At 43.8% G+C, this 57671-nt stretch carries 48 protein-coding genes and 2 tRNA genes (1 of these 50 running past the window's edge); 46 read left to right on the top strand and 4 right to left on the bottom strand.

Annotation, left to right across the window (positions count from 1 at the left end; all coding sequences use genetic code 11):
- The 13 genes from L2730_RS02820 to dinB form a co-directional block, all read left to right on the top strand.
- Positions 1–909: the 3' portion of a Na(+)-translocating NADH-quinone reductase subunit A gene (locus tag L2730_RS02820; RefSeq protein WP_248973579.1), read on the top strand. The gene continues 426 nt to the left of window position 1, outside the view; the window shows 909 of its 1335 coding nt (coding positions 427–1335); its start codon lies off the left edge, out of view; its stop codon occupies positions 907–909.
- Complete coding sequence (locus L2730_RS02815; RefSeq protein WP_248973213.1) at positions 909–2111, top strand: NADH:ubiquinone reductase (Na(+)-transporting) subunit B; 1203 nt, start codon at positions 909–911, stop codon at positions 2109–2111. The genes L2730_RS02820 and L2730_RS02815 overlap by 1 nt, the downstream gene beginning before the upstream one ends.
- Entirely contained in the window at positions 2104–2898 is a 795-nt protein-coding gene (locus L2730_RS02810) for a Na(+)-translocating NADH-quinone reductase subunit C (RefSeq protein WP_248973212.1), read from the top strand. The genes L2730_RS02815 and L2730_RS02810 overlap by 8 nt, the downstream gene beginning before the upstream one ends.
- Positions 2898–3530: an NADH:ubiquinone reductase (Na(+)-transporting) subunit D gene (locus L2730_RS02805; RefSeq protein ID WP_020911344.1), complete on the top strand. Its 633-nt coding sequence runs from the start codon at positions 2898–2900 to the stop codon at positions 3528–3530. Before L2730_RS02810 ends, L2730_RS02805 begins: the two co-directional genes overlap by 1 nt.
- A 5-nt stretch (positions 3531–3535) precedes the next feature.
- Positions 3536–4144 carry an NADH:ubiquinone reductase (Na(+)-transporting) subunit E gene (gene nqrE / locus L2730_RS02800; RefSeq protein ID WP_020911345.1) on the top strand — a complete coding sequence of 203 codons (609 nt, stop codon included), beginning with the start codon at positions 3536–3538 and terminating at the stop codon, positions 4142–4144.
- Positions 4145–4191: 47 nt separating this feature from the next.
- Positions 4192–5439, top strand: a complete 1248-nt coding sequence (gene nqrF / locus L2730_RS02795) for an NADH:ubiquinone reductase (Na(+)-transporting) subunit F (RefSeq protein WP_248973211.1) — start codon at positions 4192–4194, stop codon at positions 5437–5439.
- Between the two features lie 29 nt (positions 5440–5468).
- A complete protein-coding gene (locus L2730_RS02790; RefSeq protein ID WP_248973210.1) occupies positions 5469–6485 on the top strand; it encodes an FAD:protein FMN transferase in 1017 nt (338 codons plus the stop codon).
- A gap of 12 nt (positions 6486–6497) precedes the next feature.
- Complete coding sequence (nqrM, locus tag L2730_RS02785; RefSeq protein ID WP_020911348.1) at positions 6498–6719, top strand: (Na+)-NQR maturation NqrM; 222 nt, start codon at positions 6498–6500, stop codon at positions 6717–6719.
- A 333-nt stretch (positions 6720–7052) separates the two neighbouring features.
- A complete protein-coding gene (gene bfr / locus L2730_RS02780; RefSeq protein WP_248973209.1) occupies positions 7053–7520 on the top strand; it encodes a bacterioferritin in 468 nt (155 codons plus the stop codon).
- Between the two features lie 12 nt (positions 7521–7532).
- Positions 7533–8000, top strand: a complete 468-nt coding sequence (gene bfr / locus L2730_RS02775) for a bacterioferritin (protein WP_248973208.1) — start codon at positions 7533–7535, stop codon at positions 7998–8000.
- Positions 8001–8285: 285 nt separating this feature from the next.
- Complete coding sequence (locus tag L2730_RS02770; RefSeq protein WP_248973207.1) at positions 8286–8489, top strand: hypothetical protein; 204 nt, start codon at positions 8286–8288, stop codon at positions 8487–8489.
- 253 nt (positions 8490–8742) lie between these two features.
- Positions 8743–10743, top strand: coding sequence for a methyl-accepting chemotaxis protein (locus L2730_RS02765; RefSeq protein WP_248973206.1), 2001 nt, complete (start codon positions 8743–8745; stop codon positions 10741–10743).
- A 166-nt stretch (positions 10744–10909) separates the two neighbouring features.
- Complete coding sequence (dinB, locus tag L2730_RS02760; protein ID WP_248973205.1) at positions 10910–11986, top strand: DNA polymerase IV; 1077 nt, start codon at positions 10910–10912, stop codon at positions 11984–11986.
- Between the two features lie 64 nt (positions 11987–12050).
- Here dinB and L2730_RS02755 read toward each other — a convergent pair whose 3' ends face one another.
- Entirely contained in the window at positions 12051–13514 is a 1464-nt protein-coding gene (locus tag L2730_RS02755) for an aminoacyl-histidine dipeptidase (protein ID WP_248973204.1), read from the bottom strand.
- A gap of 226 nt (positions 13515–13740) precedes the next feature.
- On the opposite strand from L2730_RS02755, the gene L2730_RS02750 reads away from it, so the two are divergent.
- The 4 genes from L2730_RS02750 (at position 13741) to L2730_RS02735 (ending at position 20669) form a co-directional block, all read left to right on the top strand.
- Entirely contained in the window at positions 13741–15279 is a 1539-nt protein-coding gene (locus L2730_RS02750; protein ID WP_248973203.1) for a M17 family metallopeptidase, read from the top strand.
- A 2040-nt stretch (positions 15280–17319) separates the two neighbouring features.
- Entirely contained in the window at positions 17320–18195 is an 876-nt protein-coding gene (locus L2730_RS02745; protein ID WP_248973202.1) for an abortive infection family protein, read from the top strand.
- A gap of 41 nt (positions 18196–18236) precedes the next feature.
- Positions 18237–19433 (top strand): hypothetical protein, encoded by a 1197-nt coding sequence (locus tag L2730_RS02740; protein WP_248973201.1) that lies wholly within the window; start codon positions 18237–18239, stop codon positions 19431–19433.
- A 234-nt stretch (positions 19434–19667) separates the two neighbouring features.
- Positions 19668–20669, top strand: a complete 1002-nt coding sequence (locus L2730_RS02735) for a DUF4365 domain-containing protein (protein ID WP_248973200.1) — start codon at positions 19668–19670, stop codon at positions 20667–20669.
- An 837-nt stretch (positions 20670–21506) separates the two neighbouring features.
- Here the strand turns inward: L2730_RS02735 and L2730_RS02725 are convergent.
- Complete coding sequence (locus L2730_RS02725; RefSeq protein WP_248973199.1) at positions 21507–21869, bottom strand: hypothetical protein; 363 nt, start codon at positions 21867–21869, stop codon at positions 21507–21509.
- 763 nt (positions 21870–22632) lie between these two features.
- Between L2730_RS02725 and L2730_RS02720 the strand changes: the two genes are divergently transcribed.
- The 4 genes from L2730_RS02720 to L2730_RS02705 all read left to right on the top strand — a co-directional run bounded on the left by L2730_RS02720 (position 22633) and on the right by L2730_RS02705 (position 27481).
- On the top strand, positions 22633–23922 hold the full coding sequence (locus tag L2730_RS02720) for an NCS2 family permease (protein WP_248973198.1): 1290 nt from the start codon (positions 22633–22635) through the stop codon (positions 23920–23922).
- A 233-nt stretch (positions 23923–24155) separates the two neighbouring features.
- Positions 24156–25274, top strand: coding sequence for a glutamate 5-kinase (proB, locus tag L2730_RS02715; RefSeq protein ID WP_248973197.1), 1119 nt, complete (start codon positions 24156–24158; stop codon positions 25272–25274).
- Positions 25271–26539, top strand: coding sequence for a glutamate-5-semialdehyde dehydrogenase (locus L2730_RS02710; RefSeq protein ID WP_248973196.1), 1269 nt, complete (start codon positions 25271–25273; stop codon positions 26537–26539). The genes proB and L2730_RS02710 overlap by 4 nt, the downstream gene beginning before the upstream one ends.
- Before the next feature lie 306 nt (positions 26540–26845).
- A complete protein-coding gene (locus L2730_RS02705) occupies positions 26846–27481 on the top strand; it encodes a hypothetical protein (RefSeq protein WP_248973195.1) in 636 nt (211 codons plus the stop codon).
- A gap of 79 nt (positions 27482–27560) precedes the next feature.
- Here the strand turns inward: L2730_RS02705 and L2730_RS02700 are convergent, their stop codons facing one another.
- Complete coding sequence (locus L2730_RS02700; protein ID WP_248973194.1) at positions 27561–28478, bottom strand: DMT family transporter; 918 nt, start codon at positions 28476–28478, stop codon at positions 27561–27563.
- Positions 28479–28787: 309 nt separating this feature from the next.
- Here L2730_RS02700 and dnaK point away from each other — a divergent pair, with 309 nt between their 5' ends.
- The 11 genes from dnaK to secF all read left to right on the top strand — a co-directional run bounded on the left by dnaK (position 28788) and on the right by secF (position 43542).
- The gene (gene dnaK / locus L2730_RS02695) at positions 28788–30713 is read left to right on the top strand and encodes a molecular chaperone DnaK (protein WP_248973193.1); all 1926 of its coding nucleotides are present in this window, start codon (positions 28788–28790) and stop codon (positions 30711–30713) included.
- 88 nt (positions 30714–30801) lie between these two features.
- Positions 30802–31932 carry a molecular chaperone DnaJ gene (dnaJ, locus tag L2730_RS02690; protein ID WP_248973192.1) on the top strand — a complete coding sequence of 377 codons (1131 nt, stop codon included), beginning with the start codon at positions 30802–30804 and terminating at the stop codon, positions 31930–31932.
- Between the two features lie 74 nt (positions 31933–32006).
- Entirely contained in the window at positions 32007–32810 is an 804-nt protein-coding gene (locus L2730_RS02685; protein WP_248973191.1) for a M48 family metallopeptidase, read from the top strand.
- Positions 32811–32891: 81 nt separating this feature from the next.
- Positions 32892–33509 (top strand): BamJ family beta-barrel-assembly machinery protein, encoded by a 618-nt coding sequence (bamJ, locus tag L2730_RS02680; RefSeq protein WP_248973190.1) that lies wholly within the window; start codon positions 32892–32894, stop codon positions 33507–33509.
- A gap of 64 nt (positions 33510–33573) precedes the next feature.
- Positions 33574–34389 carry a 4-hydroxy-tetrahydrodipicolinate reductase gene (dapB, locus tag L2730_RS02675; RefSeq protein WP_248973189.1) on the top strand — a complete coding sequence of 272 codons (816 nt, stop codon included), beginning with the start codon at positions 33574–33576 and terminating at the stop codon, positions 34387–34389.
- A gap of 175 nt (positions 34390–34564) precedes the next feature.
- Positions 34565–35737: a glutamine-hydrolyzing carbamoyl-phosphate synthase small subunit gene (gene carA / locus L2730_RS02670; protein WP_248973188.1), complete on the top strand. Its 1173-nt coding sequence runs from the start codon at positions 34565–34567 to the stop codon at positions 35735–35737.
- Positions 35738–35765: 28 nt separating this feature from the next.
- On the top strand, positions 35766–38987 hold the full coding sequence (carB, locus tag L2730_RS02665; RefSeq protein ID WP_248973187.1) for a carbamoyl-phosphate synthase large subunit: 3222 nt from the start codon (positions 35766–35768) through the stop codon (positions 38985–38987).
- 324 nt (positions 38988–39311) lie between these two features.
- Positions 39312–39788: a transcription elongation factor GreA gene (gene greA / locus L2730_RS02660; protein WP_044555689.1), complete on the top strand. Its 477-nt coding sequence runs from the start codon at positions 39312–39314 to the stop codon at positions 39786–39788.
- A gap of 149 nt (positions 39789–39937) precedes the next feature.
- On the top strand, positions 39938–40510 hold the full coding sequence (locus tag L2730_RS02655) for a hypothetical protein (RefSeq protein ID WP_248973186.1): 573 nt from the start codon (positions 39938–39940) through the stop codon (positions 40508–40510).
- Between the two features lie 307 nt (positions 40511–40817).
- Positions 40818–42632 (top strand): protein translocase subunit SecD, encoded by a 1815-nt coding sequence (gene secD / locus L2730_RS02650; RefSeq protein WP_248973185.1) that lies wholly within the window; start codon positions 40818–40820, stop codon positions 42630–42632.
- A 1-nt stretch (position 42633) separates the two neighbouring features.
- Complete coding sequence (secF, locus tag L2730_RS02645; RefSeq protein WP_248973184.1) at positions 42634–43542, top strand: protein translocase subunit SecF; 909 nt, start codon at positions 42634–42636, stop codon at positions 43540–43542.
- A 102-nt stretch (positions 43543–43644) separates the two neighbouring features.
- On the opposite strand, the gene yhbY is transcribed toward secF, so the two are convergent.
- Positions 43645–43944 carry a ribosome assembly RNA-binding protein YhbY gene (gene yhbY, locus L2730_RS02640; RefSeq protein WP_020911381.1) on the bottom strand — a complete coding sequence of 100 codons (300 nt, stop codon included), beginning with the start codon at positions 43942–43944 and terminating at the stop codon, positions 43645–43647.
- Between the two features lie 91 nt (positions 43945–44035).
- On the opposite strand from yhbY, the gene rlmE reads away from it, so the two are divergent.
- From rlmE to rpsO, 14 genes are all read left to right on the top strand, one after another.
- Entirely contained in the window at positions 44036–44665 is a 630-nt protein-coding gene (gene rlmE / locus L2730_RS02635) for a 23S rRNA (uridine(2552)-2'-O)-methyltransferase RlmE (protein WP_020911382.1), read from the top strand.
- A gap of 70 nt (positions 44666–44735) precedes the next feature.
- The gene (gene ftsH / locus L2730_RS02630; RefSeq protein ID WP_248973183.1) at positions 44736–46679 is read left to right on the top strand and encodes an ATP-dependent zinc metalloprotease FtsH; all 1944 of its coding nucleotides are present in this window, start codon (positions 44736–44738) and stop codon (positions 46677–46679) included.
- 112 nt (positions 46680–46791) lie between these two features.
- Positions 46792–47580 (top strand): dihydropteroate synthase, encoded by a 789-nt coding sequence (gene folP, locus L2730_RS02625; protein ID WP_248973578.1) that lies wholly within the window; start codon positions 46792–46794, stop codon positions 47578–47580.
- Positions 47581–47662: 82 nt separating this feature from the next.
- Positions 47663–49000 carry a phosphoglucosamine mutase gene (glmM, locus tag L2730_RS02620; protein WP_248973182.1) on the top strand — a complete coding sequence of 446 codons (1338 nt, stop codon included), beginning with the start codon at positions 47663–47665 and terminating at the stop codon, positions 48998–49000.
- A gap of 185 nt (positions 49001–49185) precedes the next feature.
- Positions 49186–49968 carry a triose-phosphate isomerase gene (gene tpiA / locus L2730_RS02615; protein ID WP_020911386.1) on the top strand — a complete coding sequence of 261 codons (783 nt, stop codon included), beginning with the start codon at positions 49186–49188 and terminating at the stop codon, positions 49966–49968.
- Between the two features lie 2 nt (positions 49969–49970).
- Entirely contained in the window at positions 49971–50306 is a 336-nt protein-coding gene (secG, locus tag L2730_RS02610; protein WP_020911387.1) for a preprotein translocase subunit SecG, read from the top strand.
- A gap of 110 nt (positions 50307–50416) precedes the next feature.
- Positions 50417–50503 (top strand) — tRNA-Leu (locus L2730_RS02605).
- Between the two features lie 105 nt (positions 50504–50608).
- Positions 50609–50685, top strand: a tRNA-Met gene (locus L2730_RS02600).
- Between the two features lie 159 nt (positions 50686–50844).
- On the top strand, positions 50845–51300 hold the full coding sequence (gene rimP, locus L2730_RS02595; protein WP_248973181.1) for a ribosome maturation factor RimP: 456 nt from the start codon (positions 50845–50847) through the stop codon (positions 51298–51300).
- A 27-nt stretch (positions 51301–51327) separates the two neighbouring features.
- Positions 51328–52827, top strand: a complete 1500-nt coding sequence (gene nusA / locus L2730_RS02590; protein ID WP_020911389.1) for a transcription termination factor NusA — start codon at positions 51328–51330, stop codon at positions 52825–52827.
- A 26-nt stretch (positions 52828–52853) separates the two neighbouring features.
- Entirely contained in the window at positions 52854–55556 is a 2703-nt protein-coding gene (gene infB / locus L2730_RS02585) for a translation initiation factor IF-2 (RefSeq protein WP_248973180.1), read from the top strand.
- Between the two features lie 67 nt (positions 55557–55623).
- Positions 55624–56052 (top strand): 30S ribosome-binding factor RbfA, encoded by a 429-nt coding sequence (gene rbfA / locus L2730_RS02580; protein ID WP_248973179.1) that lies wholly within the window; start codon positions 55624–55626, stop codon positions 56050–56052.
- Complete coding sequence (gene truB, locus L2730_RS02575) at positions 56052–57002, top strand: tRNA pseudouridine(55) synthase TruB (RefSeq protein ID WP_248973178.1); 951 nt, start codon at positions 56052–56054, stop codon at positions 57000–57002. Before rbfA ends, truB begins: the two co-directional genes overlap by 1 nt.
- A gap of 125 nt (positions 57003–57127) precedes the next feature.
- A complete protein-coding gene (gene rpsO / locus L2730_RS02570; protein WP_020911393.1) occupies positions 57128–57397 on the top strand; it encodes a 30S ribosomal protein S15 in 270 nt (89 codons plus the stop codon).
- The last annotated feature ends 274 nt before the right edge of the window (positions 57398–57671 follow it).

The raw sequence follows: 57671 nt of genomic DNA, 5'->3' as shown, positions 1-57671 counted from the left end.
GATTCAACTGCAGCAGGTATTTTTGTCACCGCGATTGATACTCAACCACTTGCAGCAGATCCTGTTGTTGTGATTGCTGAGCATAAAGCAGACTTTGAAAACGGCTTAAAGCTACTTTCAAAGTTGACTGAAGGTAAAGTTTACCTTTGTAAGGCACCTGGCGCAGATATTCCAAGTGCAAATGCTCAAGTTGAAGAGTTTGCTGGGCTTCACCCTGCAGGCTTGCCAGGTACTCATATTCACTTCCTATTACCAGCTTCTGCTAATAGAACTGTGTGGCATATCAACTATCAAGACGTGATCGCGATAGGCCAGCTATTTACCACCGGTGAGCTTAATACTCAGCGTGTTGTATCTGTAGCAGGCCCTAAAGCGGTTAAGCCTCGATTAGTTCGAACTGTTGTCGGTGCAGCAATGGCAGAGCTGACTAAAAATGAAGTCAGTGAAGGCAATGTTCGCCTAATCTCTGGTTCTGTTTTGAATGGTCGCAACGCCATTGGCCCTCATGCTTACCTAGGTCGTTACCATAACCAAGTGAGTTTGCTCGAGGAAGGGACTGAGAAAGAACTATTTGGTTGGGCAATGCCTGGTGCTAATAAGTTCTCTATTACTCGTGCATTCCTAGGCCACCTTTCATCTTCTCGTTTGTTCAATATGACAACGAGCACAGGTGGTAGTGACCGTGCAATGGTGCCAATTGGTAACTATGAGCGTGTTATGCCACTCGATATTCTTCCAACTATGTTACTGCGTGACCTTGTTTCTGGCGACTATGATGGCGCAGCAACATTAGGTGCAATGGAATTAGATGAAGAAGATTTGGCACTGTGTACTTTCGTATGTCCAGGTAAGTATGACTACGCGTCATACCTGCGTGACTGCTTAGATACGATCGTGAGGGAAGGCTAATGGGCTTAAAACAGTTTTTCGAAAATATTGAACCGCAGTTTGAAAAAGGCGGTAAATATGAGAAGTTTTATGCGCTTTTTGAAGCCGCATATACTGTCTTTTATACTCCAGGTCACGTGAACAAAGGTCGTACCCACGTTCGTGATAACTTGGACCTAAAGCGTATGATGATTACGGTTTGGGCATGTGTATTTCCTGCAATGTTTGTGGGTATGTACAACGTAGGTTTGCAAGCACAGGACGCATTAGTTCTACAAGGTCTTGCAACTCCTGATACATGGCAAGTTGCTTTGTTCGGTATGTTTGGTACTGAATTGACTGCAGACTCAGGCATCGCCGCATTAATGTGGTATGGCGCTTGTTGGTTCCTACCCATATATGCAGTGACATTTGCTGTCGGTGGTATCTGGGAAGTGCTATTTGCATCTGTACGTGGACATGAAGTTAACGAAGGTTTCTTTGTTACCTCTATCCTTTTCGCATTAACACTACCGGCAACTATTCCTTTGTGGATGGTTGCACTGGGTATTACCTTCGGTGTGGTTGTTGCTAAAGAGATCTTCGGTGGTACAGGACGTAATTTCTTGAACCCTGCGTTAGCTGGTCGTGCATTCCTATTCTTCGCTTACCCATTGAATATGTCAGGTGATACTACTTGGGTAGTTGCTGACGGTTTCTCTGGTGCTACTGCACTGAGCCAAGCGGCACAGGGCACATTAGAGTATGGATTGACTCAGAACTGGTGGGATGCATTCTTTGGCTTCATTCCTGGTTCCGTCGGTGAAGTATCTACCTTAGCTATCTTGATTGGTGGCGCGGTTATCATCTATACCCGTATCGCTTCATGGCGCATTGTGGCTGGTGTGATGGCAGGTATGATTGCCGTTTCTTACCTACTGAACTTTATTGGTAGTGAAACTAACCCTATGTTTGCAATGCCGTGGTATTGGCATTTTGTGTTAGGTGGCTTTGCGTTCGGTATGATGTTTATGGCGACAGACCCTGTTTCAGCGTCTTTCACTAATAATGCGAAATGGGCTTACGGTATCTTAATCGGTGCTATGGCAGTGTTTATTCGTGTTATCAACCCTGCTTTCCCTGAAGGCATGATGTTGGCCATCTTGTTCGCTAACCTATTTGCTCCATTATTTGACCATTTTGTGGTTCAGTCGAATATCAAGCGGAGGATTGCTCGTGGCTAGTAATAAAGATTCGTTCGGAAGAACACTATTTGTTGTTGTTGGCTTGTGTTTCATTTGCTCTATGTTCGTTTCGACGGCAGCAGTATTATTGAAACCAACTCAGCAAGAGAACAAATTACTTGATAAGCAAAAGTACATTCTTGAAGCTGCCGGCCTGATTAATACCAGAGAAGGCAAAGTTGAAAAGGCTCAAGTACTAGAAACTTACAATAAGTATGTTGAAGCTAAACTCGTTGATCTGAAAACGGGTGAGTTTGTTGCTGGCGACGCCGACTCTTTTGATACTGAAAAGGCAGCACGTACTCCGGCAACATCATTTGTGCCAGAAAACGACATTGCATCAGTAAAGCGTGTAGCAAATAACGCGGTAGTTTACTTAGTGCATGATGATAACAAGCAGCTACAAACAGTGATTATTCCTGTTAAAGGTTATGGCTTGTGGTCAACAATGTTTGCTTTCTTAGCGGTTGAGCCAGACTTGAATACGATTCGTAGCTTGGTTTACTACAGCTTTACAGGTTCTGGTGAAACACCAGGTCTGGGCGGCGAAGTACAAAACCCACAGTGGATTGCTAAGTGGAATGGTAAGAAGCTATACAATGATAAGGGTGAATTGGCGATTAGCGTCACTAAGAACCCAGTTGTAGCCGCTTCTCCGTACGGTGTTGATGCACTATCAGGTGCAACGCTTACCGGTAACGGTGTACAAAACTCTCTGACATTCTGGTTAGGTGAAGAGGGCTTTGCTCGCTTTATCGAAAAAGCTCGCAATGGAGGGCTTAGCTAATGGCTGATGCTAAAGAACTTAAATCGGTTCTAATTGGACCTATTGTCAGCAACAACCCGATTGCTTTGCAAATTTTGGGTGTATGTAGTGCCTTGGCTGTTACCAGTAAAATGGAAACAGCGTTGGTAATGACGATTGCATTGACTGCGGTATGTGCGCTTTCGAATCTATTTATTTCACTGATCCGTAACCACATTCCAAGTAGCGTACGTATTATTGTTCAGATGACGATTATTGCTTCATTGGTAATCGTGGTTGACCAAGTACTGCAGGCTTACGCTTACGATGTTGCTAAGCAGCTATCTGTATTCGTTGGTTTGATTATTACTAACTGTATCGTGATGGGCCGTGCAGAGGCTTTTGCGATGAAGACTCCACCTATGATGAGCTTCATGGATGGTCTTGGTAATGGTTTAGGCTACGGTGCAATCCTATTGTCAGTTGGCTTCGTTCGTGAACTGTTTGGTAACGGTTCATTGTTCGGCATTGAAATCTTGAGCAAGATTTCAGACGGTGGCTGGTATCAGCCTAACGGCCTATTGCTACTGCCTCCAAGTGCGTTCTTCCTGATCGGTGCATTGATCTGGATTATTCGTGTGATGAAGCCAGAGCAAGTAGAAGCAAAAGGATAAGCATAATGGAACATTATATTAGTCTGCTAATTCGTTCTGTTTTCATTGAAAACATGGCGCTGTCCTTTTTCCTTGGTATGTGTACTTTCTTAGCGGTATCGAAGAAAGTAAAAACAGCCATGGGTTTAGGTGTTGCTGTTATCGTGGTACTGGCAATCTCAGTGCCTGTTAACCAAATTATCTATCAAGGTATCCTAGCTCCAGGCGCATTAGCTTGGGCGGGCGTGCCAGATGCTGACTTGAGCTTCTTGAAGTTCATCACCTTCATTGGTGTGATTGCAGCATTGGTTCAAATCCTTGAGATGGCATTGGATAAGTATTTCCCACCGCTATATAACGCACTGGGGATCTTCCTACCGCTAATCACTGTAAACTGTGCAATTTTCGGTGCAGTATCTTTCATGGTTGAGCGTGACTACAACCTTGGCGAGAGCTTGGTGTTTGGTATCGGTTCTGGTATCGGTTGGGCGTTAGCACTTGTGCTGCTGGCTGGTATCCGTGAGAAGATGAAATATGCTGATGTTCCTGATGGGCTTCGCGGCTTAGGTATTACCTTTGTCACCGCGGGTTTGATGGCTCTAGGTTTCATGTCGTTCTCAGGTGTGTCTCTGTAAAGAGGCACCAAAGCGACGTCTTAATTTGAACCTTTAAGGATAAGTTAATGGGTATTCTTGAATCTACTCCAATCGATGTCTATCTCGGTGTGAGTATGTTTACCGCAATTGTATTAGTTTTGGTTTTGGTTATTTTATTTGCCAAATCAAAATTAGTACCAAGCGGTGATGTCACAATCGGCATCAATGATGATGCAGATAAAGCAATTAAAACTGCAGCAGGCGGCAAGCTACTGGGTGCACTAGCAGAGAGCGGTATTTTCGTATCGTCTGCATGTGGCGGTGGTGGTACTTGTGGCCAGTGTAAAGTACACGTTAAGTCTGGTGGCGGAGATATTCTTCCTACTGAGATGGATCATATTAGCAAAGGTGAGGCTCGTGAGGGCTGCCGTTTATCTTGCCAGGTAAATGTTAAAGCTGATATGGAGATCGAACTAGAAGAAGAGATCTTCGGTGTTAAGAAGTGGGAATGTGAAGTTATCTCTAACGATAGCAAAGCAACCTTCATTAAAGAGCTTAAGCTTCAAATCCCTGATGGCGATTCAGTACCTTTCCGTGCTGGTGGTTATATTCAGATTGAAGCACCAGCGCACCATGTTAAATATGCAGATTACGATATCCCTGCAGAGTACCGTGGTGACTGGGAGCATTTTGGCTTCTTCAACTTAGAGTCTCAAGTTGACGACGAAACAATCCGTGCTTATTCAATGGCGAACTATCCTCTAGAGGAAGGTATCATCATGCTTAACGTACGTATTGCATCGCCACCGCCGCGTAACCTATCTCTACCTTGTGGTAAAATGTCATCGTACATCTTTAGCCTCAAAGCTGGCGATAAGGTCACTATCTCTGGTCCATTTGGTGAGTTCTTTGCGAAAGAAACTGATGCTGAAATGGTCTTTGTTGGTGGTGGTGCTGGTATGGCGCCAATGCGTTCTCATATCTTCGACCAACTTAAGCGTCTTAACTCTAAGCGTAAGATGAGCTTCTGGTATGGTGCGCGTTCTAGCCGTGAAATGTTCTATGTAGAAGATTTTGATGGCTTAGCGGCTGATAATGACAACTTCCAGTGGCATGTAGCACTGTCTGATCCGCAGCCTGAAGATAATTGGGATGGCTACACTGGCTTTATTCATAACGTATTGTACGAAAACTACCTACGTGACCATGAAGCGCCAGAAGATTGTGAGTTCTACATGTGTGGCCCACCAATGATGAACGCGGCTGTTATTAGCATGCTTAAAGATCTTGGTGTCGAAGATGAAAACATCTTACTAGATGACTTCGGTGGCTAACCTCTCTCTAATTGGAGATCTAGGTCAATATGTATAAGACCTTAGTAAACTGGCTGGCCCTTGTTGGGTTAGCCTTTTTTATTTCAGGATGTGGTAAACCTGCTGAAATAATTTCACTGTCTGGTAACACTATGGGCACAACTTACCATATAAAAGTTGTGCGCAGCGAGTCACTGCCGGATGTTCAATTACTGCAAGCTGAAATTGATCTAGCACTTGAAAAAGTCAACGACCAAATGTCAACTTATCGTCCAAACTCTGAGCTATCTTTGTTCAATCAGATGACTCGCAATGCACAGATGGAAGTATCACCAGATACTGCTAAGGTCATTGCCGAAGGGATTGAGTTGTATAAAACGACAGATGGTGCGTTGGATATTACCTTAGGGCCGCTAGTCAATCTCTGGGGCTTTGGTCCAGATAAAAGGCCGACAACTGTGCCGACAGCAGAGATGATAGCAGAGGCTAAAGCTCGCACAGGCATTGAGTCTTTGTCTTTGTCTGGTAATAAAGTTAGCAAGCAAAATCCTGATTTGTATGTTGATCTATCATCGATTGCAAAAGGCTTTGGCGTTGATAAAATTGCGGCATTGTTAGATAAGTATCAACCTCAGGGCTATTTAGTTGAGATTGGTGGCGAAATTAGCTTAAGAGGCACTAAACCCGATGGTTCACTTTGGGTTATTGCCATAGAGCAACCGAGCAACTCTGCTACCGATGCACAGCAAATTATATCGCTTAAAAATATGGCTATGGCTACATCTGGTGATTATCGTAACTATTATGAGGAGGACGGAAAGCGTTTCTCTCATTTGATTGATCCGAGAACGGGGTACCCAATTGACCATAGGTTAGCGTCGGTGACTGTACTGCACAAAGAGTCAATGGCCGCTGATGGCTATGCCACGGCGATGATGGTTTTGGGTACGCAGGCATCACTAGAACTTGCTAATCGTGAGCATCTTGCGATAATGCTAATAGAAAAGCAGGATGAAGGCTTTAAAGTTTTCTATAGCGAAGCGTTTAAACCTTTCGTTACTCAGTAGTTGGAGTCGAATATGAGCACATTTATAGCGGCATTTGTCGTGTTACTAGCATTTTTCTTCTTAATGTCGATCGGTTATTTGGTTAAGAAAAAAGAGGTGGCAGGGAGCTGCGGTGGTCTAGGCGCACTGGGAATTGAAAAAGCATGTGATTGTGATGATCCTTGTGACAAGCGTAAAGCCAGAATGGCTGAACAGGAACGTCGTGAAAAGTTAGAGCAGAACCGAATCATCTAACTTTCTATTGGCTCTGTTATTAAGGCTCCTTTCTAAGGGGCCTTTTTTATATCTTTTATTCCTAGCAAGAATGCTTGATAGCATTTTCTGAGCTAATTAACAGCATTAAGTTAATGCCTGCATATCCCCTCCTCACAGCTAGCTGATGTAAATTGCTCTTTTTATGCATAAATATTGGCACTATTAAAGCCCGCTCCAATTAAGAACTGTAGTAGTAATGATAATAATTATCTTTATTAAATCATTGAAATTTAAGGTTAATTTGTGTTTGCTTGTTTTTTGTTCTAGGCTGTATTTATTGACATAGATCAATTTTTAAATAAGGAATACCAGATGAAAGGACAACCTAAGGTTATCGCCCAGCTTAATAAGGTGCTGACCAGCGAGCTGACTGCCATTAACCAATACTTCCTCCATGCCCGTATGTTTAAGAATTGGGGTTTGGGTGAGCTTGATGAAAAAGCTTACAAGAAATCAATTCAAGATATGAAGCATGCAGACAAGATCATTGAACGGATCTTGTTTCTTGAAGGATTGCCGAACCTGCAACAGCTGGAGAAAATTCGTATTGGAGAGCATAGCCAAGAGATGCTCGAATGCGACAAAGTCATGCTCGAGGAGGAACTGGTATTACTGCGAGGTGCTATAGCACTCTGTGAGCAATCAGCAGACTATGTTAGCCGCGACATTTTAGAAGATCTGCTGGAAGATGAAGAAGAGCACTTGGACTGGCTTGAAGCCCAGTTAGAGCTTATCTCACTGACAGGCATTCAAAACTACTTGCAATCCAAAATGGACTAACCGGAGACAATTATGAAAGGTAATAAAGAAGTCATCGACACACTAAACAAATTGCTCACTGGTGAACTGTCTGCGATGGATCAGTATTTTGTACATGGATTGATGTACGAAGACTGGGGGTTAAATGAACTGCATGAACGGATCTCTCATGAATCAGATGATGAGCGTGAACATGCTAAAAAGCTGGTGCAGCGAATTCTGTTTCTAGAGGGCACTCCCGACGTCGCGAGTCGAGAACCACTCAATATAGGTAAAGATACTGAGCAGATGCTTAAGAACGATTTAGCCTACGAGTATCAAGTGGCTGACAATCTTCGTAGTGCCATTGCATTGTGTGAAGAGAAAAGAGATTACGAAAGCCGTGAGATCTTAGAGGTATTGCTAGAAGAGACTGAGTCTGATCATATGTACTGGCTTGAAAAGCAATTAGGTTTGATTGATAAAGTCGGCCTGCAGAACTACTTACAAAGTAAGATGTAGTCAGTTTAGCTAACTCAGTAGCATCAACTGGACGTTGTCATATTTGTTAGAGCACCTCACTTTGAACGTGGCGGTGCTTTTTACGTTTAAGGCGTTAATTAAAGCTTATAAAGCAATATAGCTTTTATTTTGACTACGTTTATACAGCTAATATTCAGCTAAGGAGGATTACCATAATAAAGGTGTAAATAATTCATAAAATTTATTGCGGCGATGGTTATTTGTACTAACTTTAAGGTTCGCAAGTGTGATTTTTTAATGGTTAGCTGATAAAAAGGGGAGATTATGATTATTTCAGCAAAAAATAGCGTTCATGAAAGCGATAACCAACTGATAATTGAGCGTCTTCTTTCTAAGATAAGGAAGCTTGAGCAGCAACTTGAATTAGCTGAGTCTAGTAATAGAGGAAATTCTTCATCACAAGCGAGAAATAGTAGCCAGCCAGCCCTCTCTGCTGATGAATTATCAATGTTGACGACGCTTTTCTAGTATTGGCCAGTCTTTTCAATACTTGAACGTTACTATTGGAGTTTTTCACTGCCACGATTAAGAACTGCTAGCTAAATAAACTGATGTTACCAACGTGCGTTGAATCGATCCCCTGCCATTGCTCGCGCTTTTCTTTCAATGTAACTTTCGTTTTACAACCCTTCGATTAAATGTTGAATTTTGTGCTTTAATCTTGTGTTAATTCTGTTAAATTTATTATTCCTAGAAAAATATAATAATAAAGGAATATTGGATGCTTTGGTTTAAACGCTCGCTAAGTATGCAGTTGGTGGTGACTATTGTTGGTGCTTTGGCGGTATTGTTTACCATCGTCGCATTGTTCTTAGTTAAGAATGAAAGCACTAGTACGCGTCAACAAATTGATAGTGATCTCACCGGGCTTGTTCAGCTTAAATCTAATGAGGTACGCAGCTACTTTGTCGCCAAAGGTCAGCTGATCCACGCAGTCTTTGCAGATCCAACAGTTTTGGAGTGGTTCGCTAATTACAATAATCGCTTAAGCGACCTATCGTCCGATAAGCAATACAATTCCATTGTTGAATACTTTAAGTTTTTCTCCGATCAAGACAGTGATATCAAATCCGTCTTTTTTGGCTCCGCCAATACCTTTGAATATTTTGACCTAAACGGCCGCTACAATGATAGCGAGTACTACACCAATAAACGCCCTTGGTGGCAAGAAGCCATAGATCAAGACGGCATGTTTGTTGGCGACCCTGCCGTTGATGCCAACGATGGATCTATTTCAGCAACGGTTAAAACCGTCGTTAAAGATCAATCTGGGCGATTTATTGGTATCGGCGGGATGGATATCTTGATTGATACCATTGGAAGTGAGTTGTTAGCACCAATTAAGTATCAAGGTGCGGGACAAGCCTTTCTTGTGACCAATGCTGGCAAGTTGGTTTATTTCCCAGGTTTCACTGAAAAATTTCCTCCTGGCTCAGATGCTTCAAAAGTCGATAGTCAGTTCAAAGATACCGACGGCTTTAACGCGTTAAGCAGGCAGATGCAGGCACAATCATCAGGATTTGCTGAGGTCACCTTTAAAGGCCAACCTCAACGGGTTAGCTTCGTTGAGGTTGGCGGCGATTTCCCTGAGCAGAAGTGGCATTTGGCCTTTATGTTACCCACTGAGGTCATTGAAGCGCCGGTAACTGACGCTATTATTAATTCAATTCTTCTCTCATGTTTGATCATGCTGTTTGTCGGAGTTACCGTTTGGGGCATGCTGCTACCGTTTAGAAAGCAGCTCAATAGCTTACTCGCCGCGATGGAAGATATTGCAGAAGGCGACAGTGACTTAGCAAAACGGATCCAAATGGATAGGGAAGATGAGCTCGGTAAACTCGGCGATGCATTTAACCGTTTTGCCGCCAAAGTTCAGGGAATGCTGCAAGAAACTCGAGATTTAACCCTAGAGGTTGAAAATGGTGTTTCAGCTGCGTCTGAAGTTAGCGAACGTGCACTTCACTCTGTCGCACAGCAAAAAGAGGAGATCGCTTCTGTCGCAACAGCTGCCACTGAGATGGCACATACGAGCCAAGAGATGGCCGCGAGTGCACAACGTGCCAGTGACTTTGCCGATAAGGCACAAACGGAGTCGGTTGAGGGCGGTGCCATTGTTGCACAAGCCAGCCAAGGAATGCAGTCTTTATCATCTCAAGTAATTGAAGCTGCAAAGGTTGTAAAGCAGCTAAGAACTCGTTCAGAACAGATTGGTGAAGTACTTAATGTTATACGAGGTATTGCTGAGCAAACTAACTTATTGGCGCTTAATGCGGCGATTGAGGCTGCAAGAGCGGGTGAGCAGGGCAGAGGATTCGCGGTTGTGGCTGATGAAGTGAGAACGTTAGCATCACGTACTCAAGATTCAACAGCAAACATTCAAGAGATCATCCAAACGCTACAGCAAAATGCCAATGAGGCTGAGCAAGTGATGGAGGCGGGCGTTGAGCAGGCCAATATCGGTCAGGAACTCACTGGAAAGGTGGAAGTGGCATTGGACAGTATTACTGGCGCCATTGAAGCCATTCAACAGCAGACCATTGAGATCTCTGCTGCTGTAGGTCAGCAAGCAGTCGTCGCTGAAGAAGTGGCGTGCAATGTTGAAAATGTTAGAGCGCTTTCTGATGATTCACTCGCAGCCAGTGAAGAGTTATCACGTAACTTTGGTGACTTTGCCCGAGTCACTGAATCACTGTCTGGTAACATTAAGCAGTTTAAAATCTAACCATTTGCTGTTGGTTGTTAAATAAAAACGGAGCCTATTGGCTCCGTTTTTATTATGTGTTGCGGTATAAATACAGCTGATAAATTACGCATGTTAAGCTCTCATCGTTAACTTTTCTTGAGTACTGTTTTTATATACAGTATCATCCTCTGCGGAGGGCTTAAGATTGCAAAAAATAATTCATGTCGACATGGACTGCTTTTACGCTGCGGTAGAGATGCGTGATTTTCCAGAGTTACAAGGTAAACCTATCGCTGTGGGTGGCAGAAGTGATCGCCGTGGTGTGATAAGCACTTGTAACTATGAGGCGCGTAAATTTGGCGTGCGTTCAGCCATGGCATCAGGTTACGCCCTTAAGCTTTGTCCTGATCTTATATTAGTGCCAGGTAGAATGCAGGTCTATAAAGATGTCTCTCGCCAAATTAGAGCGGTGTTTGAGCGTTATACCGACTTGATAGAACCATTGTCGCTCGATGAGGCATATCTTGATGTCACAGAAAGCGACCACTGCCAAGGCTCAGCAACGTTGATGGCAAAAGCGATCCGAGAGGAGATATTTGCCGAGACAGGGCTGACTGCATCGGCGGGCATAGCGCCGGTTAAATTTCTTGCCAAGATAGCCTCAGATCTAAATAAGCCAAACGGCCAGTATCTTGTGAGACCAGACCAAATAGACGAGTTTGTAAAAACCTTGCCATTAATCAAAATTCCCGGTGTCGGCAAGGTCACTGCTAAAAAGCTAACCGACCTTGGTTTGAACACCTGCGCAGACATTCAGGCTTACCCACAAAACAAGCTGTTAGAACGGTTTGGAAAATTTGGTGCAATATTGATAGAAAGGGCAAAAGGGATCGATAACCGAGCAATATCCCCAAACAGGGAACGCAAGTCTGTGGGCGTTGAAACCACATTGGCAAAAGATATTCATACCTTGGAGCAATGCCGTGCGGTGATACCGCAGCTTATACAAGAGCTGGGCGTTAGAGTTAACCGTAGCGCAAAAGATCGCGTTATCCATAAACAGGTGGTTAAGCTCAAGTTTGAAGATTTTAAGCAGACAACGATTGAACATCGCAGTGATGAGATCTCCGTTAATCTGTTTTATCAACTACTAGAGCAAGCAATGGAGCGCCAACATGATCGCGGTATTCGTTTATTGGGAGTTTCCGTAGGCTTAGCTTCAGATAGCCGAGCCGATAGCCATGAAGGGACAGAGCCGCCGCAAATGGACCTCGGTTTTTAAGCCGCAATAGTATAAAGACAAAAAAGCCGCTCATGAGCGGCTTTTTAATGGACTGAATAAGCGATTAGCTGCCTTTCACTGGAGTACGTTCAAGTACTGCCAGCAATAGTTTCCAGTACTGACCAACGGTAGTGATATTGACTTTTTCATCTGGACTATGTGGGTAGCGGATGGTTGGGCCAATAGAAACCATGTCCATTTCTGGGTAAGGCTTTTTAAATAAACCACACTCAAGGCCGGCATGGATCACCATGATAGTCGGCTCTTTGTTGTAGATATCTTCATAAGTTTCACGCACACTTGCCATCACAGGCGAGCTGTTGTCTGGCTTCCAACCAGGATATGCGCCACTAAACTCAACATTAGCACCAGCAAGGTTGCTCAATGAGGTAAGTACGCCCTCTATCTCTTCACGGCCTGAATCAATCAGTGAGCGAATTAGGCAAAGCACCTGCACTGAATCAGTCTCCGTGCTAATAACACCAACATTTAACGAGGTTTCAGTGACGCCTTCAACTTCATCGCTCATACGCACTACGCCATTAGGGCAAGCGTTGAGGATATCGATCAAAATTTGCTGAGAGTCTTCACTCATCACTTTAGTTTCTGCAGGTATTTCTGTCAGCGTTAGCTCAGTGTCTGGGTCGGCAATGGCTAATTCTTGGCGAACTAATGCTTGAAATTCGCTAATGCGACTTTGCAGCAGAGTGACATTTTCAGCTGGTAGCATAAAACTAATTTGTGCTTCACGTGGGATTGCGTTACGCAGTGAACCACCAGTGAAGTTTGTTAGTTCAAGCGCTAATTCATCGCTGTGATCAAACAAAAACCTAGCCAGTAACTTGTTAGCATTTCCACGACCCAAATGAATATTCACTCCTGAGTGGCCACCTTTAAGACCCGCAAGCGAAAGTGTATAGCTTGAGTTACTTGGCTCTGGAGATTGCCAAACCATAGGCACGCTAATCTGGCCATCTACGCCACCCGCGCAGCCCATGTAGATCTCACCCTCTTGTTCAGAGTCAGTATTGATCAATATCTCTGCTTCAAGCATGCCAGCTTCCAAGCCGAATGCACCGGTCATACCGGCTTCTTCATCGATAGTTAGCAGCACTTCTAGTGGGCCATGAGCAATATCATCAGCGCCTAGCACTGCTAGAGCCGAAGCCATACCAATACCGTTATCGGCACCAAGTGTAGTACCACGGGCTTTTACCCAGTCATCTTCAACGTAGGCATCGATGGGATCTTTTTCAAAGTCATGCACTTTATCGGCATTCTTTTGTGGAACCATATCGATATGCGCCTGCAGAACGACGGTTTTACGATCTTCCATGCCCGCTGTTGCGGCTTTCTTGATAATAAGGTTACCGACTTTATCTTCGACAACAGAAAGCTGTTTATCTTTCGCCCAAGCTTGAATGTGCTCACTTAGAGCTTGCTCATGCTTTGAAGGGTGTGGAATGGCACAGATTTGTTCGAACCATTGCCAAAGTGCTTGTGGTTGTAGCTGGTTTAGTGCGGTCACAGAAAGTTCCTCTATTTTGAGATTATCACTACTGCGCTGGTGCGCTTGAGGCTGAAAATGGCAATATTCTACCATAGTCTCAGTAACTGCAAGAGAGGTTTACTGCGCTTTACCTATTCAGTGTCAGCAGAAGTTGCCATAGAAGGTTTCAAGCTTGATGAAGTCGTTGGTAATCTGCACGCAATAGGATAATAATGCCAGCAATTAAAAATAAAAAGGAAGGGTCATGGCTGTAGTTAAATATGTTGATGTAGCCTCTCAAGAGGCGATTTTTGAAGGTAATGGATGGGATGCGCTAGTTGTTGTCGCCGCGGATCTCAATGCGATTAAGGTTGAAGAAGTTGCGCTACTTGCTAATCATGGTCAGAAAGTTGACCAGCGAGTTGGCAAATCGGTAACGCTGTTGTTTGCGCCAGGCATTGCGGGTGGCCGATTAGTCATTGCGCCAGTAACCAAAGCAACTGATGAGTATGAAGATGTGCGGGTATTTGCTGATGCGGCGCGTCAAGGCATTAGAGTCGCTAAAGAAGCGGGGGCCAAGCGACCATTGTTATTAGTCAATGGTATCGGAGAGTCGCGTTATCAAAAAGCGGCTGAGGTATCGGCTTTAGCGTGCGGACAAGAGTTATGGCAGGCACTTGAGCTCCGCGAAGCGGGTGGGGCTGATGAAGCGCTAGAGTGTATTGGTTTACTTAGTGATGCCCATCACGCAGCGACGCTAACGGCAATCGAAGCTGGACGCGTGTTAGCACGTGATCTTTGTGGTACCGAGCCTGAGCGCATGTCAGCACCTGCTTTTGCCGACTACTGCTTAGCCGCCCTTGCTGAGAGTGGTTTAACGATGTCAGTGGTAGAGGACAGAGATATTCTAGAGCGAGATTATCCGCTACTGAGCGCGGTTGGCCGTTCATCTTTTGCTGTGCTGAGACATCAGCCTCGAGTGGTTAAGCTGGAGTATGTTGGCGAGGGCGAAATCGAACGCACCTTTATGTTTGCAGGTAAAGGTGTGGTTTATGACACTGGCGGCGCAGATATCAAGATTGCGGGTGGTATGGCCGGCATGAGTCGTGATAAGGGCGGCGCTGCAGCTGTGGCTGGATTGCTAAAAACCGTTAGTATGCTTAAACCGAAGGGGATCCGTATTGTTGCTGAGCTAGGCTTAGTGCGAAATAGCATAGGTAGTGAGGCATTTGTGACCGATGAAATTATTACCAGTCATGCTGGCAAACGTGTGCGTATTGGTAATACTGACGCGGAAGGGCGACTGGTATTAGCGGATCTACTGTCGCATCTACGTCTTAAAGCGGAATCAGCGGTAAAACCTGAGATGTACTCTGTTGCAACGTTAACCGGTCACGTGGTGCGCTGTTTTGGTGGTTATACAGCAGCTGTAGAAAATAGTGTCGCTAAGCAGGCGAACGTTGCCGAGCGTATTCAGCAACAGGCGGCAATTTGGGGAGAACCAATAGAAGTTAGTCAATTGCGTCGAGATGATTTTAGTAAAATTATTGATCCGTCTGCGGCTGCAGACATGTTGTCATCAAATAATGCACCTTCATCGGTGACAGCTCGTGGTCATCAGTACCCGGCAGCGTTTTTAATCCAAGCATCAGGGTTAAGCCAGCATGGTTTAAATAGCGATACACCTATCGCTTATACGCACTTAGATATCGCGGGTAGCGCAACCGAAGGTCACCCGCAATATGGTAGCCCAACAGCAACACCATTAGTTGGGTTGTTTAACTATATGGTCGATAGTCAGTAGGTTTTACACAGCAAAACACTCAAAGCCGACACTGAAGTCGGCTTTTTAATGTGTTTTTAGGTAATAAAATTACAGTTTGAGTTGTTTTTTGGCTTTTTTAATAAAAACAGTTGTAATAAAACTACATTTAGATATAATGATTTCCGTTGATTAGGCAGGTGTCTAATCGAGCTAGTCTATCCAGGATGGATAATTCTCCAAGGAATCGAGCGACGAGTTGGCTTTGCTTAACCCACGAAGGGGCGCAATTAGCATGCAGAGTATTTGGAATTCAACTTAGTTAGGAGTATTGATTATGTCATTTACAAAGAGCACAACTATTTATTCGCAAAGCTTTTGGTTAAACACAGATGTTTTGCGTGGCGGAATATACGCCATGGCTTACAAGGGCTAACCACCTAGTAAGTCGCAAGTTTCCATCACCCTTATGACATCTATTAGGTGTCTTTAGACCAAGTTGTAGATTGACCAAATTTACCATTGATTACCGTTAGCGCGTTAACCAATTTCCATCAGAAAACTTGAATATGTCTTGCCCGCTCATTGAGCGGGCTTTTTTTTGCATTATATTTATTGATCTGCTTTAGTCATTTCTTGTCGTTTCTGGTTGGATAAAGGTAATTATTCTGATCGGAATCTGTTAACAATTGGCGTCGACCTCAATAAATAGCGATTTTATGTGATCTACACACACTATAAGTGTGGTTAAATTACGTTTAAAGCCACTTTTCGGCATTATATTGAATTAATAGTTGTAATAAAATTACAGTTATCTATAATGGCTCTCGTTGGTTAGGGTGAATGCCTACCACAGATAAGTCTATCCAGGATGGATAATTCTCCAAGGAATCGAGCGACAAGTTGACTCGTCAATTTAATTGGTCTCAACCCCGTAATTAAATTGATTAGAGTATTTTTTCAACTTTGTTAGGAGTAATGATTATGTCATTTACAGCTAGTAGTACTATTTATTCGCAGAGCTTTTGGTTAAACACTGATGTTTTGCGTGGCGGTCTATATGCTATGACTTTTAAGGGCTAACCCTCCTTAAAAGTAGTTTCAATATCCATCAACCTTATAACACCCTTTGGGTGTGTTTAGACGCAAGTTGTATGTTGATGCTAGTCAACATGCCATTGATTAACGCTGGCGCGCTAACCGATTTCCTTATGGAACACTTGAACATGTCTGCCTGCTCTTTGAGCAGGCATTTTTTTTGCCTGTAATTTGGTGTGTGCCTATTAATAGGGTTTTGCTGAGGTGGATTTGTAGAATCAACGCTAGCAGTGTTATGCCGATTTCCTTATGGAAGACTTGAACATGTTTGCCTGTAATTTGGTGTGTGCCTATTAATAGGGTTTTGCTGAGGTGGATTTGTAGAATCAACGCTAGCAGTGTTATGCCGATTTCCTTATGGAAGATTTGAACATGTTTGCCTGTAATTTGGTGTGTGCCTATTAATAGGGTTTTGCTGAGGTGGATTTGTAGAATCAACGCTAGCAGTGTTATGCCGATTTCCTTATGGAACACTTGAACATGTCAGCCTGCTCTTTGAGCAGGCATTTTTTGCCTGTAATTTGAGGTGGCATTGCCACATGTCAAGCTGCGCTTGACCAAAGTCGTGAGCTTCCAGCTCACACTCGGCCAAAAGGGGATCAACAGCAATCCCCTCTTGGATCACCCCTGCCGCCCCGGCGAAGTTGTTGAGCCTCGCTCATTTTCGAAAATAGCTATCGCCTTATATTCGCCGTCCATGGCTCACCTAAGGCTAACTCGGCATCCATGCCTCACTCACGCGATTTGTCTTCGATGAGTTCGGCAACTTCGATGGGGGGGTATTCTGTTAGTTTTTGAAACTCACTTCTGCCCCAAAACGTGTTAGAGGAGATACTCACTCACATTCTATTGATGTGTGTTTACCCAACTAAAAATTATCCGAAAGCAGAAAATCAAGAAGTTATATACTGTTAAAGTTTCTTCCATATTGGCAATCAGTGATAATATTTGTCCCATAAAATACTTGCATAAAATGGTATAAAAATGCCTCTCGTACTACCAGCAGAACTGCAGTTTGCAACTGAATATCCTTTTGCTATCCCTGACAATGTTTTTAAAGAATTGCTGACATTAATAGGAAGAGTTAATTTCAACCAAAGATGTGAGGAAAAAGACCTCTTTGAAATCTATAAGAAGCACATGGCAAAGCCTGCAGGAATAGAATACAACAGAAGTTCTAATACTGACTGGGCAAAAGGCGATCTTGAGTGGTACATGACAGACGCAAGTAAGAATGGCCCTGGCTTTATTGCTGCAATCTTCAACGCATTTGAGGAGTTATATTGTTTCGAAATCACCGTCCCTACTGCCGTACACATAAACCAAATTTTATCTATGCATGGAATGCCCTGTCATATCAATAACGGTGAGCTGGTAATGGCAGGAAATGTTCAGGTGCCAGAGCCTTCGCTATCCATGTCACAAACAGTTATTAGGGCACTGCAAGACGCAAAAACACTAACGCCTGCAAGTGCAATTGATCGTGTCCATACCGCACTTCATGCTTACATTGTTAGTCTTTGCCAAGAAGCTAGTATTCCATTGGATTTAGGCGTTACAGCACAAAAGGCTTTCAAAGAATTGAAGAACAATCACCCCGCTCTTCGGCCACAAGGAAATAGACATTCAGAAGTCGCGAATGTTCTTAACTGTATGGCAGCTACCATCAGTGCTCTGGGTACTATTCGTAACCACGCAAGTCTTGCACATAATAACGAACTGCTTCTTGAACCAGAAGCACAGGCTATGATTAACGCGGCAGTAACTATATTTCGCTACATTGAAGAATGTATGGCTCGACATAGCAGATCCACCGTCCAGCCTCTTCCTGATGTATGGGGTGATATAGAGCTGGCGTAATGTGTATATGACCAGCATAGAGCCTATTTGGTGGACTATCGGTGACCAAGCAAAAAGCAGTCGAGCAAAGTATGGATTTTGGAAAATATAAAGAAACGAGGCATCTCAAGCCTCTACAAGTTCCTAGCAAAGAAGAACTACTTCTCGATGTGTCTAACATCGAAGACAGCTTCACAGGAAGAGCTGATGCTAGTATTGCAAACACATTCATCTTTGAAGCAAGCCATCTGATTGTTAATAGTCTTGCCTTGTTCGAACAGGGGTATTTTGATTGTGCCTTTTACTCCCTACGTCAGTCATTAGAAGTCGCAATGACGATGATGTACCTCTATGATACTAAAGAAGAAGTTAGGAAAAGAGAGTTAGATAAATGGAAGTCTGAGCAACATTTTCCAATGTATGCAGGTATGATTAAACACTTGGAATCAAATGAGAGTGAATTTAAGGATATCAAAAGTAAACTTTCAGAGTTTTTTGTCGAGACAGAAAAAGTAAAAAAGCGTCTTAATAAGTACGTCCATAAACAAGGTTTTGACAAGCTTTACGCTAGTAGAAATCACCCGTTAAGTAGAATCAAAAACAAATTTGATGATGAAGTGTTTGTTGATGAATTTGTTGGATATGTCGAGAGTTGTATTGGGACTGTAGCAGTAATGAGGTTGGCGATAGATCCAATGCCTGTGTTACTCAACGATGAAGAGATCTACGCTAGAACTGGTGATACAATCACTTATCCATACTCTGATGAATTCATTACAAAATATATTGGTTATGATGCACTTGAAAAGTACAAGCAGACATCAATGTATTCACTGCACTACGACAGTTTTATGCAAGAAGAGAAGCAAAGTGAAGTGGTAAACTGGGTAGTCAAAGATAAGTTTGTTGATGTAAGAAGAGCGGATGAAATTCTAGAGCAAGGTCATCTTCTTTCACAAGTTGAGATGCTAGGTGTTATTGCACTCCAAAATATTGAGAGTGTGACTAAGTTTTATACTTGCGGGGGATTAATTATGTACTTTTCAAATAGAGAAACTCTAAGACAGAAGCATGAATGGGATTCTCGTCAATTCTACACATTTATGGAGACAACTCCTAGCACTAACCATCCATTTGATGAGGTGTTTATATCAGCTTTCAAACTTCCTGCAGGCGAGATTTTTCTGGAACATAATAAACTAATTTCGGAAAATGACATTTACAACATTGATCATCTTATCCGCTCACTTAAACAATAGACTGCTAAGTGGCTGTTTAAAAAAATTTCTCCACAATAGTTAAATCAATTCACGTCACAAATAAGTAAATTCTGGATTTAACCATCAGAAGAATCAGTGAGTTCGCAGCGAATTGGTCGTTAAGCTATTGATTTAAAAGTTTTTTGAGGTGCTTTGTTCGCGTGAAATCAACTAGGCTGACTGTTCTTATTCGGAATTCAGCCTAATTTACTGTTAGCACTATATGAGGATACTATGGATTTACCAAATCAAATAAAACAACATAAAGCTGAATCTGATTCATACGCTATTCTTCTTTATCATCTCCGGGATGTTGGCATTTTCCGTAATGTTACCGAAAATGATTATGGTATCGACTTTGAAATCGAATTTGTAGAGGATAGAAGAGTAGTCGGAAATTATATCAAGGCACAAGTTAAAGCTTCCGAAAAACTTGTTATCCGTAATAGTGACTCCGTACCCACAATATCTGGAATTAAACAAAGTACGCTAAACTATTGGGCACAGCTTAGCTTTAAAAGCCATGTTGTTGCGTACGCAGTTGATCTGAAAACTGAAAATATCTATATCTCAAAACCTTTGTTTTGGGATGTTATTTCAAAGATTGACCGAAGTAATTCAACAAAAACAATAGAATTTTTACCACATCAAAATGGTCTTAAGTCACAGGTTCCTGTTGCTAAGGTGTTCACAAAAGCTTACTCAGTATTCCCTTCATTGCTTGATGAGATATACAACCATAAACTGGGGCTAAAAAACCTGAAGAGATTTGCTAGCTTATATGCTGATGTATTTCACTATGACATTTGTTCTGAAGTTGAAAGTCAAGATGATTTCGCCACTTTTTTAGAAGTTTGCAAAGTCCTACTAGTTCATGAAAATTTTGATAACTCGAAGTTTTCAGATGAGGAGAAAAAATATAGGTATAGCCACCAATATTGGTGCAACCAATCTGTGAATAGTGGTTATGATGATGAAGTGGTTAATTTTATTGCGAGAAAACCAATGGAAGTATTGTTTCCTCTATATCTCGATGCTCTTCAAAAGTATGAAAACCGAGTTTTTTCTGGACAATACTTTTGGCTGCACAAAGACCCAACCTACTTAAGGTTGGTATATGAAAACATCATACCAACAGCGAGAGACCATGACGGTATTAGTGATCTAGGTTATGACTACCCGCGGGAAAGAAGAAATCATGGGTTAACTTTTAATAGCTATTGTGCACAAATATAGTGCTAACAAGCTGTTCAAGAGGGATTCGCAACGCGTGGCATTTTTACTATGCGTTGAATTTAGTGATTAAGGTGGTTTGCGGCGGCTTCTGTATTGCGTTGCTCACCCCTTAACAGGGCGTTGCCACTTATCTGATTGCCATAGCTTTCCTAATGCCAAGAGTCATTTTCAGAGCTTAAACTCTAACGCATTTCTGTCCAAAAACGAGTTAACGACTAAAATGGGCTGGCTAGATATTCATCTGAATTGGGCTGTGCAAGCTTCTAAATCATGGATGATTTAGCAGAGCCTATAGGGATATATTCACGGCGACTTGCAAAAGCTCAATGCAGCTGAATTACGTCCCATTGCCATATATTCTCTTAATCCTTACTGGCCTTTAGACTCTTTGGTTAACTCGCTTCCAGTCTCAAAGTGAGTTTCACTGAGTGAGTTTTTATCCTGAGAACAGAGCAAACCCTATTCTCAATTGATTGCTGAAAGCTATCGATATATGTGGCTGTAACCCACTTAACTTTGTTTGTTGTTCCATCTGCGTTTTTAGTGTTTTCTCTTTAGCAATACTGTGGCTATCTATTTGTGTTGAAAGAACCTAGTTTGGCAGTGACGGAGAGAAAAATACCAATTGGCAGCATACAAAATTAGGCGCTATCTAACTTAGCGGCAACATATACTGAGTAGGATGAAATTTAAGTGGGGGAAACCCAAGGTCAAAAACAGTATGGTTTCTCGTAATGATTGGAGAACGAGGTTTGACCTCGCTCGCCAAATGTCTAATCCGTTTTACTGCTGATGCTCTGTAAATAATATAAGCAAGTGATGGATTAGAGCTTTAAGCTAACGGCCATCTTCGAATGAAGCTGTAGCGGAAGCTGTTTCCCAGGTGCCGTCTTGGTATAATATCGTTGCGGTTGCTTTGTGTGGAAAGAAAGGTCGAATTGTAAATGAACATGAAGTTCCACTGGTACCACAAGATGATGCTTTGTCTCCCCAGATTACTGAGTTGATAGGCTTACTTGCCCCAGTAATTCTAAAGGCTGCAGTTGCAGAACGAGCCCCCCATACAATTGCATCACATCTGTTGGGTGTATATTGATCATAGGCCTGAGTATCTACAAAACACTCCATGGTTGCTGACATAGCTTGATTTGCAAAAAGTGAGCTCGCGACCAAAATACCTGCAGTAATTAACTTATTCATAAATATCCTTTTTAATAAATTTGTTATTTTCAAGTTAGCTTAATAACTTAAGCTTTTGCTAAGGTACATCAGAAAAGTTACGCTGCAATAGATAATGGAATAATAAGTTGGATGTAAATTAACGGGCAGAAACCCTGTATCTATGCAGGGTTCAAGTTTATAATTCTTATGTACTAAGACTAACTTACTATCTAGATTGGCTTTATTAAGCTTTTGATTTTAAAGGTTATAATTTATTTTGATAGCTGGTGAATGATTATTTGTGTAAATTTTATGTTACAAGTTGTTTGGGAGAGTTTGCATTTAACTTATTCAATGAATAATAAGTCGTCCTGCGTTAACTCGCTCTTTGCAAACACTAAGGTTAGAAGTACTTGATTCAAGTTGCAAAACACGCAAAGCTTATTTCCATAGGAAAATGAACAACTATTTGGCTTCGCATTCACCTCATCAGCCCCCCTTAAATATCACTCAGTCAAGCTTGGACAACGTGGACATTTATAGTTAATGGCACTACGAGTGATCTCTTACTATGTAGAATGAACGGATCATGTAACCTCTCCTTCCAACGAAACTCACTTTCAAACTACCAGCAACGCTCTTTAAAATTAACAAATTCTAACTAAAAGATAAGTGCTAGCGCCAAGCAGAGTCTGCCCGTATAATCGCCTAAAAATGTGCGTTCTTAACAGTTCGTAAACATTTATATGACAGTAAAAACTGTATTAACCCCTACATAATAAAAATCAAGGAACCTTGTTCCATGCTAGAAAAACTATTCAAACTAAAACAGAACCAAACGTCGTTAAAACAAGAGGTTGTTGCGGGCTTAACCACTTTTTTAACTATGGCTTATATTATTTTTGTTAACCCTATGATGCTCGCTGATGCGGGCATGGATCATGGCGCTGTGTTTGTGGCTACCTGTTTGGCGGCAGCAATTGGTTGCTTGATCATGGGAATTGTTGCTAACTATCCAATCGCGCTTGCTCCTGGCATGGGCTTGAACGCGTTTTTCACTTACACGGTTGTGGGTGAAATGGGCTACACATGGGAAACAGCATTAGGTGCGGTGTTCCTATCGGGGATCTGTTTCTTAGTATTGTCGTTAGTGCGTATTCGCGAGTGGATTGTTAATAGCATCCCTATGTCGCTGCGACTTGGTATTGCCGCTGGTATTGGTCTATTTTTAGCGCTGATTGGCCTCAAGAGTGCCGGTATAGTCGTCGCAAGCCCTGCGACTCTGGTAACTATGGGCGATGTGACAGCGTTTCCTGCTGTGATGGCGGTACTTGGTTTCTTCTTGATTATTGCCATGGTACACAGAGGCATGAAGTCAGCGGTTATCGTGAGCATTTTAGCGGTAACGGGTCTTGGCTTATTATTTGGTGATGTACAGTATCAAGGCATAGTGGCAACGCCGCCTTCAATTATGCCGACCTTTATGAAGATGGATCTGTCGAGTGTACTCGAAGTGAGCATGCTGTCGGTGGTCTTTGCATTCTTGTTTGTGGATCTGTTTGATACTTCTGGCACCTTAGTTGCTGTTGCGCAGCGCGGTGGCTTTTTAGATGATAAAGGGAAATTGCCACGTTTAAACCGTGCGTTGACTGCTGATAGTACCGCTACGATTGCAGGTGCTATGCTCGGCACCTCAACCACTACCAGTTACATTGAAAGTACAGCGGGTGTGAGCGCTGGTGGTCGAACAGGCCTAACAGCGGTTGTGGTAGGACTGCTATTTTTAGGTTCACTGTTTATCTCGCCACTTGCTGGGATGGTGCCTGCTTATGCGACTGCCGGTACACTGTTTTATGTGGCTATTTTGATGATGTCAGGCCTTGTGCATGTTGAGTGGGAAGATATCACCGAAGCGGCGCCCGTGGTGGTGGTTTGTATTTTAATGCCACTGACTTTCTCTATCGCGACAGGTATTGCGATGGGCTTTATCTCTTACGCAGTAATCAAACTGATGAGCGGTCGTTATAAAGATCTAAGCCTTGGTGTGGTGATTTTAGCGGCGCTGTTTGTGGCAAAATTCATCTATGGTTAAATGCTTATTAGCAGCTAAATATTGTTGTTAGTTACAGAAGCCACCCCGGGTGGCTTTTATTTTGCCTTTTGTACGCTGGCGAGGTTAATGCGCTGCAGATCTTACTGTAAAGCGGCAATAATATGAGATATATCCAATTCATCTAATTTATTTCTGCTCTTTGTGGGTACTCACTACCAATTCAAACCTAGATTGGGTATAAGGTTTATTCAATGTATTTTAGCTAGATAATAATGAACTTAAGTGAGATTGCTTACCGCCGCGTGGTAGTAAAACTGGGAACGAGCGTGCTGACTTCAGGCAGCCGCAAATTGGATAAAGCACATTTAGTTGAACTTGCTCGCCAAATGGCGAGTTTGATGAAAGCGGGTGTTGAAGTCGTGCTTTGCACCTCGGGTGCTATCGCTGCTGGTAAAGAGCATTTAGGCTACCCCGAACTCCCCGATACCATGGCAAGTAAGCAATTATTAGCAGCGGTTGGTCAAAGTCAGCTTATCTTAGCTTGGTCGCAACTCTTTAGTATCTACGGTTTACATGTTGGTCAGCTATTGCTAACTCGCGCCGACCTGCACGACAGAGAGCGCTATCTCAATGCCAGAGACTCTTTAAACGCACTGCTGGCTAATGGCATTATTCCGATTATTAATGAAAATGACGCTGTCGCGACCACTGAAATTAAAGTGGGTGACAACGACAACTTATCTGCACGTGCGGCGCTACTTTGCGATGCGGATATGCTTATCCTACTGACGGATCAAAAAGGTTTGTTTAATGCAGATCCACGAAGTGACCCTAATGCAAAGCTGATCACTGAAGTGGTTAATATTGACGATAGCCTGCGCATGTTGGCTGGTGGCGCAGTTTCTGGCTTAGGTACAGGCGGTATGGCAACCAAGCTTGAGGCGGCTGATATCGCTCGCCGTGCAGGTGTTGAGGTGGTAATTGCTTCTGGACATCATAAAGATGTGATTCAAAAAGTGGTCTGTTCAACACCTGTGGGTACCCATTTTACTGCGTTAGAAAATCCGTTAGAAAGCCGCAAACAATGGATTTTGGCAGGCCCTGCAACACGAGGCCAAATAAAGCTCGATCCTGGCGCTGTAGTGGCGGTGACGGATAAAGGTAAAAGTCTGCTATCGAAAGGCATTACCGAGATAAACGGTCAGTTCCAACGCGGTGATACCGTTGAGTTAATCGATATTACTGGCAAAGTATGCGCCAAAGGTATGAGCCGTTATAGCTCGAAAGATTTAAGCCTAATAGCGGGCAAACATTCAGATAGCATCGAGTTGGTGCTCGGTTATGATTATGGTGATGCAGTGGTTCATCGCAACGATATGGTGGTGTTATGAGTAATAGCGAATTTCTAAATAAGTTAGGTGAGCAAGCAAAAAAAGCAAGCTACGCGCTAGCGAGTCTAACGGGCCAGCAAAAGACGGCATTGCTGCGCTGTATTGCTAGCAAACTGACCTATGCCAAAGCGAGCATTATTGCTGCTAACCAACAAGATGTAGAACAAGCAAAAGCAAACGGCTTATCAGAAGCGATGATAGACAGATTGTTGTTAGATGAGCCGCGTTTACTTAGCGTGATTGCTGATATTGATAATGTGATTGGTTTGACTGATCCCGTGGGCAGTGAGATTGATAGCCGCGTACTTGATAACGGTCTGCGTTTGTCTCGCCGCCGTGTACCACTCGGCGTTATTGGTGTCATTTACGAAGCGCGGCCGAACGTGACTGTTGATATAGCAGTACTCGCGTTAAAGACGGGCAACGCGGTTATTCTGCGCGGCGGTAAAGAGACCTTGGCCTCAAATAAAGCGCTATGTAATGTGATCCGCAGTGCAATGACGGAGCAAGGCTTACCTGAAGATTGTGTACAGCTAATTGATAATCCAGACCGCAGTTTAGTATCAGGACTTCTTAAGCTCGATAAATATGTAGATATGATTGTACCTCGAGGCGGCCAGAATCTGCAGCGTCTATGTGCCGAGCAAGCGACGATCCCAGTCATTTTGGGCGGCATCGGTATTTGTCATCTGTTTGTTGATGTACAGGCCGATCTCGAAAAGGCGATAGCCGTTATTGAAAATGCCAAGGTGCAGCGACCTACAGTGTGTAATGCACTCGATACGGTATTAGTACATCAAGCCAATGCTAAGCACTTTATCCCAGCTTTATGTAAGCAGTTGGCAACTAAAGGTGTTAGCTTTTATGGTTGCGCACAAACTCAAGCGGTGATGGACAACAATGAGCAGCAGGTATTGTTGGCAACCGACGAGGCTTATTCAACGGAGTGGTTGTCGTTAACTCTAGGAATAAAAGTGGTTGATAGCCTAGAAGATGCAGTGGCGCATATTCGTCAATATTCAAGTGGCCACTCTGAGTCTATTTTGACTGACAATATCCATACTGCTAGCGAGTTTATGAATGCGGTCGATTCTGCTGCTGTTTACGTTAATGCCAGCACCCGCTTTACCGATGGTGGTGAGTTTGGTTTAGGGGCTGAAGTGGCGGTAAGCACTCAAAAGCTACATGCTCGCGGACCGATGGGGCTCGAAGCGCTAACAACTTATAAGTGGTTGGCTTGGGGAGATTACACTGTCAGAGGCTAATCGTTAGTTATTCAACTCGCTTAATAATGAATCGAAGTTTTGCATTAAAGCTACTTGTCGTAATAAAGGCCGCTATCAGCGGTCTTTTTTTTTGCCCTAGTCACCCTCTATTTCATATTCGTTGTGAATAGCAGATTCAGATCTGCAGGTGGTCAGAATTGCTATTAACTAGTATGGAATAACATAAGCTTATTTATCTAATGTTGATGGGGTTGCTTAAGTTGTTGAATTTACTAGCTATAAAAGTTGGCCTGTCGATTGCATTTCATTTGTAAATAAATGAAAGATAATCAAAAGGACTTAACCATGACGACTTCCCGCTTATTTACAACACTGTTCCTTATATTGGGAATGACATCAACGGTAGCTATGGCTGCATCTACACGAACCTTGAGCGAGAGCTATCAATATGATGGTCAAGAAGTCAGCCTTGATATGGGGATAGGCTCGGCTAAATTTATTGCCACTGACAGTAATGAGATAAAGATTGAGGTAGTCGTTGAAGATTCAGACACCAATTGGTTGTTCTTTTGGGGCGATACTGATCTTAGTGACATTGCCATTGAGTCTAAGATCACGACCAAAGCACTTAATCTTAGTTTGAATGAGCAAGATAATATCGAGCAGCAGTGGACGGTGTATTTACCAAAGCAAACAGCACTATCATTAGAGGTTGGAGTTGGTGCAATCGAAGTTAGCGGTATGACTAATGATATCGAAATTTCGTTAGGCGTCGGTAGTGCGGTTGTTGAACATCAAATTACCTATAACAGCATCGATCTTGATTCTGGTGTGGGTGATGTATCAATCAGTGAGCAGGGGAGAAAACTGACTGTTGAGAGAAGTTTAGTGGCGCAGTCATACTCGAATAAAGACCAAGCTGGAGAGGCATCACTTACTGTCGATGTTGGTGTTGGCGAGGTCGTGGTGACAAAATTGTAGTGACTTCAGCTTGTCGTTAATAAATAAAAAAAAACCGGCGTTTGCCGGTTTTTTATTAAGTCTTATAGCACGGGTACTGCTATTGCACCGTTGCACGTTTACTGTCGCGCCATTTGCCCAGTTTTGGTAATAGCCGCTGCAATGCTAATGCAGACAAGATCAAAGCAAGGCCGATATAGGTCGACTCTTCAATATTTTCTCGCAAGATCCAGGCTATAAAGCCGATTGATAGCACCGGAGTAATAAACACCAATGTGGTAATACTCGCAGTTCGCTCGGCTTTTTTTAATGCGATAAGCCACAGCACAAAGGTCACACCCATCTCAAACAAGCCCACATAAGCGGCGGCTAGCATGCCCTCTAAGCTCCAAGCTGGCAGTGTCTGGGTTGTCAGTAAAGCAACAACAATAAAGGGCAACCCAACTAAGAAACTTAGCAATAAACTAATGACAGGGTCGCCCTTGTCTTTGGTGTTGACTATCCAATACAGTGACCACAGTAGCGTGCTGGTTAAGGCCAGTACCACACCTGCGGTACTTTCAAACTGAAAGCCCGTCAAATTGCCTTTAGTGGCTATAGTAAACACCCCAAAGTAAGCAACAACGGCGGCTACCACATCACTTTTTCTTAGTTTTTGTCCAAGTAACGGCACAGAGAGAATGGGTAGTAGAATCGCCCAAGTATAATTGAGTGATAAAGCTTGCTGTGCTGGCAGCAAATCATAAGCCTTAAAGAGCACTAAATAATAAAGAAAAGGGCTGAGCAAACCGGTTTGTAAATAAAACAGTGGCCGGCCAGCGAACTGCTTGCTCACTAATGACAATTTATTTTGCGCAGCAAGGATCACTCCAAGCGCCACAATTGAGGTAGTGACCGCAATAAACACCAATTGCAAAGGCGTGTAATGGGTCAATGCTAATTTAAAAGCGGTGGCGACAGTCGACCACAGCAATATTGCACCTATGCCAAAAGCATAAGCCTGATGGGATGTTTTCAATTTCTACTACTCTACTACGTCGAGACTACATATATACGTGCAACACGGTCAGACCGCATAGATTGCACAACTACTTCTTCGATTGTATTCATTATACGTTTGTGCATATTAGTGAACTGAGATTTAGATCAATAAAATGCAATCAAATGACAAAATTTACACTTTTCCCTTGTATTCGTTTCAAACGTCCCAATATAGGTAACCAAGAGACGAAATGGGCAAAAAATTAAGACTTGAAAACGATTCAGTCTGACCCCATTTCTATTACCAGATAACAAATTTAGTTTAGATAAGATTTCGGAGGACTCCATGGGTAGAATTATTGGTATCGATTTAGGCACAACAAACTCTTGTGTTGCAGTATTGGACGGCGACAAAGCTCGCGTATTAGAAAATGCTGAAGGCGATCGTACTACACCCTCAATCATCGCATACACTGCTGATGAAACTTTAGTTGGTCAACCTGCAAAGCGTCAGGCTGTTACAAACCCAACTAACACCGTATTTGCTATTAAGCGTCTTATCGGTCGTCGTTTTAAAGATGATGAAGTTCAACGTGATGTTGACATCATGCCATTCAAAATCATCGGCGCTGATAATGGCGATGCTTGGGTAGAAGCCCAAGGTAAGAAAATGGCTCCACCACAAATCTCTGCTGAAATCTTGAAGAAGATGAAGAAAACTGCAGAAGATTATTTAGGTGAAGAAGTGACAGAGGCGGTGATTACTGTTCCTGCATACTTTAACGATTCACAGCGTCAAGCGACTAAAGATGCTGGTCGTATCGCAGGTCTTGAAGTTAAGCGTATTATCAACGAGCCAACTGCTGCAGCACTTGCATACGGTATTGATAAGAAGCAAGGCGACAACATCGTTGCAGTATACGATTTAGGTGGTGGTACATTTGATATCTCTATCATTGAAATCGACAGTGTTGATGGCGAGCAAACTTTTGAAGTACTTGCTACCAACGGTGACACTCACTTAGGTGGTGAAGATTTTGATAACCGTCTAATTAATTACCTAGCTGACGAGTTCAAGAAAGAGCAATCTCTTGACCTACGTAACGATCCGCTAGCGATGCAGCGTCTAAAAGAAGCTGCTGAAAAAGCGAAGATTGAGCTTTCAAGCACCACACAAACTGAAGTAAACCTGCCATACATCACTGCTGATGCAACAGGTCCTAAGCATTTAGTGGTTAAGATCACTCGTGCAAAACTTGAGTCACTGGTTGAAGACCTAATTACTCGCTCACTTGAGCCACTAAAAGTTGCTCTAGCAGACGCTGACCTTTCAGTTTCTGATATCAACGAAGTGATTCTTGTTGGTGGCCAGACTCGTATGCCTAAAGTACGTGAAGAAGTTTCTTCTTTCTTTGGCAAAGAGCTACGTCAAGATGTTAACCCTGATGAAGCGGTTGCTATCGGTGCAGCAGTTCAAGCGGGCGTACTATCTGGTGACGTTAAAGATGTATTGCTACTAGACGTTACACCACTGTCTCTAGGTATTGAGACTATGGGTAGCGTAATGACTAAGCTTATCGAGAAGAACACCACTATCCCGACTAAAGCATCGCAAACGTTCTCGACTGCAGACGACAACCAAGCAGCTGTGACTATTCACGTACTGCAAGGTGAGCGTAAGCAATCAAGCGGTAACAAGTCTCTAGGTCAATTCAACCTCGAAGGTATTGAACCAGCTCCACGTGGCATGCCACAAATTGAAGTTGCATTCGACATCGATGCCGACGGTATCTTGCATGTATCTGCGACAGACAAGAAAACCGGTAAAGCACAAAACATCACTATTAAAGCCTCTTCAGGTCTAAGTGATGAAGAAGTTGAAGCAATGGTTCGTGATGCTGAAGCACATGCTGATGAAGATGCTAAGTTCGAAGAGCTAGTAACAGCTCGTAACCAAGCTGATGGCATGGTTCACGCAACTAAGAAGCAGATCGAAGAAGCCGGTGAAGAGTTACCAGCTGACGAAAAAGAGAAAATTGAAGCTGCAATGGCTAACGTTGACACTGCCACTAAAGGTAGCGACAAAGAAGCGATTGAAAAAGCAACTCAAGAGCTAATGGAAGCTTCTTCTAAGCTAATGGAAATTGCCCAAGCTAAAGCGCAAGCTCAGCAAGGTCAGCCAGAAGGCGCAGGCGAAGCGCAACAAGACGCTCACGCAGCGGATGATGTTGTTGACGCTGAGTTTGAAGAAGTGAAAGACGACAAAAAATAATGACGGCTAACCCCTAATTTATTCAAGCGGGCGTTTGAGGTAACTCTTACGCCCGTTCGTGCAACTCCAGCAAAGAAAGCATGAGATTATGTCAAAGCGAGATTTTTACGAAGTATTAGGTGTCGGACGTGACGCCAGCGAACGCGAAGTGAAAAAAGCTTATAAGCGTTTAGCAATGAAGTTTCATCCAGATCGCAACCCAGGTGATAAAGAAGCAGAAGCTAGCTTTAAAGAAGTTAAAGAAGCTTATGAAATCCTAACCGATAGCGATAAGAAAGCGGCGTATGATCAGTTTGGTCATGCTGGCGTTGATCCAAATCGTGGCGGTGGCGGTCATGGCGGTGCTGATTTTGGCGACGTATTTGGCGACGTATTTGGTGATATCTTCGGTGGTGGACGTCGTGGTGGCGGACAACGTCAAGCGGCGCGTGGCAGCGATTTACGTTATAACCTAGAGCTTTCTTTAGAGGAAGCGGTTAAAGGGTTAAGTAAAGAGCTACGCATCCCAACATTGGTTGCTTGTGAACCTTGTGACGGTACTGGCGCTAAGAAAGGCTCTAAACCGACAACTTGTGGTACCTGTCATGGCCAAGGCCAAGTTCAGATGCGCCAAGGTTTCTTTGCTGTACAGCAAGCCTGTCCTACCTGTCATGGTCGCGGCAAGATCATTAAAGATCCTTGTAATAAGTGTCATGGCGAAGGGCGCGTAGAGAAGAGCAAAACACTATCAGTTAAGATCCCTGCTGGGGTTGATACTGGCGATCGTATTCGTCTATCAGGTGAAGGTGAAGCGGGCGAGTTTGGTGCACCTCCAGGGGACTTATATGTTCAGGTAAGTGTACGCGAACATGCCATCTTCCAACGTGATGGCAATAACCTTTATTGTGAAGTGCCTATCTCATTTAGCAAGGCTGCATTGGGTGGTGAGATTGAAGTGCCAACATTAGATGGCAAAGTTAATCTTAAGATCCCAACTGAAACGCAAACTGGACGTATGTTCCGTATGCGCGGTAAGGGTGTTAAGTCTGTGCGTAGCCATGCTGTTGGTGATCTGTTGTGTAAGGTTGTGATGGAAACTCCTGTTAACCTTAATGAACGTCAAAAAGAGCTATTGCGAGAATTTGAAGAGACATTAACTGGCCAGTCAAAGAAACACAGCCCTAAAGCTGAAGGTTTCTTCGATGGTGTTAAAAAGTTTTTTCAAGATTTGAATAGTTAATAACAGTTCAAAGTATATAATTTAAGCCTCGCAATTGCGGGGCTTTTTGTTATTAGTAATATGGGATCAAGTATATGACTAAAGGATTAATAATATTTATCAGCTCAGTACTGCTGCTATCGGGTTGCGCGACTCACCAATCCCCCACAGGTCGCGGTCAAACCTTACTGTTTTCATCACAAGAGATGTCGCAATTGGGTGATGCTTCATTTGCGCAATTGAAACAGCAAGAGAAGGTCAGTCAAAACAAAGCAACGAATAACTATGTTAGTTGTGTAGCCGATAGGATAACTGCCGCTTTACCTGATCAAAGTTTACCGTGGCAAGTGGTAGTATTTGAATCTGAGCAGGTTAACGCCTTTGCGCTGCCCGGTGGTCATATTGGTGTTTATACCGGCTTGCTAGATGTTGCGGTCAATTCAGATCAGCTAGCCACTGTTATCGGCCATGAAGTGGCGCATGTTTTAGCAAACCACAGTAATGAGCAAGTGTCGCGTGCACAGTTAACTGGGGCTGGGATGCAACTGGCTGATGTTGCCCTAGGTGCTGGTGGTATTGAAGATAAGAGTTTATACATGGCCGCGCTCGGGCTCGGAGTACAAGTAGGCTACATATTACCTTATGGCCGAGACCAAGAGTCTGAGGCTGATATTATCGGGGTGGAGCTCATGGCCAAGGCGGGTTTTAATCCTGCACAAAGCGTTGAGCTGTGGAAGAATATGTCTAAAGCTGGCGGAGAACAGGGACCTGAGCTGTTATCGACTCACCCATCACATGGTCAACGCATTGCACAGCTACAACAGATGCAAGCCAAAGCTCAGCCGCTTTATGAAGTTAATCGTGTTAGTGTGAAAAATACTTGTCAAAGGCCAAATTAGCCGCCATTTTTAGGGGAATATCACAGAAAATGTGCTAAACTGGCGCGCGAAAATTCATGAATCATTGAGAGTAAAATCATTATGTCTGATAAGTTCAGTACAATTGAAGAGCAAGCAAGTTACGGTGTTGGTCGTCAACTAGGTGAGCAACTAGCTGCTAACTCGTTTGAAGGTATCGATATTTCTGCCGTTCAATTGGGTCTATCTGACGCTTTCGAAGGTAAAGAAAGTGTAGTGGCTATGCAAGATATGCAAATCGCATTCACTGAAATCAGCCAACGTATCCAGAAAGTTCAAGAAGAAGCTGCCGCTGCTGCATCAGAAATCGGTGATAAGTTCCTTGCTGACAACGGCGCACGTGAAGGCGTTGTGACTTTAGAGTCTGGTCTTCAATACGAAATCATTACCGAAGGTAATGGTGATAAGCCAAACGCTGATTCAACTGTACGTACTCACTACCACGGTACATTCATCTCAGGTGATGTATTTGATAGCTCTGTTGCTCGTGGTGAGCCAGCTGAATTCCCAGTTAACGGCGTTATCGCTGGTTGGACTGAAGCACTACAACTTATGCCTGTGGGTTCTAAGTGGAAGCTTTGCGTACCGCAGCACCTAGCATACGGTGAGCGTGGCGCTGGCGCTGCAATCCCACCATATTCAACTTTGGTATTCGAAGTTGAATTGTTAGAGATTATCTAAGTTAGCCAATAAGCCTAAGTTAATACTTAGGCTTTTTTTTGACAATTAGTTAGGGAGTACTGAGATGACTGAAAGAGTAAGAGTGGCGATTACCGGAGGCAGTGGCCGTATGGGACGAACTCTTATTGAAGCGGCTAAACAGAATGATGCTATTTTGTTAGGCGCTGCGATTGAGCGTGCGGGTTCAACGTTGATGGGAGTTGACGCTGGCGAGCTTGCGGGTGTGGGGGCAATGAATGTTGCAATCACTGATTCACTAGATAAGGCCGTTGATGATTTTGATGTACTCATTGACTTTACCTCGCCTGAGGCTAGCGTGATCCATACCGATTGGTGTGCTAAACATGGCAAAGCTATTGTGATAGGCACTACTGGTTTCAATCATGCTCAAAAAGAGCAGATTTCAGCGTACTCAGAACAAGTACCTATTGTAATGGCTCCCAATATGGCTGTCGGCGTGAATCTAATGTGGAAACTGTTAGAAGTCGCGGCTGAAGTGATGGGGCATTACAGCGATATTGAGATCATCGAAGGGCATCATAGATACAAGAAAGATGCACCGTCTGGCACTGCACTTAAAATGGGTGAAGTGATCGCTGAAACCTTAGGTCGCGATCTTGAAAAATGTGCTGTTTATGGCCGTGAAGGTATTACCGGTGAGCGTGATAGAGAAACCATAGGTTTTGCTACCGTTCGTGCTGGTGATATTGTTGGTGAGCATACCGCACTGTTTGCTGATATTGGTGAAAGACTTGAAATCACCCATAAAGCATCGAGTCGAATGACATTTGCTAATGGGGCTATGCGTGCAGCTTCCTGGCTCAGTGCACAAGGCTCAGGCTTGTATGATATGCAACAAGTCCTTGGCTTAAAACAATAAATATTCAAAACCGCTATTAGCGGTTTTTTTATGTGAGAACAGTTATTTTTTTTAAAAGTACAGTTCCACTATAGACGGGTACCAGTTTTACGTATAAAATCGGCGGAATTTGTCAAAATTTCGTATTTTAGCGAAAGTTGGTATTTTAAAAAAACACAAAAAACATTGTATTTCAATGGCTTGGCTCTTTCCGGAGGTCGCGTTGACAAAGTCTGCCTTACTCGTACTTGAAGATGGAACCGTTTTTTCTGGCACTGCAATTGGTGCTGAAGGGATGTCTGTTGGTGAAGTGGTATTTAACACTTCAATGACTGGTTACCAAGAAATTTTGACTGATCCATCATATGCTCGTCAAATGGTAACTCTCACTTATCCACATATTGGTAATACTGGCACTAATGAAGAAGACACTGAATCGTCGTCTGTTCATGCTTGTGGCCTTATTATTCGAGACTTGCCTCTTATCGCAAGTAACTTCCGAAATCAGCAATCTTTAAGTGAATACTTAGAGGCCAACAATGTTGTTGGTATAGCGGATATTGATACCCGTAAATTGACTCGTATTTTACGAGAAAAAGGCGCCCAAGCAGGATGTATTCTGGTGGGTGATCTTGATGAAGCCAAAGCGCTAGCAGCCGCTAAAGCGTTCCCTGGTCTAAAAGGCATGGATTTAGCCAAAGAAGTAACAACTACTGAAGCCTATCAATGGCGCAGTGGTAGCTGGCGTCTTGTTGGCGGTTTACCGTCAGATAAGGCCGAAGCTGAGCTTAAATATAAAGTCGTAGCTTATGATTATGGTGTAAAGCGCAATATTTTACGCATGCTCGTTGACCGTGGCTGTGATGTCACTGTGGTACCAGCACAAACCCCAGCATCAGAAGTATTAGCGATGAACCCTGATGGGGTTTTCCTATCAAACGGTCCTGGTGACCCAGAGCCTTGTGATTATGCGATTACTGCGATTCAAGAGATTTTGAAGACGGACATTCCAGTTTTTGGTATCTGCCTTGGTCATCAGTTATTAGCATTAGCCTCTGGCGCTAAAACCTTAAAAATGAAATTTGGTCATCATGGTGCAAACCATCCAGTGAGCAATATCGAGCAAGGTAACGTAATGATCACCAGCCAAAACCACGGTTTTGCTGCAGATGAATCAACGCTACCGGCCAATATTAAAGTGACCCATAAGTCACTCTTTGATGGTTCTTTGCAAGGTATTCACTTAACTGACAAGCCTGCGTTTAGCTTCCAGGGACACCCTGAAGCGAGCCCTGGGCCACACGATGCTGCGCCGCTGTTTAATCACTTCATCGATTTGATTGAACTGTATCGTCAGAATGCCAAGTAGTAAATTCATCCGGGAGAAGATTTAAGCAATGCCAAAACGTACCGATATAAAGAGTATTCTTATCCTAGGTGCTGGACCAATTGTTATTGGTCAAGCCTGTGAGTTTGACTACTCAGGCGCTCAAGCCTGTAAAGCCCTACGCGAAGAGGGTTACCGAGTTATTCTTGTTAACTCTAACCCAGCAACCATTATGACTGATCCAGAGATGGCCGATGCAACCTATATCGAGCCTATTCACTGGGAAGTTGTGCGCAACATTATTGCTAAAGAGCGCCCTGATGCGATCTTACCTACAATGGGTGGCCAGACTGCACTTAACTGTGCGTTAGAACTTGAAAGCCGCGGCGTACTAAAAGAGTTTAATGTCGATATGATTGGCGCTACTGCCGATGCAATTGATAAAGCCGAAGACCGTAGCCGTTTTGACAAAGCAATGAAGTCAATTGGCCTTGAGTGTCCTCGTGCTGGTATCGCCCATAACATGGATGAAGCACGTGCTGTTTTAGCAGAAGTTGGTTACCCATGTATTATTCGCCCATCATTTACTATGGGCGGCAGCGGTGGCGGTATCGCATACAACAAAGAAGAGTTTGAGGATATCTGTTCTCAAGGTCTTGAACTTTCGCCTACCAGCGAACTGCTTATCGACGAATCTTTGATTGGTTGGAAAGAGTACGAGATGGAAGTGGTTCGTGACCGCAACGATAACTGTATTATCGTTTGTGCAATTGAAAACTTCGATCCAATGGGCGTGCACACGGGTGACTCTATCACCGTGGCTCCTGCACAAACATTGACGGATAAAGAGTACCAACTGATGCGTAACGCATCACTTGCAGTACTGCGCGAAATCGGTGTTGAAACCGGTGGTTCAAACGTACAATTTGGTATCAACCCGAAAGATGGCCGTATGGTTATCATCGAGATGAACCCGCGTGTATCGCGTTCATCTGCGTTAGCCTCTAAAGCAACTGGCTTCCCAATCGCTAAGATTGCTGCCAAGCTAGCGGTTGGCTTCACCCTTGATGAGCTAAGCAACGATATTACGGGTGGCGCAACGCCTGCATCGTTTGAACCTGCAATTGATTACGTTGTTACCAAAATACCTCGTTTTAACTTTGAAAAGTTTGCCGGTTCAAATGACCGTCTAACCACACAGATGAAATCTGTGGGCGAAGTGATGGCGATTGGTCGTACTTTCCAAGAGTCACTGCAAAAAGCACTGCGCGGTCTTGAAGTTGGTAAGAAGGGTCTTTGCCCTGAAATCGATATCACCGAAACCGATGCTATGTCACGTATTCGCCATGAGCTAAAAGAGCCTGGCGCTGAGCGTATTTGGTATATCGCAGATGCATTCCGTAGCGGTTTGTCGGTGGATGATATTTTTGCGCTGACCAATATCGACCCTTGGTTCCTTGTGCAGCTTGAAGACTTGCTGAAGAGCGAAGCACAAGTGGCTGAAGCCGGTCTTGCTGGTTTGAATGCGGACGTATTACGTAAACTTAAGCGTAAAGGTTTTGCAGATTCACGTTTAGCAACATTGGCTGGTGTAAGTGAGTCTGAGGTACGTAAATTACGTACCCGTTTCGAAATTCACCCAGTATACAAGCGCGTAGATACTTGTGCGGCTGAGTTCTCAACTGATACTGCTTACATGTACTCTACTTATGAAGAAGAGTGTGAAGCGAACCCATCAAACCGTGAAAAAATCATGGTGTTGGGCGGCGGGCCAAACAGAATTGGCCAAGGTATTGAGTTCGATTACTGTTGTGTTCACGCGGCATTAGCGCTACGTGAAGACGGTTACGAGACCATCATGGTTAACTGTAACCCTGAAACGGTTTCAACCGATTATGATACTTCAGACCGTCTGTACTTTGAGTCAATCACCTTTGAAGATGTGCTTGAAATTGTCCGTATCGAGAAGCCAAAAGGCGTTATCGTTCAGTACGGTGGTCAAACACCACTTAAGCTTGCACGTGATTTAGAGGCGGCAGGTGTGCCAATTATTGGTACTAGCCCTGATGCAATTGACCGCGCAGAAGATCGTGAGCGTTTCCAGCAAGCGATTGAGCGCTTAGGCATGAAGCAGCCTGAAAACGATACCGTGACAACGGTTGAAGGTGCGGTTATCTCTGCTGAGCGTATCGGTTATCCGCTAGTTGTTCGCCCATCTTATGTATTAGGTGGCCGCGCAATGGAAATCGTCTATGACGAGCAAGACTTACGTCGCTACTTTAATGAAGCGGTAAGTGTATCGAATGCCTCTCCTGTACTGCTTGATCGTTTCCTTGATAATGCTATCGAAATTGATATCGATGCAGTATGTGACGGTGAAACCGTGGTGATAGGTTCTATCATGGAGCATATCGAGCAAGCGGGGGTTCACTCTGGTGACTCTGGTTGTTCACTACCGCCATATAGCTTAAGCCAAGATATTCAAGACCGCATGCGTGAGCAAGTGGGCAAGCTTGCAATGGAGTTAGGCGTTATTGGTCTAATGAACGTGCAGTTTGCCGTGAAGGATAACGAGATCTACATGATTGAAGTTAACCCTCGAGCAGCCCGTACTGTGCCATTTGTATCGAAAGCAACAGGTGTGCCACTAGCTAAGATTGCTGCACGAGTGATGGCTGGTCAAAGCCTGAAATCACAGAACTTCACCGAGGAAGTTATTCCGCCATTCTACTCTGTTAAAGAAGTGGTATTGCCGTTTAACAAGTTCCCTGGTGTTGATCCACTGCTTGGCCCTGAAATGCGCTCAACCGGTGAAGTGATGGGTGTAGGTGACACGTTTGCTGAGGCTTATGCTAAAGCGCAGCTAGGTGCTACATCAGAAGTGCCTAAGTCTGGCCGTGCGCTTTTATCAGTGCGTAACAGTGATAAAGCACGTGTGGCTGATTTAGCGGCTAAGTTGATTGAACTTGGTTACGAAATCGATGCGACGCACGGGACTGCCGTTATCTTAGGTGAAGCGGGTATTAACCCTCGTCTGGTTAACAAGGTACACGAAGGTCGTCCTCATATTCTTGACCGTATTAAGAATGATGAGTACACCTACATAGTGAACACCACTGAAGGTCGCAAGGCGATTGAAGACTCACGTCAACTTCGTCGCGGTGCACTGCGTTACAAAGTGAACTACACCACGACATTGAACGCTGCTTTTGCAACATGCATGGCGCATGCTGCTGATGACCGTTCAAATGTAAGTTCAGTACAAGAGCTTCATAAGCGTATTGCTAAATAGCGCTTGGTGCTACTTTGGAAAAAGGCCGCATATTGCGGCCTTTTTTAATGGGTGTGCAATGTCCGGCGCAACAGAATGAAACAATAAGCTGAATTTAGCTTTTACTTCGCGGCTAGGAATATCTGCCGCGGCTCTCGATTAATGAAAATTTATCTTACTTAGCTAGTAACTGTCGCCAAGGTTGAGTAAGCTCTATACATTCCATAGGGTGCATGTTTCGCCCTTAGCGTTTACAATGACGCTATTCCAATAGATTTTTAACCCCGTTGACATTTTCCTCGTCAGCGAGGGCTGCTTTTGTTTTAAAGGAGACGAAAGAAGATTATGAGCAAGGTTCCAATGACGATTATCGGCGCTGAACAGCTTCGTAAAGAATTAGATATTTTGAAGTTTGAACGTCGCCCAGCAATTGCAGAGGCAATTGGTGAAGCTCGTGAACTTGGCGATTTGAAAGAGAACGCTGAATACCACGCTGCGCGAGAAGAGCAGGGTCTATGTGAAGCTCGAGTTCGCGATATTGAAGGTAAGTTATCACATGCTCAAATTATCGATGTGACGACAATGCCAAATACTGGCCGGGTTATTTTCGGCACTACAGTGACGATTTTAAACATCGATACTGATGAAGAAGTGACTTACCGTATCGTAGGCGAAGATGAAGCTAATGTGAAAGAGAACTTGCTTTCTGTTAGCTCGCCAATTGCACGCGGTTTAGTCGGCAAAAGCGTCGATGACGAAATATCTATAACCACGCCAGGTGGTACCAGTGATTTCGAAATCACTAAAGTAGAGTATATCTAAGTAAAGCGTTTTCTGTTGAGATAAAGCCGCTAACTTAGCGGCTTTATATTTTTGATTGTAATCGGGCTCACAAGTTAGTCATCAAAACTTGGAGAAGTCGCGCTAGTGTGTTTATATAAGCTTGAATTAATTTAGTGGTAGGTGTTTTTGTGCGATTGTTTGGAATGGTTGGGATCATATTGTTGCTCATTGGGGGATTTTTATTGTCACCTATGTCAGCAAGTGCGTCTGTAGCAAACCTAAACCAGCATAAATCGCAATCTTCAACCCAATCTTCAAACCAAGCCAACGCTGGTAATTTTTTTGCCGCAACTACCTTTGTTGAACCGTCGCAAACTTCTGTTCAGGACTGGGTTATTAACGACTCCTTGAGTCTGACTTTGTTGGACCCTTCTGAAAAAACGACCGTAAAAGAGCGCACACAAGCTGGTTTACAAGGTAGTCATCTAGAGCATACATTCCCACTACACTCGGAATATGCGCCGCTGGTATCTCAGCGTTTCATGAGTTTTGCGCAACATGAGCGACTGCACAGTCGACCTGATTATCAAGTCGCATTTGAGTTTATTTCTCCATTAGTGCCGTCTTTAACTGTTGGGTACCGCATGGACTCCCCCCCTGCTGTCGATTGGCAATTACATGTCGGCGGTTCTTCTTTCAGGCTTTCCGCATGGAAAGAATCGAATCTTTTGTACCGTTTATCCCATACTCGTTCCGCTTAACTAGCAACCGATAGCCGTTTCAGGCTTCTCTATCAAGAGCAGTTCATCTCTATTGTCAGAAACCCTTGTTTCAGACATTGGCTCGTACTTTTACTTTAAAGCTAATGCTTTGAATAAAGTGCCTTTGAATCTGTCGTGACGCTTTACAGCCTTTATAGATGACTCGACTGAGTTATTAGAGGCGAAGTGTTGCTCTTGATAGTTGTTACTGCCGCATCTCTTAATTGAATTCAATCTCTTAAAAAGATTCTGAGTGAGTGCTGCAGTTCGTTTTCGCGTTTTAAGTGAATACAAAGAGCAAAACAGTATGAGTAAACAAAATAAAGCAAAAATTTTAAACCATTACAGCGCATGGAAATATGTGGTGTTAGTGGTCACTATCACCATTATGTTTTTTAGTGCACTGCCAACATTTTATGGCGAAGATTCTGCTATCCAAGTCAGTAAGGATGCCGGTCTTAAGTTAGCGCCATTGGCGCTGCAGCAACAATTACTCTCGTCCGGTATGAATGTTAAAAGGATTGATCAGTCAGACGGACAAACATTAATTGTGCTGGGAGATAACTCTCAGCAAGCACAGCTGAAGTCGTTACTTGCAGAGCGGGTACAAGATCCATCTGAATTGACGCTTATGTTAGCGCCTTCAGCCCCTAATTGGATGCTGTCCTTAGGGTTTTCACCGATAAAGTTAGGCTTAGATCTTCGTGGCGGCGTACAGTTCTTATTGGATGTTGAAATAGAACCTGTTTATAAGCTGCACTACAACACTTTTGTTGAGTCTGTTCGCCAATTTGTAAGAGATGAGTCTCTTACTGGTGTCACTGTACAGCAGCAAGTTGGCGATAGAGTGCAAATTACAACTTCGGACTCAGGCCATCGACAAGTTTTGCGAACATTCATCAGTCAAAAATACCCAAACTGGCAATTGAGTAATAATGGGGCGAACTCGCTGAGTGTTGTGCTCTCAGCCGCTGAAAAAAACAATATTCAAGATCTCACTGTGAAACAGAACCTGCAGATTATGCGCAGCCGCATTGAACAGTTGGGGATCACCGAAGCTGTGGTTCAGCGTCAAGGAGAGCATCGGATCAGAATTGAACTGCCGGGCGTACAAGATCCTGCCGAGGCCAAGTCGGTGATTGGTGCTACAGCCAGTTTAGCTTTTTATCAGGTGATGCAGTCAAACTCAGTTAACTCAAAAACACTAAACGATGAGAAAGGACAACCAGTATCGGTTGCAAGGCGCGCAGTACTAGGCGGTGAGCATATTGTTGATGCTAGGGCTCAATTAGGTGAAATGGGCTTGCCAGAAGTGGTGATTCACCTCGATCGTGATGGCGGCAGAAAGATGTCTGATTTCTCTCGCGCCAATATCGGTAAACCAATGGCGACATCCTACAGCGAATATAGCCGAGATGAGCAAGGTAAAATTAGCCAGACTACCGAAGTGATAAGCGTGGCCACAATTCGCTCACAATTAGGAGACCGTTTTAGTATCACTGGGGCTGGCGATTATGCGAGCGCACAGCAACTAGCACTTTTATTAAGAGCCGGCTCAATGACTGCACCGGTGACAATTGTAGAGGAGCGCACCATAGGGCCAAGTTTAGGTGAAGAAAACATCACCAATGGTTTTGCTGCTTTGGCGTTAGGCATGGCATTTACATTGCTGTTTATGGGGCTTTGGTATCGCCGTTTAGGTTGGATTGCCAATGTGGCACTGTTATCAAATATGGTGTTGTTATTTGGCCTGCTGGCATTAATCCCTGGAGCGGTTTTAACCCTGCCTGGAATCGCTGGCCTGGTACTAACAGTGGGCATGGCGGTTGATACAAATGTGCTCATCTTTGAAAGGATTAAGGACAAACTACGTGAGGGAAGGAGCTTTGCACACGCGATTGACCGAGGTTTTGATAGCGCATTTTCAACCATTATTGACGCGAATATTACTACTATGATAACCGCAGTTGTGTTGTATTCGATTGGTAACGGCCCGATTCAAGGCTTTGCCTTGACGCTAGGGCTTGGCCTGCTAACCAGTATGTTTACCGGTATTTTTGCTTCTAGAGCATTAGTTAACTGGGTATATGGACGTGACTTTAGACGTGATGTGAAGGTGTAATATGAAATTATCTAACTTAAGCAAACTAAGCAAACTAAGCAAAGCCCGTTACCTTTCAAGTGTACTGTCCTTGATCATTATGATCTCATCTATCGGTATTATCTTTAGCCACGGTTTTAATTGGGGCTTAGACTTCACTGGAGGAGTGGTCACCGAAGTTAAAGTTGATGCAAATATCCAAGCATCGCAGATTAGCCAGCTGTTGGCTGCGCACTCAGAGCAGGAGGTAAGTGTTATTTCAGCCGGTGAACCTGGACGTTGGGTACTCAGGTACAGCCAAGTAGATGCGGAGACTAGCAGTAATATTGCTAGTGTTTTTGCTCCACTAACTGATAATGTCGAAGTGCTTAACTCAAGCATTGTTGGGCCGCAAATTGGCCAAGAGCTAGCAGAGCAGGGCGGTTTAGCTTTGCTAGTGGCTATGCTGTGTATATTGGTATATCTCAGTTTTCGCTTTGAATGGCGATTGGCCAGTGGTGCACTATTAGCCCTGTTTCATGATGTTGTATTTGTATTGGCTGTTTTCTCTTTGACACAAATGGAGTTTAACTTAACTATTTTGGCGGCAGTGCTGGCCATTTTAGGGTACTCACTCAATGACTCGATAGTGATAGCTGATAGAATTAGAGAGGTTTTGATAGCGAAACCTAAAATGGCAATTGATGAAATCTGTAGCAGTGCGGTAAAAGCAACATTTTCTCGAACCATGGTGACAAGTGGCACAACTCTGATTACTGTCGCTGCATTATGGTTTATGGGAGGTATACCTTTACAGGGCTTCTCCATTGCTATGTTCTTAGGCATTTTGATTGGAACAGTCTCGTCTATTTCCGTGGGAACCTGTTTGCCTGAGTTATTGAAAGTAAAAGCTGAGCACTATGAGGTGAAACCAATAAGCGATACGCCATAGTTTTATTAAGGCGTAAATAAAAAAGAGCCGCTGAATAATCAGCGGCTCTTTTTATCTATCTCGCTAGAGCTTCTTTCGTGGATAAAAGAGGCTTTTTGCTAATTACTTTGCCTTAGGCACAGCAATTTTCATTTCTTCAGACTGACGGAACAGTACTAAAACGTGACCAATAAGCTGTACTTGAACAGCTTGAGTTTCACGTACGATGGCGTCGACGATTGCATTTTTAAGCTCTCTGTCACCAGAGGCTATTTTCACTTTAATCAATTCATGATGAGAGAGTGCACTATCAATTTCAGCCAGTACACCTTCAGTCAGGCCGTTGCCACCAAGCATCACTACGGGCTTCAAACTGTGCGCTAAGCCCTTTAAGTGCTGTTTTTGTTTGGTTGTTAAGTTCATTTATACCAACTTTATGCTGAGTTACTGTTGAAAAGCCGCTATTCTACCCTTATATATGCTTTGTGTAACTCTCAATTGTTGCGGATTTTAAATGTCAGGTAAAAAACGAACAGCTAGTTCATCTCGCTGGATGCAAGAACATTTCGATGATCACTATGTCAAACTCGCGCAAAAACGCGGTTTTAGGTCAAGAGCGGCCTTTAAGATTGAAGAGATCCAAGAGAAAGATAAACTTATTCGTCCGGGGATGACGGTTGTTGATTTAGGCGCCGCACCCGGCGGTTGGTCACAAGTGGCCGTTAAACTTGCTGGAGACAAAGGAAAAGTTATCGCATGTGACATTTTGCCTATGGATCCCATTGTAGGCGTAGATTTTTTGCAAGGAGACTTTCGCGAGGAAAAAGTACTTGATGCGCTGCTGACTCGAGTTGGTGATGCGAAAGTGGATGTTGTGTTATCTGATATGGCACCTAACATGAGTGGGACAGGCGGGGTAGACCAACCTCGCGCTATGTATTTGGTAGAACTTGCATTAGACATGTGTCATCAAGTTTTGGCACCTAATGGCTGTTTTGCTGTTAAGGTCTTTCAGGGGGAGGGCTTTGACGAATACATGAAAGCAGTAAAAGAAGCATTTAAAACGGTTAAAACACGTAAGCCAGATTCTTCGCGACCACGATCGCGTGAAGTCTATCTTGTGGCGACTGGGTACAAGTTATAGTAATCTATCGTAAGTACTCTAACATTAGTTTTCGAAAGACTTTAAAAAGAGGTCGAGTAATTTGAGTGACATGGCTAAAAATTTAATTCTCTGGGTTGTCATCGCTGTTGTATTGATGTCAGTTTTTCAGGGCTATTCCCCCTCTTCTTCAAATAAGCAGAAGATGGATTATTCTACCTTTTTGGATGACGTAAAAGCTGGGCAGGTTAGTACTGTTGAAGTGAAAAGCGATCAACGTACCATTGAAGGGACTAAGCGTACCGGTGAGAAGTTTGTCACCATTATGCCGATGCCGGATCTAGATCTAATCAATGATCTTGACCGTAAAGGCATCATGATGAAAGGCCAAGAAGCGGAAGAGTCGGGTTTCTTGACCCAAATCTTTATCTCTTGGTTCCCAATGCTACTCCTTATTGGTGTGTGGATATTCTTCATGCGTCAAATGCAAGGCGGTGGTGGTAAAGGCGCGATGTCATTTGGTAAGAGTAAAGCCAAGTTGATGAGCGAAGACCAGATTAAAACGACTTTTGCTGACGTTGCTGGTTGTGACGAAGCCAAAGAAGACGTTAAAGAGCTGGTTGATTACCTGAAAGAGCCAACACGTTTCCAAAAGTTGGGTGGCCGAATTCCTACTGGTGTTTTGCTCGTAGGCCCTCCTGGTACAGGTAAGACGCTAATTGCTAAAGCCATTGCTGGTGAAGCTAAAGTGCCTTTCTTTACTATTTCAGGTTCAGACTTTGTTGAAATGTTTGTTGGTGTTGGTGCGTCTCGCGTACGTGATATGTTCGAACAAGCTAAAAAGTCTGCTCCTTGTATTATCTTCATTGATGAAATCGATGCCGTTGGTCGCCAGCGTGGCGCAGGTGTGGGTGGCGGTCATGATGAGCGTGAACAGACATTGAACCAAATGCTGGTTGAAATGGATGGCTTTGAAGGTAACGAAGGTGTGATTGTCATCGCAGCGACTAACCGTCCCGACGTACTTGATGCTGCATTATTACGTCCAGGTCGTTTCGACCGTCAGGTTGTTGTTGGTTTGCCAGATGTTCGTGGTCGTGAGCAAATTCTTAAAGTGCATATGCGTAAAGTACCTTTAGCTGACGGTGTTAAGGCAAGTGTTATTGCCCGTGGTACCCCTGGTTTCTCTGGTGCTGATTTGGCTAACCTTGTTAATGAAGCGGCGTTGTTTGCTGCTCGTAACAGTCGCCGTGTTGTTGGCATGGAAGAGTTTGAAAGCGCAAAAGACAAAATCATGATGGGTGCTGAGCGCCGCACTATGGTGATGTCTGAAGAAGAGAAAGAGATGACCGCGTACCACGAAGCGGGTCACGCTATCGTTGGTTGCTTAGTTCCTGAGCACGACCCTGTGCATAAGGTGACTATTATTCCACGCGGTCGCGCATTGGGTGTTACTTTCTTCCTTCCTGAAGCGGATGCGATTAGTCAAAGTAGACGTAAACTTGAAAGCCAGATCTCAGTTGCTTATGGTGGTCGTCTAGCTGAAGAGATTATCTATGGTACTGAAAAAGTATCGACTGGTGCGTCGCAAGATATTAAGTATGCGACATCTATCGCGCGTAACATGGTGACTCAGTGGGGCTTTTCTGAGAAGTTAGGTCCAGTACTTTACGCTGAAGATGAGAACGAAGTCTTCTTAGGTCGTAGCATGGGTAAATCACAGCATATGTCAGATGACACTGCTCGAATTATTGATGCTGAAGTTAAGATGTTGATCGACTCTAACTACGACAGAGCTCAAAAGTATCTGACTGAAAACATGGATATTCTTCATGCCATGAAAGATGCACTGATGAAGTATGAAACCATTGATTCAAATCAGATTGATGACTTAATGGAACGACGCGAAGTGCGTATGCCTGCTGAGTGGGAAAAAGACCAGCAGTCTGATGATAACGACAGCAACGGTGCCTCTTCTGAGAAGAAAGAGAAAACTGACGATACTGAAGAGAAAAAAACTGACGTAACTGATGCAGACGAATCACCTGCTAAGTAATCTTTAGTTAATTTGAGAAAGCCCCATTATGGGGCTTTCTTGTTTATGGAGCTTTATTTTGTCGATATTAACTTGTGGTGACAAATCATTAGATTTATCTACAGCGGTTATTATGGGGATCCTTAACGTTACCCCTGACTCTTTTTCTGATGGTGGCGCATACTCTTCATTTGAAAGAGCCTGCCGCCAAGCAGATTCCATGGTTGAGCATGGGGCGAAGTTTATTGATATCGGTGGTGAGTCAACAAGGCCAGGTGCTAAGGACGTCTGTGAGGAGGACGAACTTGCACGAGTAATCCCGTTGATTGAGTATGTTGCAAAACAGCACGATGTATGGATATCAATAGACACCAGTAAGCCTAGAGTCATGAGAGCGGCTGTCGCGGCAGGTGCACACCTCATTAATGATGTTAGAGCTTTACAAGAGCCTGGTGCGTTAACAGCGGCCAGTGAGCTCAATGTCCCCGTATGCCTTATGCATATGCAAGGGCAACCTCGTACGATGCAGCAAAACCCAATCTATGCAGACGTTGTCGAAGATATAGCGGCATTCTTTAAGCAACGTATCGACCAATGTGTTCAAGCAGGTATTAAGCGTGACAATATTGTGCTTGATCCAGGATTTGGATTTGGTAAATCATTAGCGCATAATTATGAAATATTACAGCGCTTTGCTGAATTTGATGTTTTCGGGCTACCATTGTTAGCGGGAATGTCTCGAAAAAGTATGTTTGGTCAGTTACTTAATCGTGATGTATCACAAAGATTAAGTGCGTCTCTTGCTGCTAATATGTTAGCCCTGCAGGCGGGAGCCAATATAGTGCGTGTACATGATGTACAGGAAACAGCCGATATGATGGCTGTGCTCAACGCAACTAAAAATTACAAGGATTTAAGCTAGACTCTTGTTCAGTTTAAATGAAGTATGATTTGGTAGAATATGTGCATTCGTTTCTACCCACAGCTATTAGTTTGGAGTTTTCGTGAAGCAAAGACAATTTTTTGGTACCGACGGTATTCGTGGCAAGGTCGGTGCAGGCAAGATGACACCTGAGCTTGCGCTCAAACTGGGTTGGGCGGCCGGACGTGTATTATCACGAGCGGGTACCCATAAAGTTATAATTGGTAAAGATACTCGTATTTCTGGTTATTTATTTGAATCAGCGCTAGAGGCAGGCTTATCTGCTGCGGGTCTAGATGTCATGCTAATTGGCCCAATGCCAACACCAGCTGTTGCATATTTGACTCGAACATTCCGCGCGGAGGCAGGCATTGTGATCAGTGCTTCCCATAACCCTTATTACGACAACGGCATTAAATTCTTTTATACCGATGGTAGTAAGTTAGAAGATGCGGTAGAGCTTGAAATCGAAGCTGAATTAGAGAAGCCATTAACTTGCGTGGAATCTCACTTATTGGGCAAAGTGGGTCGTATCGATGATGCTGCTGGCCGTTATATTGAATATTGTAAAAGTCACTTCCCTGCAGAGCAGACGTTAAGTGGCTTAAAGATTGTAGTTGATTGTGCCCATGGCGCAACATACCACATCGCACCTAGCGTATTTAAAGAGCTTGGCGCTGAAGTGATCGCAATAGGTGATAAACCTAATGGCTTGAACATCAACGACAAAGTTGGTGCAACTTCGATGGCCAAAATTTGTGAAACCGTGCTAGAAGAAAATGCCGATTTAGGCATTGCACTTGATGGTGATGGCGATCGGATCATGATGGTGAACCGTCATGGCCGGGTAATTGATGGCGACGAAATTCTTTACATTTTGGCTTGTGACGCTCAGAAGCGTGGCGTATTGCAAGGCGGAGTCGTTGGAACATTGATGTCTAACCTAGGTTTAGACTTAGCATTGCAGGCGCTTGATATTCCGTTTGTACGCTCTAAAGTGGGCGACCGTTATGTGATGGAATTATTAAAAGAGCATGATTGGAAGATTGGCGGCGAAAACTCCGGCCACATCCTAAACCTTGATCATGGTACCACTGGTGATGGAATTGTGGCGGGTATATTGGTACTAGCAGCAATGTGTCGTCAAAGCGCTAGCCTTGAGGAACTCACAGCAGGCATTACCATGTTGCCTCAGGTGTTGGTCAATGTTCGTTTTGAAGGCGCTGATGACCCGTTGTCGTCAGAGGTAGTACTTACAGCAAAAGCTGAGGTTGAACAGAAACTTGGTGCTAGAGGGCGTGTACTGCTGCGTAAATCTGGTACCGAGCCTTTACTTCGAGTGATGGTAGAGGGCGACGACCGAACTGACGTGACGCAATTTGCAAACGACATAGCAGATGCGGTCCGTAATCTAGTGTAGACTTGCTGCTTGGTTAGAATTTCTTGCTGTTTATGATGCTGTAAAAACAAGCATCTCAAGCATATATCGCCTTGGTCGCGTAAAAAGTATGCGTTCTAACCGAGTTTATTAAAAATTACGCCTTTAGGTATTGTAAGTTAACAAGTGGTTCGCTATTATTCACGCCGCTTTCAGAGGAGACAGTGATGGCACTAAGACGTCCCATGGTCGCTGGTAATTGGAAAATGAATGGCAGTGCGCAACTTGCGCAAGAGCTATTCAAAAAATTCGCTACCAAGCTCCAAAATGATTCAGCGGAAGTAGTTTTGTGTCCGCCTTCTATTTATTTGGAAAGTGTTCGACAGCTGCTAGATGAAAATAAAGAGGCCTTAAACGGTTGTCTTGTCAGAATGGGTACACAGAATGTCAGTCAACATGACTTCGGTGCTTATACTGGTGAAATATCTGGGCAGATGTTAAAAGATTCAGGATGTCGATATGTTATTATCGGCCATTCAGAACGTCGCCGTATGTACGGAGAGACGAGTGACATAGTAGCAGAGAAATTTGCTGCAGCTCAAAAACATGGTTTGACACCAATATTATGTGTTGGTGAGTCGGGTCCAGCTCGTGAAGCAAGACGTACTTTTGAAGTTATTGCTGAAGAGTTAGATGTGGTCATTGAAAAAAATGGCACCATGGCTTTTGACAACGCAATTATCGCCTACGAGCCATTATGGGCTGTAGGAACAGGTAAGAGCGCTACGCCAGAGCAGGCACAGGAAGTTCATGCGTTTATTCGCAAACGCCTCTCTGAAGTATCTCCATTTATCGGAGAAAATATCAGGATTTTGTACGGTGGTAGCGTAACACCGAGTAACGCAGCAGATTTATTTGCTCAGCCTGATGTAGACGGTGGCTTGATTGGCGGTGTTAGCCTCAATGCTACTGAATTTCTCAGTCTATGTACGATAGCGATGAGCGCATAAATATGTATGAAGTTCTAATGGTTGTTTACTTGTTGGTAGCGATTGGTCTTGTAGGCATGATCCTAATCCAGCAAGGTAAAGGTGCAGATATGGGAGCCTCTTTTGGCGCCGGAGCATCTGGTACTCTGTTCGGTTCATCAGGTTCTGGTAACTTCTTGACTCGTTCAACTGCAATTTTGGCAATAGCGTTTTTTGCTTTAAGTCTTACTATTGGTAACTTAAGTGCAAATCACACTCAATCTGAAGATGCATGGAACGATTTAGGTAGCGATGCAGCACAAGCTGTAGAGCAAGTTCAGCAGGGCGCTGAAAAGTCAGAAGATAAAATCCCTGACTAATCCATAGTAACTTATGGATACTATTAATCAGATAGATTAATAGAGATTGTTGTAATAACTATTAACCTCTAAACATAGTTATGATTAACAACAATCAACGTAGAAATTATGCGGATGTGGTGGAATTGGTAGACACGCCAGCTTGAGGGGCTGGTGAGCGAAAGCTCGTGGGGGTTCAAGTCCCCCCATCCGCACCAAATCTTTGATTTTGTTTAATGACCAAGTCAAAGGTAATAAAGTGGCTAGTTGAGCCCTTTATTATTGCAAGTAGAGGCGATTCTCAATATACTTGCACAAGTTGTCGCGGGGTGGAGCAGTTTGGTAGCTCGTCGGGCTCATAACCCGAAGGTCATCGGTTCAAATCCGGTCCCCGCAACCAGCTTCCCAGTAAAGGATTTAGATCCTATACTGTTACAGGTTCTGGATATATCAACCTCGTCATTACGGGGTTTTTTGTTATCTGGGACTTACAAAACTGTCATGAAAATGACTTTTTACTGGGGCTATTAGGCCCTTTTTTGTTTTTCTGGGGGTAACCTTGGCTACATTAGAACGCAAACTGGTAGAGATGCTCAAAGCACCAGTTGAAGCATTAGGCCACGAGCTTTGGGGTTTGGAATATATTCAAGCAGGTAAGCACTCTATCTTGCGTCTATATATAGACAACGAAAAAGGCATTTTTATTGAGGACTGTGCAGAGACCAGTCGTCAGGTTAGTGCTGTTATGGATGTTGAAGACCCAATCTCAACAGAGTACACACTCGAAGTTTCTTCACCTGGTGTAGATAGACCTCTGTTCACTGCTGAACAGTATCAACTTTACATCGGTGAGACTGTAAAAGTACAAGTGACGATGCCTGTTGCAGGTAGTCGTAATTTAAAAGGAACCGTTATCGGCGTTGAGGGGCAAATGCTTACTCTGTCGGTAGACGGCAACGAACTGATAATTGCTTTGGATAATATCCGCAAAGGCAATTTAATCGCTAAGTTTTGATGAATTCAAGGTGAACGAGGCAAGAGAATGAATAAAGAGATCCTGCTAGTCGCTGAGGCGGTTTCAAATGAAAAAGGTGTACCTCGCGAAAAGATTTTTGAAGCGCTGGAAATTGCACTAGCCACAGCAACCAAGAAAAAATATGAAGGTGACATTGAAGTACGTGTTGCCATTGATCGCAAAACTGGTGGTTACGAAACATTCCGTCGTTGGATGGTTGTTGAGGACACTGGCGAGCCGTTAGAGAACCCTTTCCGCGAAATTACGCTTGAAGCAGCCGTATACGATGATCCAGAGATTGAGCTTGGTGGCTTTATCGAAGATGAAATCGATTCAGTGGCATTTGACCGTATTACGACGCAAACTGCGAAACAAGTCATCGTACAGAAAGTACGTGAAGCTGAACGCGCACAGATTGTTGACCAATTCCGTGATCGCGAAGGCGAACTAATCGTTGGTGTCGTTAAGAAAAGTAACCGTGAAAGCGTGGTTGTCGATTTGGGTAGTAATGCTGATGGCGTTCTGTTCAAAGAAGACCTTATCTCACGTGAGTCTTTCCGCCCTGGTGACCGTGTTAGAGCATTGCTTTACTCAGTACGTCCAGAAGCGCGCGGTGCACAGCTATTCTTGACTCGCACTAAATCAGAGATGCTCATTGAGCTTTTCCGCGTTGAAGTGCCAGAAATTCAAGACGAAATGATCGAAATCATGGGCGCTGCTCGCGACCCTGGTTCTCGCGCAAAGATTGCAGTTAAGTCTAACGACCGTCGTATCGATCCTATCGGTGCGTGTGTTGGTATGCGTGGTGCACGTGTTCAAGCCGTTTCAAACGAGCTTGGCGGTGAGCGTGTTGATATCGTGCTTTGGGATGATAATCCAGCACAATACGTTATCAACTGTATGGCGCCAGCTGATGTTGCTTCAATCATTGTAGATGAAGACAACCACTCAATGGATATCGCTGTTGAAGCTGATAGCTTAGCGCAAGCAATTGGTCGTAATGGTCAAAACATTCGTTTAGCAACTCAACTATCTGGTTGGGAACTTAACGTAATGACTGTTGATGATATGAAAGCTAAGCATCAAGCAGAAAGCGCTAAAGTGGTTAACTTGTTCATCGAGTCATTAGACGTAGATAGCGAGTTTGCTCAAGTTTTGGCTGACGAAGGCTTTACCTCTTTAGAAGAGATTGCTTACGTACCAAGCTCAGAACTACTAGAAATTGAAGGATTTGACGAAGATATCGTTGAGTCTTTAAGAGAACGTGCAAAAGCAGCGATCTCGACTCGCGCACTTGCGACTGAAGAGGCACTTGATGGTGCTGAACCAAGTGAAGACCTACTAGCTTTAGAAGGTTTGGATAGACACTTGGCATTCGTAATGGCAAGCAAAGGCGTAATCACGCTAGAAGATTTAGCCGAACAAGGCATTGATGATTTGATCGAAATTGAAGAATTAACAGAAGAAAAAGCAGGTGAGCTCATTATGGCTGCCCGTAATATCTGTTGGTTTGGCGAAGAAGCATAAGTCGATCAACAGAGGGGAATTTAATAATGGCAGATACTACAGTAGACAAACTAGCCAAAGAAGTTGGGAAAAGCGCTGATCGACTGGTCGAGCAATTTTCTCAGGCTGGTATCAAGAAATCGGCAAACGATACGGTTTCTGAATCTGAAAAACAGCAGTTGCTTGATTTTCTTAAGAAGCAACACGGTGGCGATGCTGCACCACAAAAGATGACATTACAGCGTAAGTCGGTGTCTACATTGAGCGTTGCAGGAAGTGGCGGTCAATCAAAAGACGTTAAAGTAGAAGTTCGCAAGAAGCGTACTTTTGTTAAACGCGACGAAGCAGCAGAAGCTGAATTAGCGGCTGCGGCGAAAGCTGAAGAAGAATCGAAAGCTGCAGCGGCTAAAGCTGAAGCAGAAGCGAAGGCTAAAGCCGATGCTGAAGCAAAGCAAAAAGCTGATGCAGAAGCTAAAGCGAAAGCTGAAAAAGCAGCAAAAGCTAAGTCAGAGAAGCAAGAAGCAGCTCCTGCACAAACTGCAGATGAAAAAGCCGCTAAAGATGAAGCTGATAAGCTTCAAGCTGCTAAAGATGAAGTTGCTAAAGCCAAAGCTGATGCTGAAGCAGCCGCAGCGACTGAAGAAGCACGTCGCCTAGCTGAAGAAAATGCTAAACGTTGGGCTGATGAAGAAAAAGCCCGTAAAGAAGCTGAGAAGACCGGTGATCACCATGTAACGACTTCAACAGAAGCTCGTGCTGCTGAAGATACTGCTGATGCTAACGCTGAAAAACGTGGACGTCGTCCTCGTAAACCTTCTGCAAATGCTGGCAACAATGCTAACCCAAATGCAAATGCGGGTTCAGGTCGTCCTGGCGGTAAAGGTAAGCGCGGTAAAGATAACCGTCGTGATAACCGCAACTCACGTAACTCGCGTAATGCACGTAGCGTTGCTCCTGAGTCTATGGACCAAGCATTTAATAAGTCTGCCGTTGTTGTTAAAGCAGAAGTTAGCATTGGTGAAACGGTTTCAGTTTCTGAACTTGCTTCTAAGATGTCAGTTAAAGCAACTGAAATTATCAAGCAGATGATGAAGATGGGCTCTATGGTTACTATTAACCAAGTCCTAGACCAAGAGACTGCACAGTTAGTTGCTGAAGAGATGGGTCACAAAGTGATTCTAACTCGTGAAAACGAGCTTGAGCATCAAGTTCTTGCTGACCGTAACGGTGACGTTAAAGTTGAACCACGTGCTCCTGTAGTAACTATCATGGGCCACGTTGACCATGGTAAAACATCGCTACTTGATTACATTCGCCGTGCAAAAGTTGCTTCTGGCGAAGCGGGTGGTATTACTCAGCATATTGGTGCTTACCACGTTGAAACGGGTAACGGCATGATCACCTTCCTTGATACTCCTGGTCACGCTGCGTTTACCGCAATGCGTGCTCGTGGTGCCAAGGCAACGGATATTGTAATTCTTGTTGTTGCTGCAGACGATGGCGTTATGCCACAAACAATCGAAGCGATCCAGCATGCTAAAGCCGGTGGCGTACCACTGATTGTTGCTGTGAACAAGATTGATAAGCCGGAAGCAGATCCTGAGCGTGTTAAGTCTGAGCTGTCTCAACATGGCGTAATGTCAGAAGACTGGGGCGGAGAGAACATGTTTGTTCACGTTTCAGCTAAGAGCGGCGAAGGTATTGATGAATTACTAGAAGGTATCCTTCTAGAGTCTGAAGTATTAGAGCTTAAAGCGGTTCGTGAAGGTATGGCTGCTGGTGTTGTTGTTGAATCTAAGCTTGATAAAGGCCGTGGTCCAGTTGCAACAGTGCTTGTACAAGAAGGTACCTTGAAGCAGGGCGATATCGTTCTTTGTGGTCTTGAGTACGGTAAAGTCCGTGCGATGAAGGATGAAAACGGTAAAGCAATTACTGAAGCTGGTCCATCTATTCCAGTAGAGATTTTAGGTCTTTCTGGCGTGCCATCAGCTGGTGATGAAGCTACTGTTGTACGTGATGAGCGTAAAGCGCGTGAAGTCGCACTTTACCGTCAAGGTAAGTTCCGTGACGTTAAGCTGGCTCGCCAGCAGAAGTCTAAGCTTGAAAACATGTTCGCCAATATGGTTGAAGGTGAAGTTCAAGAGCTTAACTTGGTACTTAAAGCTGACGTACAAGGTTCGCTTGAAGCAATCGCTGATTCGCTTAACAAGCTATCTACTGATGAAGTTAAAGTTAACATCATCGCTCGCGGTGTAGGTGGACTGACTGAGACAGACGCAACATTAGCTGCAGCATCTAACGCTATTATGGTTGGCTTTAACGTCCGTGCCGATGCACAAGCGCGTAAAGTTGTCGACAGCGAAAGCGTTGACCTTCGTTACTACAGCATCATCTATCAGTTGATTGATGAAGTTCGTGATGCGATGGGTGGCATGCTAGCGCCAGAATTCAGACAAGAAATTATTGGTCTTGCTGAAGTTCGTGATGTATTTAAGTCTCCTAAGATTGGCGCAATCGCTGGTTGTATGGTTACTGAAGGTACTATTAAGCGTAGCGCTCCAATCCGTGTTCTACGTGAAAACGTTGTTATTTATGAAGGTGAGCTAGAATCTCTACGCCGCTTCAAAGATGACGTTAGTGACGTCCGTAACGGAATGGAATGTGGTATCGGTGTGAAGAACTATAATGACGTCAGAGTTGGCGATCAGATTGAAGTCTTCGAGACCGTTGAGATTGCACGTACCTTGTAATCTATCTTATTAATTATAAGGGCGGCGTAAGCCGCCTTTATTTTTTAAAGTAAATGGCAAATATATTATGGCAAAAGAATTTAGTCGTACACGCCGTATTGCACAGCAACTGCAACAAGAGTTAGCTGTCGTTCTTCAGCGTGATATGAAAGACCCTCGCATTGGCTTTGTAACTGTCAATGACGTTGATGTTTCACGTGATTTAAGCTATGCAAAGGTGTTTGTTACTTTCTTTGAAGAAGATGAAAAGCTTGTTCAAGAGAAAGTTGAAGCATTAGATGCCGCAGCAGGCTATATCCGTTCACTGGTAGCAGGCCGTATGAAATTACGCGTGATGCCAGAACTGCGTTTTATCTATGACAGCTCATTGGTTGAAGGTATGCGTATGTCGAACCTTGTTAGTCGAGTGATCAGTGATGATGAGGCTAAGCAGCAAGAGCACGGTACAGCAGAAAACGTTAAGCAAGACAGCGACAAGGCTGAGGACGATAAGTAATGGCTCGTCGTTCTCGTGGTCGTCATATAGATGGTGTGTTGTTGCTTGATAAAGACACAGGTATGAGCTCGAACTTTGCATTGCAAAGAGTGAAACGCTTTTTTAATGCAAACAAAGCGGGTCATACTGGTGCGCTTGATCCCCTAGCCACTGGCATGTTGCCTATATGCTTAGGTGAAGCCACCAAGTTTTCGCAGCACCTTCTCGATGCTGATAAGCGTTACCTAGTCACCGCTAAGCTTGGTCAGCGCACTGACACTAGCGATTCCGACGGTGAAGTTGTTCAGACTCGTGAAATTAACTTTACTCAAGAGCAGCTTGATACAGCACTTGAGCATTTTCGCGGTAAAACGATGCAAGTGCCGTCGATGTATTCTGCGCTTAAATATCAAGGTCAGCCCTTGTATAAATATGCGCGTGAAGGCATTGAAGTACCGCGTGAAGCGCGTCCTATCAATGTATTTGAGCTTAACTTTATTAGCCTAGAAGGTGACGAGTTAACCTTAGATATTCATTGCTCTAAAGGGACCTATATCCGAACCATAACTGATGATTTGGGTGAGATGCTCGGCTGTGGCGCGCATGTGATAATGCTGCGACGTACTCAAGTTGCGGGTTACCCATACGACAATATGGTCTCTCTAGCTCAACTAGAAACGCTAGTCGCTAAGGTTGAGGCTGAATCATTAACCCTAGCTGAGGTATTAGATCCACTTCTTTTACCTATGGACACCGCGGTGAGTGATTTCAAAGAGATTAACGTCTCTGATGATATTGCGCCGTTCTTAATGAATGGTAACCCTGTTCAGGTTGCAAATTTGCCCGTTGATGAGCTTGTGCGTATCACTTTAGGTGTTGAACGCAAGTTTGTCGGTATTGGTCAGATGAATGATGATGGTCTGCTGGCACCAAAACGTCTGATTGTTGTAAGAGATGAGCCGATTGTTTAGCAATTATTTGCTTATGGTGGCTTAATCTAGTTGCTACTACCTTGCTTAATGGGTAAAATAGCGCGCTCACTTTGGCTGAGTTAGTGATCGGCTAAAGATTTTTAATTATTATTTTGGAGATAGAAATGTCACTAAGTGTTGAAGCTAAAGCTAAAATCCTAGCTGAATTTGGTCGTTGTGAAAATGATACTGGTTCTTCTGAAGTTCAAGTTGCTCTGCTAACTGCGCAGATCAACCACCTACAAGGTCACTTCAAAGAGCACATCCATGATCACCATTCACGTCGTGGTCTACTACGTATGGTTAGCACACGTCGTAAACTTCTTGCATACCTTAAGCGTACTGAAAATGTTCGTTACCAAGAGCTTATCAAGAAGTTAGGTCTACGTCGTTAATCTTTAATTAGATAACGTTCGACCTATTAAAAGGAGGCTTAGCCTCCTTTTTTTGTGCCTGTAATTTAGAAGTCTTGTCTGTATTATACCAATTGCATTAAGTATTTGAGCAGTTCAGACCCCCTCTGTCTTTTCAATTCAAAGCGCATTGGTAAAGAAATGGTTATACCAATTGCATTAAGTATTTGACCAGTTCAGAGCCCCTCAGCCTTTTCAATTCAAAGCGCATTGGTAAAGAAATGGTTATTCCCTTTTAAGCCAATGCAAAGCAGAA

The sequence above is a fragment of the Shewanella kaireitica genome (genome assembly GCF_023284045.1).
GTDB lineage: Bacteria > Pseudomonadota > Gammaproteobacteria > Enterobacterales > Shewanellaceae > Shewanella > Shewanella kaireitica.
The sequence above is the reverse complement of the archived record's forward strand: the minus strand, read 5'-3'. Positions and strand labels throughout refer to the sequence as shown.

Coding starts and splice junctions, on each gene's coding strand:
- L2730_RS02815 (WP_248973213.1), top strand. CDS start 909: ATGGGCTTAAAACAGTTTTTCGAAAATATTGAACCGCAGTTTGAAAAA.
- L2730_RS02805 (WP_020911344.1), top strand. CDS start 2,898: ATGGCTGATGCTAAAGAACTTAAATCGGTTCTAATTGGACCTATTGTC.
- nqrE (WP_020911345.1), top strand. CDS start 3,536: ATGGAACATTATATTAGTCTGCTAATTCGTTCTGTTTTCATTGAAAAC.
- nqrF (WP_248973211.1), top strand. CDS start 4,192: ATGGGTATTCTTGAATCTACTCCAATCGATGTCTATCTCGGTGTGAGT.
- L2730_RS02790 (WP_248973210.1), top strand. CDS start 5,469: ATGTATAAGACCTTAGTAAACTGGCTGGCCCTTGTTGGGTTAGCCTTT.
- nqrM (WP_020911348.1), top strand. CDS start 6,498: ATGAGCACATTTATAGCGGCATTTGTCGTGTTACTAGCATTTTTCTTC.
- bfr (WP_248973209.1), top strand. CDS start 7,053: ATGAAAGGACAACCTAAGGTTATCGCCCAGCTTAATAAGGTGCTGACC.
- bfr (WP_248973208.1), top strand. CDS start 7,533: ATGAAAGGTAATAAAGAAGTCATCGACACACTAAACAAATTGCTCACT.
- L2730_RS02770 (WP_248973207.1), top strand. CDS start 8,286: ATGATTATTTCAGCAAAAAATAGCGTTCATGAAAGCGATAACCAACTG.
- L2730_RS02765 (WP_248973206.1), top strand. CDS start 8,743: ATGCTTTGGTTTAAACGCTCGCTAAGTATGCAGTTGGTGGTGACTATT.
- L2730_RS02750 (WP_248973203.1), top strand. CDS start 13,741: ATGGCTGTAGTTAAATATGTTGATGTAGCCTCTCAAGAGGCGATTTTT.
- L2730_RS02745 (WP_248973202.1), top strand. CDS start 17,320: ATGCCTCTCGTACTACCAGCAGAACTGCAGTTTGCAACTGAATATCCT.
- L2730_RS02735 (WP_248973200.1), top strand. CDS start 19,668: ATGGATTTACCAAATCAAATAAAACAACATAAAGCTGAATCTGATTCA.
- L2730_RS02725 (WP_248973199.1), bottom strand. CDS start 21,869: ATGAATAAGTTAATTACTGCAGGTATTTTGGTCGCGAGCTCACTTTTT.
- L2730_RS02720 (WP_248973198.1), top strand. CDS start 22,633: ATGCTAGAAAAACTATTCAAACTAAAACAGAACCAAACGTCGTTAAAA.
- proB (WP_248973197.1), top strand. CDS start 24,156: ATGAACTTAAGTGAGATTGCTTACCGCCGCGTGGTAGTAAAACTGGGA.
- L2730_RS02710 (WP_248973196.1), top strand. CDS start 25,271: ATGAGTAATAGCGAATTTCTAAATAAGTTAGGTGAGCAAGCAAAAAAA.
- L2730_RS02705 (WP_248973195.1), top strand. CDS start 26,846: ATGACGACTTCCCGCTTATTTACAACACTGTTCCTTATATTGGGAATG.
- dnaK (WP_248973193.1), top strand. CDS start 28,788: ATGGGTAGAATTATTGGTATCGATTTAGGCACAACAAACTCTTGTGTT.
- dnaJ (WP_248973192.1), top strand. CDS start 30,802: ATGTCAAAGCGAGATTTTTACGAAGTATTAGGTGTCGGACGTGACGCC.
- L2730_RS02685 (WP_248973191.1), top strand. CDS start 32,007: ATGACTAAAGGATTAATAATATTTATCAGCTCAGTACTGCTGCTATCG.
- bamJ (WP_248973190.1), top strand. CDS start 32,892: ATGTCTGATAAGTTCAGTACAATTGAAGAGCAAGCAAGTTACGGTGTT.
- dapB (WP_248973189.1), top strand. CDS start 33,574: ATGACTGAAAGAGTAAGAGTGGCGATTACCGGAGGCAGTGGCCGTATG.
- carA (WP_248973188.1), top strand. CDS start 34,565: ATGGCTTGGCTCTTTCCGGAGGTCGCGTTGACAAAGTCTGCCTTACTC.
- carB (WP_248973187.1), top strand. CDS start 35,766: ATGCCAAAACGTACCGATATAAAGAGTATTCTTATCCTAGGTGCTGGA.
- greA (WP_044555689.1), top strand. CDS start 39,312: ATGAGCAAGGTTCCAATGACGATTATCGGCGCTGAACAGCTTCGTAAA.
- secD (WP_248973185.1), top strand. CDS start 40,818: ATGAGTAAACAAAATAAAGCAAAAATTTTAAACCATTACAGCGCATGG.
- secF (WP_248973184.1), top strand. CDS start 42,634: ATGAAATTATCTAACTTAAGCAAACTAAGCAAACTAAGCAAAGCCCGT.
- yhbY (WP_020911381.1), bottom strand. CDS start 43,944: ATGAACTTAACAACCAAACAAAAACAGCACTTAAAGGGCTTAGCGCAC.
- rlmE (WP_020911382.1), top strand. CDS start 44,036: ATGTCAGGTAAAAAACGAACAGCTAGTTCATCTCGCTGGATGCAAGAA.
- ftsH (WP_248973183.1), top strand. CDS start 44,736: ATGGCTAAAAATTTAATTCTCTGGGTTGTCATCGCTGTTGTATTGATG.
- folP (WP_248973578.1), top strand. CDS start 46,792: ATGGGGATCCTTAACGTTACCCCTGACTCTTTTTCTGATGGTGGCGCA.
- tpiA (WP_020911386.1), top strand. CDS start 49,186: ATGGCACTAAGACGTCCCATGGTCGCTGGTAATTGGAAAATGAATGGC.
- secG (WP_020911387.1), top strand. CDS start 49,971: ATGTATGAAGTTCTAATGGTTGTTTACTTGTTGGTAGCGATTGGTCTT.
- nusA (WP_020911389.1), top strand. CDS start 51,328: ATGAATAAAGAGATCCTGCTAGTCGCTGAGGCGGTTTCAAATGAAAAA.
- infB (WP_248973180.1), top strand. CDS start 52,854: ATGGCAGATACTACAGTAGACAAACTAGCCAAAGAAGTTGGGAAAAGC.
- rbfA (WP_248973179.1), top strand. CDS start 55,624: ATGGCAAAAGAATTTAGTCGTACACGCCGTATTGCACAGCAACTGCAA.
- truB (WP_248973178.1), top strand. CDS start 56,052: ATGGCTCGTCGTTCTCGTGGTCGTCATATAGATGGTGTGTTGTTGCTT.
- rpsO (WP_020911393.1), top strand. CDS start 57,128: ATGTCACTAAGTGTTGAAGCTAAAGCTAAAATCCTAGCTGAATTTGGT.